Source organism: Microbacterium sp. NPDC076911 (assembly GCF_040687125.1).
In the GTDB taxonomy this organism is placed as follows: Bacteria; Actinomycetota; Actinomycetes; order Actinomycetales; family Microbacteriaceae; genus Microbacterium.
The window spans coordinates 1-57,419 of the sequence record NZ_JBFBMP010000009.1 but is presented as its reverse complement, the minus strand read 5'-3'; the positions used below and the strand labels follow the sequence as shown (position 1 = coordinate 57,419).

Below are 57,419 nucleotides of genomic sequence, written 5' to 3'. Positions count from 1 at the left end.
ACTCGCTCGCGAGCAGGCAAACGCTCCGAAGGCACCCCGTGGTCGCGATGACCGCGGTGGCGACCGTCGTCGCGCCCCTCGCACCGAGGCCCCCGTCGCAGAAGGAGCGTCAGCCTGATGCTTATTCCCCGTAAGGTCAAGTACCGCAAGCAGCACCACCCCGGCCGTTCCGGCCAGGCATCTGGTGGCACCAAGGTCAGCTTTGGTGAGTACGGTATCCAGGCCCTCACCCCGGCATACGTGACCAACCGTCAGATCGAGTCCGCTCGTATCGCGATGACGCGTCACATCAAGCGTGGTGGAAAGGTGTGGATCAACATCTACCCCGACCGTCCGCTTACCAAGAAGCCTGCTGAAACCCGCATGGGTTCCGGTAAGGGTTCGCCGGAATGGTGGGTCGCAAACGTCAAGCCGGGTCGCGTTCTCTTCGAGGTCGCTGGCGTCGATGAGACACTCGCTCGCGAGGCTCTGACCCGTGCAATTCACAAGCTGCCCCTTAAGGCACGCATCATCAAGCGCGAGGAGGGCGACGCGTAATGGCGATCGGCACCAAGACGCTCGCACCGAGCGAGCTCGATACGTTCGAAGACCAGCGCCTCGTTGAGGAGCTGCGCAAGGCCAAGGAAGAGCTGTTCAACCTGCGCTTCCAGTCGGCCACCGGCCAGCTCGAGAGCCACGGTCGCATTCGTGCGGTCAAGCGCGACATCGCGCGGCTCTACACCGTGATCCACGAGCGCGAGCTTGGCATTCGTGCCACGCCCGCTCCTGTTGAGGTTGCGACGAAGGCGAAGAAGACGAAGGCCAAGAAGGCGGATGCCGCTGACAAGGCCGTGAAGGAAGAGGCCGAGTAATGGCTGAGACCACTGAGAAAAAGGCCCCTGCCAAGAAGGCTGCGGCCAAGAAGCCTGCCGCTGCTAAGGCAGCCGAGGTCGAGACCCCCACGGTCGTTGCGGCAGGTCACGAGAGCAGCGAGCACGACGTGCGCGATGCTGCAGCTCGTGGCTACCGCAAGTCGCGTCGTGGTTTCGTCACCAGCGACAAGATGGACAAGACCATCGTTGTTGAGGTCGAAGACCGCGTGAAGCACCCGCTTTACGGCAAGGTCATCCGCCGCACCTCGAAGGTCAAGGTTCACGATGAGGCCAACTCGGCCGGCATCGGTGACCTCGTCCTGATCAACGAGACCCGTCCGCTCAGCGCCACGAAGCGCTGGCGTCTGGTCGAGATCCTCGAGAAGGCCAAGTAGGCCCTCGGCTTACTTGGAACCCAAGGAGTAACAAGTGATTCAGCAGGAATCCCGCATCAAGGTTGCCGATAACACCGGCGCCAAGGTCTTGCTCACGATCCGTGTGCTTGGTGGCTCGCAGCGTCGGTACGCCGGCATTGGAGACATCATCGTCGCAACGGTCAAGGACGCAATTCCGGGCGGAAACGTCAAGAAGGGCGACGTCGTGAAGGCGGTTGTCGTCCGTACCGTTAAAGAGACCCGTCGTCCCGACGGCTCCTATATCAAGTTCGACGAGAACGCCGCCGTCATCCTGAAGACCGACGGGGAGCCTCGCGGCACCCGCATCTTCGGACCGGTCGGTCGCGAGCTTCGTGACAAGAAGTTCATGAAGATCGTCTCGCTCGCCCCGGAGGTCATTTGATCATGGCGAACATCAAAAAGGGCGACCTGGTTCAGGTCATCACCGGTAAGAAGCAGGACAAGGGCGGCGACCGAGGCAAGCAGGGCAAAGTCCTGGATGTCTTGATCGACCAGAACCGCGTGATTGTGGAGGGCGTCAACTACGTCACCAAGCACAACCGCGTGGGCCAGTCCCAGCGAGGCACCAAGACGGGCGGCATCGAAACGATGGAAGCCCCGATCCACATTTCCAACGTCGCAGTCGTAGACCCCTCGACCAAGAAGCCGACCCGCGTCGGCCACCGCGTCGAGGAGCAGACGAAGGACGGCGTAAAGCGCACCGTTCGGGTTCGCTACGCAAAGACGTCAGGTAAGGACCTCTGATGACCACCACCGCTGCCGCGCCGGCTGGCAAGATCCAGCCGCGCCTGAAGCAGAAGTACAAGTCCGAGATTCAGCAGGCAATGCAGGAAGAGTTCGGTTACACGAACGTCATGCAGATTCCTGGCCTGGTCAAGGTAGTCGTTAACACCGGCGTCGGCGAGGCAGCTCGCGACTCCAAGGTGATCGATGGTGCGGTCGAAGACCTCACCAAGATCACCGGTCAGAAGCCGGTTGTCACGAAGGCTCGCAAGTCCATCGCACAGTTCAAGCTGCGTGAAGGTCAGGCCATCGGCGCACACGTCACCCTCCGTGGTGACCGTGCGTGGGAATTCGTTGACCGTCTCGTCAACCTCGCTCTGCCCCGTATCCGCGACTTCCGCGGCCTCTCGGGCAAGCAGTTCGACGGCACCGGAAACTACACCTTCGGTCTTCAGGAGCAGTCAGTGTTCCACGAGATCGACCAGGACAAGATCGACCGTGTCCGCGGATTCGACATCACGATCGTGACGTCGGCGAAGACGGATGACGAGGGCCGCGCACTTCTGCGTCACCTCGGCTTCCCGTTCCGCTCCGAGGACGCACAGGCCTAGTCATACCCCGGTCCCTCACCGCGTTCAGGCGCGGTGAGGGACCACCCCACCACAGGTCGACGTCTGCGAAACAGGCGGCGAAACCTGGTGAACAAAGGAAACAATCCACATGACAATGACAGACCCGGTCGCAGATATGCTGACCCGTCTGCGCAACGCGAACTCGGCGCACCACGAATCTGTGTCGTTGCCGAGCTCCAAGCTCAAGACTCACATTGCAGAAATCCTCGAGCGCGAGGGCTACATCGGTAGCTGGGAGACCAGTGACGCACGCGTCGGCCAGACTCTCACGCTGACGCTCAAGTACGGTCCGAACCGCGAGCGGTCGATTGCCGGCATCAAGCGCGTCTCCAAGCCCGGCCTCCGTGTATACGCGAAGTCGAACGAGATCCCCACGGTTCTCGGTGGCCTCGGCGTCGCCATCCTTTCCACCTCCTCCGGTCTTCTCACTGACCGTCAGGCCGAGCAGAAAGGTGTAGGTGGGGAAGTCCTCGCCTACGTTTGGTGACCTAATATGTCGCGTATTGGACGTCTTCCCATCGACATTCCCGCCGGCGTGACCATCGAGGTCGAAGGCCAGGATGTCGTAGTAAAGGGCCCGAAGGGTGAGCTGAGTCTCACCGTTTCGAACCCCATCCGTGTCAAGCTCGAAGAGGGACAGATCGTTGTCTCTCGCCCCGATGACGAGCGCGAATCGCGTTCGCTGCACGGCTTGACCCGCACGCTCATCAACAACAACATCATCGGCGTCACCCAGGGTTACACCAAGGGCCTCGAGGTTGTTGGTACGGGTTACCGTGTTGCTCAGAAGGGCAGCTCGGTTGAGTTCGCTCTTGGCTTCTCGCACCCCGTGCTGATCGAGCCGCCCGCAGGCATCACCCTCACGGTCGAAGGCAACAACAAGCTCACCGTGAGCGGCATCGACAAGCAGGCCGTCGGTGAGGCAGCTGCCAACATCCGTAAGATCCGCAAGCCTGAGCCCTACAAGGGCAAGGGTGTGCGCTACGCCGGCGAAGTTGTCCGGCGCAAGGCCGGAAAGGCTGGTAAGTAATCATGGCTGTGAAGTCGAAGTCAGTCGCACGTTCGCGTCGCCACGCCCGCCTTCGCAAGAAGGTCGTCGGCACCGCCGTGCGTCCCCGCCTGGTCGTAAACCGTTCATCGCGTCACGTATTCGTGCAGCTCGTAGACGACAGCCAGGGTCACACCGTGGCCTCGGCGTCGACGCTCGAAGCCGATCTTCGTGATTTCGAGGGCGACAAGACCGCCAAGGCTCGCAAGGTTGGCGAACTCGTCGCCGAGCGTGCCAAGGCTGCTGGCGTCTCTGACGCCGTTTTCGACCGCGGTGGCAACCGCTACGCGGGACGTGTCGCGGCAATCGCCGACGGCGCCCGCGAGGGAGGTCTGAACCTGTGAGCGAAGCAACGAACAACAACAAGGTGGAGTCCGAAGTGACCGAGCAGGAAAAAACTGCCGCCGCTGAAGCACCCGCCGCCGCTGAGGCCACGGCTGTTGCCGAGGCACCGGCCGAGCGTGAGCGCGAGCCGCGTCGCGGTGGCCGTGAGCGCAACCAGAACCAGCGTGACCGTGGCGGTCGCGACGACAAGAGCCAGTTCCTGGAGCGTGTCGTCACGATCAACCGTGTGTCGAAGGTCGTCAAGGGTGGTCGTCGCTTCAGCTTCACCGCACTCGTCGTCGTCGGTGACGGTAACGGTCTCGTCGGCGTTGGTTACGGCAAGGCACGCGAAGTTCCCCTGGCAATTGCCAAGGGTGTTGAAGAGGCCAAGCGCAACTTCTTCCGCGTTCCCCGCGTCGGTGTGACCATTCCTCACCCCGTCCAGGGTGAAGCAGCTGCCGGTGTGGTGCTCTTGCGCCCCGCGTCGGGTGGTACCGGTGTTATCGCCGGTGGTCCCGTGCGTGCCGTGCTTGAGTGCGCTGGTATTCACGACGTGCTGTCGAAGTCGCTCGGTTCATCGAACACGATCAACATCGTCCACGCGACGGTCGCGGCCCTGAAGCAGCTTGAGGAGCCTCGTGCGGTTGCCGCTCGTCGTGGCCTTGAGTTCGACCAGGTCGCTCCTGCGCGTCTCGTCCGTGCCGAGGCTGACGCCGCGGCCGCTGCGAAGGTAGGTGCCTGATGGCCGCGCGTCTCAAGGTCACACAGATCAAGTCCAAGGTAAGCGAGAAGCAGAACCAGCGTGACACGCTGCGTTCGCTCGGTTTGAAGCGGATCAACGACTCCGTCGTTCGTCCCGACGACGCGCAGACGCGCGGTTACGTCAACACCGTCGCGCACCTCGTCAAGGTTGAGGAGATCGACTAATGGCTGACAAGGCTGAGAAGAACGAAGCCGTCGAGGCAGAGGCTAAGAAGGCTCCTGCTAAGAAGGCTCCCGCGAAGAAGGCGCCTGCAAAGGCTGACGCTGCTCCGGCAGCGGCTGCTAAGAAGGCTCCCGCGAAGAAGAAGGCTGCTCCGAAGGCAGATGCTCCGGCATCGCGCCCCGGTGTGCTGAAGGTTCACCACCTGCGTCCCGTACCGGGCTCGAACACGGCGAAGACCCGTGTCGGCCGCGGTGAGGGCTCGAAGGGCAAGACGGCAGGCCGTGGTACCAAGGGTCAGAAGGCTCGTTACCAGGTCAAGGCAGGCTTCGAGGGTGGGCAGATGCCTCTGCACATGCGCACCCCGAAGCTCCGCGGCTTCAAGAACCCGTTCCGCGTCGAGTACCAGGTTGTAAACCTGGAAAAGCTGGCGGAGCTCTACCCGAGTGGTGGCTCTGTCACCATCAGCGACCTGGTCGCCAAGGGTGCGGTTCGCAAAAACGAGAAGGTCAAGGTGCTTGGCACCGGCGACATCTCGGTGAAGCTGGAAGTGTCGGTCGACAAGGTCTCGGGTTCTGCCGAGCAGAAGATCGTCGCCGCTGGCGGTACCGTCAAGTAGCACTCACAATGGGGGCCGGAGCAATGCTCCGGCCCCCATTGGGTTACCCTGAATGCTGGTCGTCGTTTGCGCGACCGGCATCCCTTCTTGGAGGAATCCTTTTGTTCAGCGCCATTGCGCGGGTCTTCCGCACACCCGATCTACGTCGGAAGATCGGTTTTACGTTGGCGATTATCGCCTTGTACCGTCTCGGCGCACACGTGCCAGCACCGTTCGTGGACTTTCCGAACGTGCAGTCTTGCCTCGATCAGTCGGCAGGTACAGACGGACTGCTCTCGCTCGTCAACCTCTTCTCAGGTGGCGCGCTGCTGCAGCTGTCGATCTTCGCCCTCGGTGTCATGCCGTACATTACGGCGACGATTATCACGCAGCTTCTTCGCGTGGTCATCCCGCACTTTGAGACCCTCCACAAGGAGGGGCAGGCGGGTCAGGCCAAGCTCACCCAGTACACCCGCTACCTGACGATCGCTCTCGCGCTGCTGCAGTCGACGACGCTGGTCACGGTAGCCCGCAGCGGACAGCTGTTCGGTGTCACCGGCATTCCCGAGTGCGAGCAGCTTCTCACCAATGACGTGTGGTGGGCACAGCTGCTCATGATCATCACGCTGACCGCCGGCACCGGCCTCATCATGTGGTTCGCCGAGCTCGTCACCGAGCGCGGTATCGGCAACGGCATGTCGCTGTTGATCTTCACCTCGATTGCTGCGTCGTTCCCGTCGTCGCTCTGGGCCATCTGGCAGACGCGCGGCTTCGAGGTCTTCCTCCTCGTGCTGGCCGTCGGTGTCGTGGTGATCGCGCTGGTCGTGTTCGTTGAACAGTCGCAGCGTCGTGTTCCGGTGCAGTATGCCAAGCGCATGGTTGGCCGCCGCACCTATGGCGGCACCAACACGTACATTCCGATCAAGGTCAACATGGCCGGTGTGGTGCCCGTCATCTTCGCCTCGTCGCTGTTGTACATCCCCGCTCTCATCGCGCAGTTCAACCAGCCGCAGGCTGGCGAAGAAGTGCCGGCGTGGGTCGCATGGATCCAGCTTTACCTCGTCACGGGAGACCACCCGTTCTACATGGCGCTGTACTTCTTCTTGATCGTGGGCTTCACGTACTTCTACGTCGCCATCACGTTCAACCCGGTCGAGGTTGCAGACAACATGAAGAAGTACGGGGGGTTCATTCCCGGCATCCGAGCCGGTCGACCGACCGCCGAGTACCTCGACTACGTGCTTACCCGCATCACGCTCCCGGGCTCGATCTACCTCGGTCTGATCGCGCTCATCCCGCTCATCGCACTCGTGACGGTGGGTGCCAACCAGAACTTCCCGTTCGGTGGCGCATCGATCCTCATCATCGTCGGTGTCGGTCTTGAGACCGTGAAGCAGATCGACGCTCAACTCCAGCAACGCCACTACGAAGGGCTGCTCCGATGACCCGTCTTCTGATCGTTGGCCCACAGGGCTCTGGCAAGGGCACGCAGGGTGTGCGCATCGCCGAAGCGTTCGGTGTTCCCGCTATCTCGACCGGCGACATGTTCCGCGCCGCGGTTTCGGGCGATTCCGAACTGGGCCAGCAGGTCAAGTCGATCATCGAGGCCGGTGACCTGGTTCCCGACGAGGTCACCAGCGCGGTCGTTCGCGATCGTCTTTCGCAGACGGATGCTTCGGGCGGCTTCTTGCTCGACGGTTACCCTCGCAACGTCGGCCAGGTCGCACACCTCGACGAGTTTCTCGAGGGTCGTGACGAGTCGCTTGACGCCGTGATCGAGCTGAGTGTGCCCCGCGAAGAGAGCATCGCTCGGCTGACGCTGCGCGCACAGGAGCAGGGTCGTACCGACGACACCGAAGAGGTCATCGCGAACCGACTCGCCATCTACGAGCGCGAAACCGCGCCAATCCTCGGCGTCTACCACGCCCGGGGCATCGTTGACTCGATCGATGGTGTGGGCTCGCTTGACGAGATCGCGGCGCGCATCATTGCTGCTCTCGAAGCGCGCGGTCTCACGCGCACCGCTGGCGTCTGATTTTCAGTGGCGTTTCGACGATCCATCTACAAGACCCCCGCGCAGATGCGGGCGATGGTGGAACCGGGCCTGATCACCGCGGCTGCTCTCGCCGCCGCGCGATCGTTGGCTGCTCCCGGGGTGACAACTCTTGAATTGGATGCGGCAGCATCCGCCATCATCACTGGGCGTGGGGCGAAGTCGAACTTCCAGATGGTGCGCGGCTACCGCCACTCAATCTGCGCCTCGGTGAACGAGCAGGTTGTTCACGGCATTCCCGGTGACCGCGTGCTTGAGCCCGGCGACATTCTGTCGGTCGACGCTGGCGCCGAATTCAAAGGCTGGAATGGCGACTCGGCATTCTCGATCGTGATTCCCGATGCGGCACGGCCCGAGGTCGTCGCTGAGCGCCAACTGCTCTCTGATGTGACTCAGGGGTCACTCTGGGCCGGCATTGCCGCCATGGCGTCTGCGGGCTATATCGCCGACATCGGCGCCGCCATTCAGGACTACATCGAAGCGAACGCGCCCGAAGGAGGGTACGGCATTCTGCGCGACTATGTCGGTCACGGCATTGGCCGCAAGATGCACGAGTCGCCGTCGGTGTTCAACTATCGCGTGAGCGACCCGGGCGCCGAGGTTCGCCCCGGTCTGGTGCTCGCGATCGAGCCGATGGTCGTCATCGGTGATCAAGAGACGCTCATCGAAGATGACGACTGGACCGTTTCGACGGTCGACGGCACAGCCGGTGCTCACTGGGAACACAGCATCGCGCTGCACGATGATGGCATCTGGGTGCTCACGGCGCCCGACGGGGGAGCGGCCGGTCTCGCACCGTTCGGCATCACTCCCCAACCGATCGCATAGCAATCACAAGGAGTAACGGTGGCCAAGAAAGCACGAAAGACAAACTGGTTCGCGATCTGGATCAGCGTGGGCATCCTGATCGCCGTTGGCCTGCTGGCATGGCTGGTCGTTGCCATGAACAACCAGGCCGGCGCGCCCGGAGAACAGCCCGTCGCCGCGAACATCGAGACCGAGACCGGTGCGATCCTCGTGGGTGACGCAGAGAACCGTCTGGACACGTACGTCGACTTCATGTGCCCGATCTGCGGTCAGTTCGAATTGAGCTATGGCCCGTCGATCGAAACGCTCGTTGATGATGGCACGGCAACCCTGGGCATCCACCCGATCTCGATCCTCGACCGCGCATCGCAGGGCACCGACTTCTCGACCCGCGCCGCCAACGCAATGTACTGCGTCGCGGTCGCCGATTCCGAAGCGGCGCTGCCGTTCATGCAGGCGATGTTTGCGAACCAGCCCGCTGAGGGAACCACAGGGCTCACGGATGCTGACATGCTGTCGCTCGCAGAACTCGTGGGAGTGACCGGAATCGATTCGTGCGTCGACGACGGCACGTACACGAAGTACGTCGGCGAGATCACCGAGCTGACCCCGATTCAGCCCGGATCGACCGGCATCGGAACCCCGACCGTCGCCGTCAACGGCGTAGCGCTCTCAAACTCCGAGCTGCCGGCACCCGACGACCTGGCATCGCTGTTCAACTAGCGCGAGCGCAACTCGGGCGTGCGACACGCCCGAGTTGCCGCGAGGGCACATATCACCTATGATTGCTCCTTGGTGCGTTGCGCCTTCATTGGCGTGTCGAGGCACCAAAACCCCCATTCACCGCAGACCGACCGGTCTGCTGAAGCGATAGCGAGTATATGGCGAAGAAAGACGGCGTCATCGAGATCGAAGGCGTGATCTCCGAAGCTCTGCCCAACGCGATGTTCCGCGTTGAGCTCAGCAACGGGCACAAGGTTCTCGCAACGATCTCAGGCAAGATGCGGCAGAACTACATCCGCATCATCCCCGAAGACCGCGTGGTTGTGGAGCTTAGCCCCTACGACCTCACCCGTGGTCGCATCGTCTACCGCTACCGCTAGTCCGGTCGAGAAGTAACGGCTGTGTGCCGGGCTATGCCTGCGCGCAGCACGAAGACAGCGATAAGGAAAGAACCATGAAGGTCAACCCCTCAGTCAAGCCCATGTGTGACCACTGCAAGGTCATCCGCCGCCACGGCCGCGTGATGGTTATCTGCAAGTCGAACCCGCGTCACAAGCAGCGCCAGGGCTGAGTTTCACAACTCACAGTTTTACAACTTCACACGAAACGGCAGCGTCAGAACCCGCGAAAGCGGGGGACACCTCGGGCTGGAGGCCCGGGCACCGACTCTGCTCCACACCTCCACCAACTCCTAGGAGATTCGCATGGCACGTCTTGCCGGCGTTGACATCCCGCGCGACAAGCGCGTGGTGATCGCCCTTACGTACATCTACGGTGTCGGCCGTACCCGCTCGGACGAGATTCTCGCCGCTACGGGTATCGACGAGAACATCCGTGTCAAGGACCTGAGCGACGAGCAGCTCGTTCAGCTTCGTGACTTCATCGAAGGCACTTACAAGGTAGAGGGTGACCTTCGCCGTGAGGTTGCCGCCGACATCCGCCGCAAGGTCGAGATCGGTTCATACGAGGGAATCCGCCACCGTCGCGGTCTCCCCGTACGCGGTCAGCGTACCAAGACGAACGCACGTACCCGCAAGGGTCCGAAGCGCACCGTCGCCGGCAAGAAGAAGGCGCGCTAGGCCACCGCCGGCGTCACGGATTTAGGAGACTACGAACATGGCACAGGCCAAGACCGCAGCGCGCAAGCCGCGTCGCAAGGAAAAGAAGAACATCGCATTGGGCCAGGCCCACATCAAGTCGACGTTCAACAACACGATCGTTTCGATCACCGACCCCTCGGGCGCAGTCATCAGCTGGGCATCTTCGGGTGGCGTGGGCTTCAAGGGCTCGCGCAAGTCGACCCCGTACGCCGCCGGTATGGCTGCCGAGTCGGCAGCACGCCAGGCTCAGGAGCACGGTGTCAAGAAGGTCGACGTTTTCGTCAAGGGACCCGGCTCAGGCCGCGAGACCGCGATCCGCTCGCTTCAGGCCGCAGGCCTCGAGGTCGGCTCGATCAACGACGTCACGCCTCAGGCTCACAACGGCTGCCGCCCGCCGAAGCGTCGCCGCGTCTGAATTTTGCTGCCGGGCCCCCTCAGCTTTTGAGGTGGGCTCGGCTACAGCAGGTTTACCGGGATGGTGCTCCGCAGCATCCCAAGAATAAAACTCAACACCTCATTCACCGCACGTGTCATATAGCGGTCACGTGATCGAAAGGAACACATAGTGCTCATTGCACAGCGTCCCACTCTTACCGAGGAGAAGATCGGGGAGTTCCGCAGTCGCTTCATCATCGAGCCGCTGGAGCCTGGCTTCGGCTACACGATCGGAAACGCACTGCGTCGCAGCCTGCTTTCATCGATTCCCGGTGCAGCAGTGACGTCGATTCGTATCGACGGCGTTCTCCACGAGTTCAGCACCATTCCCGGTGTTAAAGAAGACGTCACCGAAATCATCTTGAACATCAAGCAGCTCGTTGTGTCGAGCGAGCGCGATGAGCCCATCACCGCTTACCTTCGTAAGACCGGTGCTGGCGAGGTTACGGCCGCCGACATCTCCGCTCCGGCGGGTGTCGAGGTTCACAACCCCGAGCTCGTTATCGCAACGCTCAACGACACCGCGAAGTTCGAGCTTGAGCTCACCATCGAGCGTGGCCGTGGCTACGTATCGGCGACCCAGAACCGCAACGAGTACGCAGAGGTCGGTCAGATTCCGATCGACTCGATCTACTCGCCCGTGCTCAAGGTCACCTACCGTGTCGAGGCAACTCGTGCCGGTGAGCGCACTGACTTCGACAAGCTCGTGCTTGACGTTGAGTCGAAGGCATCGATCGACCCTCGCGACGCAGTCGCGTCGGCTGGTCGCACGCTGACCGAACTCTTCGGCCTTGCTCGCGAGCTCAACGTCGAGGCTGAGGGCATTGAGATCGGCCCCGCGCCGGTCGAAGCTGTTCTCTCGAACGAACTGTCGATGCCGATCGAAGACCTCGATCTGTCGGTGCGTTCGTACAACTGCCTCAAGCGCGAGGGCATCAACACCGTTTCGGAGCTCGTCGCCCTTTCGGAGACGCAGCTCATGAACATCCGCAACTTCGGTCAGAAGTCGGTTGACGAGGTGCGCGACAAGCTCATCTCGCTCGGCCTCTCGCTGAAGGACTCGGTTCCCGGGTTCGACGGTGCACACTTCTACGGCGGATACGAAGACGAGACCACCGTCTGAGCTGTGTCCGATGTTCGCACCGGCTTGAAGCCCGGCGCGACCCCGAATCGACCTTCACACTGGAGTAATTGACAATGCCTAAGCCCACTAAGGGTCCCCGCCTCGGAGGCGGCCCCGCACACGAGCGTTTGATGCTGGCGAACCTTGCCGCAGCGCTCTTCACCCACAAGTCGATCAAGACGACTGAGACCAAGGCCAAGCGCCTTCGTCCCTACGCTGAGCGTCTGATCACGTTCGCCAAGCGCGGCGACCTTCACGCACGCCGTCGCGTGCTGTCGGTCATCGGTGACAAAGAAGTGGTGCACGTTCTCTTCACCGAGATCGCACCGCTCGTCGCCGAGCGTGAGGGCGGCTACACCCGCATCACCAAGGTCGGCAACCGTAAGGGCGACAACGCTCCTATGGCTGTCATCGAGCTCGTCCTCGAGCCGGTAACCCCGAAGAAGTCAGCCAAGAAGGCCGCCGCTAAGGCAGCTGACGAGGCTCCTGCTGAAGAGGTTGTCGAAGAAGAGGCCGCTGCTGACGAGACCGCCGCCGAAGCTGGCGCCGAGTCGCAGGCAGAAGGCGAAGCCGCTGAGGCTGCAGCCGAGGACGCTGTTGAAGCTCCTGCAGAGGAGAAGGCCGAGTAATCGGTCGCCGGGTTCCGCCCGGCAGGTCGCAGCATCCATTGCTCGACCAACCTTGCACCGCGAGACCCGCGTGCTCCTTCGGGAGCCGCGGGTCTCGTTTGCGTTAAGAGTGCTAGAGCGCAGGCGCATCTCGCGCGTAGGGTGATGCTGTGACTGAGTCGATGGATGCTGCCTCGGGGGGTGCTGTCTCGAGCGGTGCTGTCTCGGGGGGTGCTGCTTCAGGGGAAGCGGATGAGGTGCCTGTGCCCGGTGAATCTCTTGCGGATCGTGTGAGAGCGATATTCGGCGATGTCCCGGGCCCGCAGTTGCCCTCGCATGCCGACGTAGCGCTGTGGCGGCATGCGACCGTCGACGATATTGACGCGATGCACCACGCACAGCGTGCGGCAGATCTGGTGGATCACCCCTCGTGGACAACGCCGCGCGAAGACATTGCCGACTCGTTCGACCTGCCCGAGATTGACCCCCAACGCGACATGGTTGTCGGGCTCGGTGACGATGGTGCGGTGATTGCGCTGGGGACGACCCTGCGGCATCCCGATTCATCTGAGCGTGTGAAGGTCTATATGACGGGGGCCGTGCATCCTGACTGGCGTCGCCGGGGTATCGGGGCCGCACTCGCCAAGTGGCAGCACGCGCGTGCGCTCGAGCACCTCGTGTCGATCGACACCACGTTGCCCGGCGAGATCGACATGTATGCCGGTGCGGGTAGTGGTGCCGTGGTCATCGCCGAGCGCTACGGGCTGCAGACAGCGCGGTGGTTTACGAGCATGGTGCGCGACATGTCGATTGAGATTCCAGAGCTAGAGGTGCGCGACGGCTTCGAGTTCGTCGCATACAGTGCCGAACGTGCCGAAGAGGCGCGTCTGGCACGCAATGACGCGTTTCGTGATCACTGGGGGAGTCTGCCTTCACAGCCCGAACGGTGGATGCAGTTCGTCGGAGGCCCGTTCATTCGGCCAGACCTATCGACTCTCGCGATAGCCGACGGCCGCATTGTGGCGTTCTGTCTGGCATCGGTGAACGAAGAAGACTGGGTGACGCTCGGTGCGAGCAACTCGTACATCGACCTCATTGGAGTGGTGCGTGACCATCGTGGCAAAGGGCTTGCCCCGCGAGTGATCGCGCGCACCCTGGCCGCGATTCGGGCAGCGGGGCTCGAGAAGGCGGTGCTCGACGTCGACACCGACAGCCCGACCGGCGCCAACGCCCTGTACGAACGTCTAGGCTTCGAAGCCACCGAACGCGAGCAGGCGTTGACCCGCGAGTTCTGAGCGGTAGGGGTGTGCGCGCGCGGGTGCGGGTCGCGGGTGCGGGTGCGGGTGCGGGTCGCGGGCGGATGTGCGCGACGCCGGTGTGCGGGTGCGGCGGGCCTCGCCCGGCCGGCTGCGGTCTCACTGTCGGCGAGACGAGGGCTGGTGCGCGAGACATGTCGTGGTGCACCTTGCTTCGCGCACGAAAGCTTGTTTCGACGTGGCGAAAGCCTGCTGGCCGTTACGGTGCGGCTGTGCGCGTCGTCGGTGTGCGGGTGCGGTGGGTGTCGCCCGGCCGGCTGCGGTCTCACTGTCGGCGAGGCTAGGGCTGGTGCGCGCGGCATGTCGTGGTGCACCTTGTTTCGTGCACGAAAGCTTGTTCGCCGTGACGTGAGTTCGTTTGCCGTGACGAAAGCTTGTTGCGCCGTGACGTGAGCTTGTTTGACGTGACGCGCGCTCGCTTCGCGGCGACGTGAGCTGAGGTCGCGTTGAGGGGGAGCGGGGGTCGCGGCAAGTGTCTACATAGGTGAAACCTATCGTTCAGCTAGGAGCCACCTGAACGCAGGGCGCGCTCGCGAGGGTAAGAGTCCGACATCCCCCGACGTGTGTGCGGCCGGATACGGCGTGCGCGCGCCTGACATGAAGGTTTCCCCAAATGCCTCGAAATCGCACGCGCTTCGCGATGGCCGCCACTGGCGTCGTCGTCTGCGCGACTCTTGCGCTCCCTCTTCTGCCGGCTTCTGCGGTGACGGCTCCGACAGCGTTCGCCGCCGCGGCAGCATCCACTGACAGCAGCGGAACCTTGCCGCTGCTCAGCGACCCCTTCTTGCAACTGCCCGGCGCAGATGACGTATACGTCGTGTGGAATACGGAGTACGCCGGAACGGCCAACGTCACCTTGATTGGCGATGGCGTCGCAGCGCTCACTGACGCCGAGGCGCGATCCGCAGCGACGGGCACCGTGTTCCCCAACGTGACTGTGTTTGCCGCGACAACGGCCGCGTACTCGCGCATGGCTGAAGACAGCTCATCGCGTCTCGTTGACGCGCCGGTTGCCGAGGACGGCATCGTTGCTCGCGATGTGTGGCGCCACGAGGCGCACGTCACGGGGCTGACCCCGGGTGAGACAGTGGCATACCGCGTTGTCTCGGTTGACGGTGCCGATATGGCGGTGTCTGGCACCTTCAGCCTCGCACCTGCCCCTCAGTCCGGAGACGATCTGCGCGTGCTGTTGACCAGCGACCACCAGGCGATGGCGAACACTGCCGCCAACTTGCAGATGGCCGCGAAGACGATCGGCGACATCGACGCAGTGTTCCTCGCTGGCGACCTGGTGAACCACCCCGACCGCGCATCCGAGTGGTTCGATGACACCCGCGGCAGTGCATTCTTCGCAGCGCTGCAGGGCAACGGCGGTCGCTTCGACAACAACGGTGTGCAGGAGTACTACGGCGGCGAGATCGTGCAGAACGCCCCCCTGTACCCGGCCGTGGGAAACCACGAAGTGCAAGGCCGCATCGACGGCATGACAAGTATCGGCAGCAGCTTCAACTCTCCGGTACCGGTTGCGGTCGCCGAGGCTGAGTACGACAAGGTCGCCGCCGAGGTCAATCCGGCTGGCGATGCCGAGGTGAAAGCCCAGTGGATCGAAGACAACTCGTTCAGCACGACATCGTATGAAGAGGTGTTCACGCTTCCAGAAGACTCCACGGGTGGCGAAACTTACTACGCGGTGTCGTTCGGCGACATTCGCCTGATCTCGCTGTACTCGACACGAATCTGGCGGGGCACGACCGCACAGGCAGACCCCGAGGTGCGCACTTCGAGCTCGCGATACCAAGAGAGCGCGGCTAGCCTCGACGATCCCCTTGCGCAGGGCTATGGCGAGCACGTGTTCGAGTCGTTGGCTGTGGGTTCGGAGCAGTATGACTGGCTCGCCGACGAACTTGCCAGTGACGAATACGTTGACGCTCGGTTCCGCATTGTGATGCTTCACGAGAGCCCGCAGGGACTCGGCGATAACGTGATGCCTCAGTTCGCGGACCCGGTGCGCATCGAAGAGACGAACGACGCAGGCGAAGTCGTCGGCGTGCGCTACGAGTACCCGACCGAAAACAACATGCTTCTCAACGATCTGAGTCCGTTGATGGAAGGCGCCGGCGTTGACCTCGTGCACAACGGCCACTCGCACCTGTGGAACCGTTTCGTCTCTGAGAACGGCGTGAACTATCTGGAGACCTCGAACACCGGTAACTCATACGGCGCCTACCACGAGCTAAGCGGCCGCACTCGTCCACTGCCGCCTGAGCCGTGGGATGCGTCAAACTACCTGTCGCAAGGAAACCCTGGCGGTCTCGAAGCGGTCGTGCCGAATGTTGCACCGTTCACCACCGACGATGGGACGCCGCAACCCTTCGTGCAAAGCAATGACCTTGCCGTCTTCGCGATGCTCGACACCGGCGCCAACGAGGTCGTCTCGTACGCCTATGACGTGCGCACTCCCGAGGTGGACCCGTGGATCATCGACCGCTTCGAGCTTGGACGTCTGGCAGACGAAACCGACGGTGGCACTGATGGCGGAACCGATGGTGGCACTGATGGCGGAACCGATGGTGGCACTGATGGCGGCACCGATGGCGGAACCGACGGTGGCACCGATGGCGGCACGGACGACGGTGCTGACAGTGTCGCGACGGTAGCGATCTCGGCATCGACGGTCGCTGCCGGTGGCTCTCTCACAGTGTCGGGCGAAGGCTTCGCAGTCAACGAGTCGGTGTCAGTTGAGCTGCACTCGACGCCGGTGACCCTCGCGACGGCGACCGCGAGCGCGAGCGGGACGATCGAGTTGTCGGTGACTATTCCTGCCGACACTGTGGCGGGAGCGCACCAGATCGTGCTGACGAGCGAGTCGGGGCTTGAGGCATCGGCGCCGATTACGGTGACTGCGGTTGCCGACGGCGCGCTTGCCGTCACAGGCTCAGAGGCTGCGCCTATGGTCGCACTCAGCGTTCTGGCGCTGTTCGCCGCGGGCATCGGTGCTGCGGTGTTGTGGCTGCGCCGCCGCGCCGTATCGCACAGCTGACCCAGCACACCGGGCCCGTGTTGACGAAGGCCCCGTATTGACGAAGGCCCCGCATTCCCTCCGGAGTGCGGGGCCTTCGGCGAACCGATCAGTATTGACGCGCCGAGACCTGGCGTTGTGCGCGAAACATGGTGCGGTGCGCCCTGTTTCGCGCACGAGAACATGTTTCGAGGTTGGTGCGCGAGCCGCGTGCTCGCGCACATGCGTGACGCGTGCACGGGCGCGCAGCGATCAGGGCGCCGAGACCTGAGCGCGTGCGCGAAACGAGGTGCGGTGCGCCCTGTTTCGTGCACGGATGCTCGTTTCGGCGATTTCGCGAGGGCCAGCGCGAGGGCGCGCGAGCGCTGGCGAGCGCGGGCGGGCTAGCCCAGGGGGGCGCGCGAGAGCGGCACCGGGGCAGGTGCCGGGCCGACGTAAGGCGTATCGCCGGCGAGCCACGTCGTGATGCGCACCTGAAAATCACGCTGAGCCTCGACGCGGGCGAGGCGCTCGGCCTCGACCTGCTCGATGACTTCGGCCACCGTGTCGGCGAAAACCCGGCCCCCGGGTTCACCGGGGTGAATCTGGTCGCCCGCCAACATCGCCGTCTTGTTTTCAATTGCACTGGACCAGTCGGCGACCAGCACGTTCGGGCGATCCTTCGCGACCTTGTCGAGGTCGGCGTTGACGCCCGCAATCCAGTCCCGCGGAGCAAACGCATTCACGAGAATCACGTGGCGATCGGGCCCCGCAATATCGAGCATCTCGTCGAGCGAACCGGCATCAATGGGGCCATTGGTGCCGAGCGCGAGCACCACGTAATCGCGCAACTCGTGTTGCTTGGCCAACTTTTGCAGAATGCCCGGCCCCGCCCACGTCGACCGCGACACCGCGGCGTCAATGTCGATGCCCGGCAACCGCTCCAGCAGTGCGGGAGCCGACGCCAGCATGACCGAGTCGCCGACTGCCGTGACGTTTGCGCCGTCGATCACCGGCGCAGCGGGATCAGATGGTGTGGTGGGGGATGCTGCCACTCCCGACACTGCAGAGCTCGCCGCGCCAGCGGATCGAGCATCCAACGTCGAGCTCGCGGTCTCTGTCGCTACCCGCACACCGGATTGCGCCATGCGCTCCGACGCATCGGGCATCGCTCCCGTCGGGCCCGGTGCTGGCGCGGACGACCCAGACGGGCCCATCGCACTCCGGAGGGTCCCGTCGTTCCGCGGGCCACCATCAGCACCGGAGGAACCGGCCCCATCTGGCGCTGCGCTTTCGGCGTCAGCGTTGCGCGTCGCTGCGCTCGCTGGCACATCGCCGTCCGCCGCCACGCTGTCGCCACCGTCGCCGGAAGGAGCGTCGAGCTCCGTACCGTTCGTGCCCGCGTCGTCAGATCCTGTCGTATCGCCGGTCGCGTCCGCGCTGTCGCTACCGTCGTCGTCGCCAGCGACACCGTCAGACCCAGCACCACTGTCAGACCCAGCACCAGCCCCACCGTCAGACCCAGCACCAGCCCCACCGTCAGACCCAGCACCACCAGCACCAGCACCAGCACCGTCACCAGCACCGTCACCAGCACCAGCCCCGCCGTCGGACCCAGCACCACCGTCGCCACCAGACCCAGTACCACCACCAGACCCGCCGTCGCCACCAGGCCCCCCAGCCCCGGAACCCCCACCAGTACCACCAGAGTCATCCTCCGTGGCACCGGAACCCGACGGCTCCGCGGCAGCATCCTCTGCGGCCTTCAGCGCGGCAGCGCCGGCCTGCACGTATTCCTCAGCGCTCGAGCCCTGCGGCGCGGCTGCGATCGCCGCCGAGGTGCCACCAAGCGCGACGAATACCGCCGCCGTGGCGCCGAGCGCCCGCATGCGCGAACGTGAACTGGTGCGGAACGCGTGGCGCAGTCGTGCCAACGACCCGCGAAAACCGAGCACCCGAATCGGCATCTCGATGTAGCGGTAAGACAGTGCCGATACGACCAGCGTGACGCCCAGCACCCAGATGCTGACCCATAGCGGCACGCCGGCGTTGAGCCCGGTGCCCTGCGCCGCGGCGACGGCCAACACGAGCAGCGGCCAGTGCCACAGGTAAATGCCATACGAGCGCGCACCGATCCACCGCAGCGGCGCGACGTCGAGCTGCGGGCCCAGCCACGAACGCGGCCATGAGCCAGCAATCACCACAGCGACGCTGCACAGACTCGCCGCGAGCAGTGCTCCGGGGAATGTCACGACATCTTCCGTCGGTGCCATCATCGCCAGCGCGATGATGCCCGCCAGCCCCACGACGCCAGCCGCCGAGGTCACGCCCAAAGCCCACGTCGAGCGGGGCCAGGCAGCATCCACGTGCCTTAACTGCGCCATGGCGAATGCGGCGGCGATCCCGATCAGCAGACCGAATGCGTGCGTGTCGGTGCCGAAGTAGGCGCGGGTGAGTTCGCCCGCTCCCGACGAGACGACGACGCCCATCCACACCGCTGATGCGCTCGCCAACACGAGCGCCATGCCCACGCGCGCCCATGTGCGTGGCAGCAGCAAGAACAACGGCAGCACGAGCGGCCAGAGCAAATAGAACTGCTCTTCCACGGCGAGCGACCAGAAGTTGCGGAAAAGTTCGGGGGTGGATGCTGCGAAGTATCCGCTGTCGCCGGCAAGCGATATCCAGTTGTAGCTGAAGGTGGCAGCGCCGAGCACCTGTGCGCCGAGGCGGGTGAGCACGTCGCCGCCGACCATCCACGCGAGGGTCGAACAGACGGTGACCACGACCGCGAGTGCGGGCAACAGGCGTCGCGCTCGGCGCTGCCAGAACGGCACGAGGGCGATTTTGCCGTTGCGCGAATGTTCTCGCAGCAACAGGCTGGTGATGAGGAATCCGCTGATCACGAAGAAAACATCGACACCGATGAACCCGCCAGGCAGTGCGTTCGGTGGAAACAGGTGGTACACCACCACCAGAATCACCGCGATCGCCCGCAGCCCATCGAGCCCGGCGAACCGAGTCGGGGATTGCGCAGGCGCGTGAGTAGGCATGGAGCTTTCAGTGGTGGCAGCGGAGCGCGAAACGCGATCAAATGGCGTGATCAATTCTACGGTGACCAACCCGCACTTCACCTTCGAATAGCCCGCGAACTCGCACCGAACGGGCGCCGCGGCATAGCCTGGAGTAATGTCATCGCAGCTGTCTGACCGCATTAGTGCGCCTGAAACCGCTTCTGTCACCCCACACGACGCAATCGCGGTGTGGCGAGCCCCCAATCGTGGCGATATCGACGCGATTCACGCGGTGGTGGCCGCGGCCGATCAGGTCGATCACCCGACCTGGGTGACCACTCGCGGATCGATCGCTGACCTGTTCGATATGCCGCACGTGAGCGCCGACGATGCGCTCGTGGGCGAGAACGCCGACGGCCAGATTGTCGTCGTCGGCGCGGTTGTGCGTGAACAGGATGTCACCGTCGAGGTGCAGGTTTCGTTGCGCGGAGCGGTGCTTCCCGAGTACCGCCGTCGCGGCATCGGTGCCATCGTCGGCGCATGGCAGTACGCGCGTGCCCTGCAGGTGCTGGCCGAGGTCGACGTTGAGGTTGAGGGCGTCATCGAACAGTACGTGCACGAGGGCAACCCGGGCGCCGAGAAGATCGCCGAGGCGAACGGCCTCACCGGCGAGCGATGGTTCGTCGTGATGGAGCGTGATCTCTCAGCCCCCGTCGAGCAGCTCGACGTTGACGCGCACGTGACGTTGCAGGCCCTCACGCCTGACCGTGACAACGAGGCGCGCCTCGCGCGCAACGACGCCTTCCGTGACCACTGGGGCAGCGTTCCTTACAGCCGCGAGACGTGGGGCAAGCTCACGGGCGGCGACAACTTCCGCCACGATCTGTGCACGGTCGCCGATGTTGATGGCCGCGTCGCGGCGTTCTGCCTAGTCAGCGTCAATGAAGCGAACTGGGTGCACCGCGGAGCGCGCTATGGCTACATCGAATACGTCGGCGTCGTGCGCGACCACCGCGGTCAGGGCCTCGCGCCGCGCGTGCTGACGAGCACTCTGGCGTCGATGCGCGACGCGGGTCTTGAGAAGGCGCAGCTCGACGTCGATACTGCCAGCCCTACCGGAGCCAACTCGCTGTACTCGAGCCTCGGCTTCGTCGAGCGTGAGCGCGAGCAGGTGTTCACCCGCCGCTTCTGAGCGAGCACTCCTCGGTAGGATTGTCTGATGCGCATTCGGCTCGACATCGCCTACGACGGCACGCATTTTCGCGGCTGGGCCGTGCAGCCCGTGCTTCGCACGGTGCAGGGCACGCTTGAGTCGGCGCTGTCGTTGGTTCTCGGCGGCGAGCCGCGACTGGTGGTCGCCGGGCGCACCGATGCGGGCGTGCACGCGACCGGTCAGGTCGCGCACATCGACCTTGACGAAGACCAGCAACGGCGCTTGCGCAATGTGCGCGGCAGGGGAGTGAAGAACGCCACGGATGCGGAAACTCTCACCGACTACGCCGTGGGCGCGCTCGCCGCGCGGCTGACCGGTGCGGGCGGTGCCTACCCCGACGTGGTGGTGCGCCGCACTTCGCTCGCGCCCGAAGGCTTCGACGCTCGCTTTTCAGCGGTGTGGCGCCGCTACGAGTACCGCATCGCTGACCGTGTCGCCGGTTACAACCCGATGGAGAGGCTGCGCACAACGAGCGTTCGCTCGAGCCTCGATGTCGAGAAGATGGATGCTGCCGCGAGCAGCCTCATCGGCCTGCACGATTGGGCGGCGTACTGCAGACCGAAAGAGCGTGCGACGACGATTCGTACTCTGCTCGAGTTCGACTGGCATCGCGATGAGCACGGCATTCTGGTCGCCAACGTCAAGGCAGACGCGTTCTGCCACTCGATGGTGCGCGCCCTGGTGGGTGCGTGCGCTGCCGTGGGGGATGGGCGTCTCGATGTTGAAGATGTTGCCGAGATCCGTGATGAGCTGCAGCGGGTTCCCGAGACGAAAGTGCTCGCGGCGCGCGGTCTCACGCTCACGGCGGTGGGGTATCCGAACGATGAACTGCTCGCGCTGCGCGCCGAGCAGACGCGCCGCCGCCGCAGCGACGAACAGTAGCGGGGTCGAGTTCGCGCTGTTTTCTATGAGTGTGCGTAGAGGTAGGACATAAGTCACCGCGGCGACACCTGACAGGAATATGCTGGCACCACCATGAAGGTCATTTCGTACAACCTGCGTAAGCACCAGGCCGCTGGAGAACTTCCGCGCCTGGTGGAGCAACACGAAGCCGACGTGCTCTGCCTCCAAGAGGCGGACACCACCGACATCCCAGACACGATCAACGGGCTCAAGCTTGCTGATTCCACCCAGCGAAACAGACTCGGGCTCGCGGTCTACTACCGCGAGAGCACCTTCCGTGCCGTCGACGTGCGTGCACTCGCGCTTAAGAAGTCGCTGCACGACCGGGTGTTGAAGCCTGCCGAAGAACGTCTCCTCGGCGTTAGACTGTACGACATCGACCACGGCCATGAGGTGATCGTCGCGTCGTTCCACGCTGCCCCGCTCACCGCGCTGAACTCGCTGCGCCGGCACCAGATCCGCACGGCGCTCACCGAACTGCAGCACCTGGGCGAGGGTCTGCCCGCGCTTATGGTGGGCGACTACAACTACCCGGTCTTCAAAGAGAATCTGGGTCAGAAGATTCGCGACCACGGCTACGAACTGAACCTCAGCGACTCACGCACCTACACCCGCTACAAGTTCTTCCGCGGTCACTACGACTTCGCCACCTCGATCGGTTTCGAGATCGACCGCGTGCGCACGCTGCCCCAGGGCTTGAGCGATCACCTGCCGATTCTGGTGACGGCACGGGTGCACGACACAACAGGCGCCGCTCAGTCGCCCGCGAGACCTGTCGTCACGGCCGCGAGCGCATAGCTCGAACGCGAGTCAGTCGTCGCTCTGGCGACGGCGGACAAGAGCGGTGACGCCGACCGCAGCGCCGGCGAGCACGAGCGCTCCGCCGCCGATCCACAGGCCGGTGAGGGTGCCGCTGTCGAACCCGGTGACGGGAAGGCCATCGGTGCCGGTGGTAACAGTCACGCTCGCCGTCGCGCCAGCCGACGTCGCCGAAACCGCGGCGATGTTGTAGATGCCGGTGGCGTCCGTGGGCAAGGTGATGGTGACGGCGGGCAGTGCACCAGAGGCGTCTGAGGTGACCTGGCCGCTCGCGGTGGTGACCGCGGTTCGCACCATGCCGATTGTGGCGCCCGCACCGTTCTCGCCGGTCACGGTGATGGTGACTGACTCGTTCGGTGAGAATGTGGCGTCGTTGCAACCGAACTGGAAGCCGCCGCCAGCCTGCACTGTGCCGGTGGCCGTGGTGCACGATTCAGCGGGAGGGTAGATCGTCGAGGCTTGCGCGGCCAGAGGCGCCGCGACAGTCAACGAGGCCGCGAGCATTGCGCCCGCGGAGAGGCGGGTGATGCGAGTTGCGAATGTCGTGGTCATAACACGCGCAAGTCTACGCGCAGAAATCTGCTTCGGAGTACGCGTTGCCGATAGTGGGAGTCTGCCTGACCAGGAGTTCTGCTCCGGTCGGCACCGTCGAGCGTGCCGTCACGGTGGCAGTGAACGATTCACCCGATGCAAGATCGGTGGAGAAGGAGAGCACGCGACGGCCGTCGTGGCTGGCTCCGCCGAAACCCTTCTCTTCGGTGCTGACAGCATCCATCAATTCGAAGTGCTCGGGAAGGTAGAGATATCCGACCGTTCGAGCTATTCCGGCTGGAACCCCGAATGACCCACCGCCGGTGATGTAGTTCGGCAACGCCGCTGCGTTCTCTGGTGCGTTGTTGGTGACGGTGAGGGTCATCGTGGCCGTGCCTGAGGCGGTGCCCGAATCGTCGAGGGTGCAAGAGTCCCACTGCACGGCAACGTCGGTGTCGAGGTAGTAGTCCATCTTCGACCCCGTACCGTCGTTGACGTATGCGCCGAAGCTCGTGGTGGTCTCGTCGGTGACGGGCAGGCCGCCCGCCAGAGTGGTTTCAGCGATCAGAGCCTGCTCCGACTCGACGGCGCTCCACATCAGCAGGCGGTTTTCGCTGCCCGCTTTGGTGAGAGCGGCGACCAGCTCGACCGGGTCGGAAGTTCCGTCTGAGAGCGCTTCGAAGACGCTTGCGGCGGCGAGAGCGAAGAACGCGTCTTGTTCGGCTGGCACGGTGTAGCGAAGGTAGACGTCGTTGAGCAGCAACTGCACGGCGTTCTCGCTCGTGAGCACATCTCCGGTGGGAAGGTCGATCGGTCCGGTCGCTTCGAGCAGATACGACAGTGCCACGGGATCGAGGGCGATCACGCCATCGACTTCTTCGCCATCATGTTCGAGGGCCCACATCTGGCGGGCCAGTTCTGCCGAGATGCTGAAGTCAGCCACCTGGGTCACGTTCTGAATCCACTTGCCGGGGTGATCGGTGTAGATCGCCAAGACATCGTCGTCGAGGGGCAGTACCGACTCTTCGTACTTCGGGTAGTCGCTCGACGACTCCTGGCCGGCGAGGGTCATCTCTCCGTCATCGGTGTGGATGAGCGCCATCGCCCCCGGGATGCCCCCGAGCGATCGCCATTCGGCGTTGTTCTGAAACAACACGAGGTAGTCGCGAGACTCGTCAGCACCAAGCATGGAGGGAAGCAGCACGGTCGCGCGAGCGAGCGCACTGGTGGCTTCGGCGGCGTCGGTGAGCACGTCGGCAACCTGGTCGATGGCTTCGCTCACCGGGGTAAGCAGCGGCGCGGTGTCGATGCTGTCGATCGATGCTGAGGCAGCGGAAATGCCGGCCGCGCTGATGGTGGCCGGTGCCTGCAACTCCTCAAACAGGGTGAGATCGATGCGGCCGTTTTCGGCGCGCAGCCCGTCGAGCTCGAACGACGATGCGACCTCAGTGAGCGGGGTGAGCGACGTGTTGACCACCTGGTTGGCGGCCGCTGCGACGGTCGACACGGCGTGAAGCTGTGGCCCCACCCACGGCAGCGTCTCGGCGAGCTGCCAAATCGGGTCTGAGGTCAACGACTCAGCGGCACGCGTGTCTACCGAGATGTCATCGATCGCGGCCGTTGCTGCCGCCGGATCGCTGAGGTCGCTGCTGACTGAACCAGCCGCTTGCTGCACATTGCTCAGGTGGCTGTAGGCGAGCACACCGCGAACGCCAACCCATGCGGTCATGGCGACAGCGGCGATAAGAACGCCGCCGAGCACCCAGGCGAAGGTGCGGCCAGCGATCGAAGAAGCAGTTGAGTTAGTCATCTATCCGTGGGGGAGCTCAGGCGTGGGGCTCCAAAGCGCAGCCACCTCACAGTACGTCAGTCTCAGCAAGGCTATCGAGAATAGCCGTGTGTCTGCTGGTGGACCGCGGAGTACACTCACATCAACATGCGCGGCAGTGTCGCAGCGCCCCAGGGGAGGGCGAAGGACGGCTTTGGTGCAGGAACAATCGATCACGATCGCAGCACAGGCGATGGATGCTGCGGCACCCGTCACTGCTGCGCCCGCGGTCGACTCGGCACCACAATCAACACTTGACCTGGCTGGTGGCCCCCCGCCGCCGCCGCCCGGCTACATCTTGGTTCCCCCGCGCCCGCCTCTCGCCGTGGCGCCCGAGTGGCGCCCGCGGGCACCGCAGAGTTCAACCCTTCCTGCTCGCGTACGTGCGCTCGTTCGCGAGCGCCGCGATGTGATCCGTGACCCGCGAGCGTGGCTCGTCGCCTACGGGGTGCTTCTCGCGCTCATCGCGTTTTGGCCGACGCCCGTCGATCGCAACGCGGCGGGCCTGCTGCGCACGATCAGCGCCGCGATTCCGTGGTTGAGCTACAACCTGATCGAGTTCACCGCGAACATCGCTCTGTTTGTTCCCCTCGGCGCGCTAGGGGCGATGCTGTTGACGCGTCGCCCGTGGCTGGTCGTTGTTGTGGCGCTCGCCGTGACAGTTGTCATCGAATCGGTGCAGGCGCTGCTGCTTGCCCAGCGCACACCGAGCGGCCTCGACATCATCGCGAACACCCTCGGGGCAGCCGTGGGGCTGGCGATCGTGCTGCTGGTGCGGCGCAGAAACGACGCCCGAAGCTGAGCTACGCCTCGTCGGGCCGGCCGCGATGCTGGGGCTGGGGCTCGGGCTGGGAGTGCACGCGCGAAGCGGCGGGGTCAGGTTCGTCCCACAGCTCGACGCACTGCACGATCCAGAACGCGCCGAACAGCGCGAGGGCGACGGTCTCGGCGATCAGCGCCACCGGAAAGTCGATGCGCTCCACATAGCCGTTCAGCTCGGCGTATACGTACACGCCGAGAACAAGAATCAGAGTGAATGCGATCAGAATGTACGCGGCTTTGAACCTGCGCCGCGGCGGCGCACCGAGTCTCGGAAACGCGCCGCGGACGGCCACGGCGGCGAACAGCGAGAAGAATGCGACCGTCGCAATGGCGTGGCCTTGATCGAGCACGAAGTCACGAAAGAAGATCCACCCGACGGCGAGCGTCACGAGCACGATGATCGCGAACGTCAGCGAGACCGACACAGCCCCCAGCGACACTTGCCGTCGGCGCGCGAGGATCAGCACCAGAATCACAATCAGCACACCCATCACCAGGTAGGTGATGACCCCGGCGGCGGCGATGGCTTCATATTCCGGAGGAAAGCAGCGGAACTGGCACGGCACGACGATTCGCGCAATGTTTCCCGGACCGAGGGTGGTCGGAATGAAGGCGATCAGCGGCGCGAACAGCGCGGCGGCGTCGAGCAGTGCCCGTTCAACACCGCGCCCCGAGAGGGCGAATAGGGCGAGGGATGCCGCGATCAATGCGCCGACGAAGGCGTCGCGCGCGGGCGTGAAGTAGTAGTTGCTGAGCGACGGCAGCAGGCCGACCTGTGTCGCTGAGATGCCCACCGAGACGAACAAAGCGATGATCGTGCCCGCGATGCCGATGCGCAGGTATCGGTAGGTGCGCATCAGCGACGTGGTGGGAGTCGCAGTTGCCATGCGGCTACGTTAGACCCCCGCGGGCATGCGTCGGCGCTCTTTTTCAGGTGTGGTAGATCGGCGTGTCAGGCCTGACGGATCGGCGCAGCATCCGTCTCGAGTGATCGGGCGTCGGCGGCTACGCACGCCTGTTCACGGCGCCAGGCCCGCCACGAAATGACGACGGCGGCAGCCCAGATCACGGCGATGAGGCTCAGCATCCACACCGTCACGAAACCGGGGGCGTCGAGAACGATCAATAGGGTGCGCACGTTCGTGAAGATGATGATTCCCCCGACCAGCGAGCCAAGCAGACGCGGAGGCAGTTTGCGCACGAGCCAGGCGGCGATCGGTGCCGCGATCACCCCTCCGATCAGCAGAGCAGCGACCCAGGCGAAGTCGAAGCCCTGGGTGCCGAGCGCGAGCAAAAAGCCGATGCTCGCGGCAACCGAGACGAGAAACTCGCTCGTGTCGATCGAGCCGATGACTTTGCGGGGCTCGATGCGCCCGCTCGCGAGCAGTGCCGGGGTGCCGACCGGGCCCCACCCGCCGCCTCCGGTGGCGTCGAGAAACCCACCGGCCAGGCCAATCGGAGCGAGAAAGCGCAGCCGCAGCGGCTTCGAGCGGTCGACCCGCGGAAGCGAGCGAAACGTGAACCGGATCAGGATGTAGATTCCCAGGCTCAGCAGGATCAGGCTCATGAGCGGTCGAGCGGCGTCTGTCGACAGGTTCGACAGCACGGTTGCTCCCACAAAGGCGCCGACCGCCCCGGGGATGCCGATGCGCAGCACAACCTTCCAATCGACATTGCCGAAGCGCCAGTGTGAGACCCCGGAGGCCAGGGTGGTGCCGATCTCGGCAAGGTGCACCGATGCGCTCGCCGCAGCCGGGTTGGCGCCGATTGCCAGAAGCAGCGTTGTCGAAGTGACGCCGTAGGCCATGCCGAGTGCTCCGTCGACGAGTTGCGCGCCGAGGCCCACCAGGGCGAGGAGAACGAGAGTGTGCATGACGACCTATTCCGGCTAATTCCGACTGGATTGGTAGGTAATCAATCAGAGTCGATGGGATGCCGCAATAAACGTGTCGGAATGTGTCGCTGTTGCTGTCGGGGCGCGTAGCCCCGTTCACGTGTTCAGCGCCCGCTGATCCACGACGAGGGATCGTCGGCAAGGGCGCGAACTTCTGCGGGCAACTCTCCTGTCGCGAGTTGCTCGAGCGAGGTGTCATCGAGCACGCGGCGCACGCTCGCGCGCAGCGCTACCCACAGCGTCACCAGGTCGCTGTCGGCGGCGGGATACTCGAGCTCACTCGGACGTTCGTCGCGCACGAAAACCAGAGGGCCCTCGACGGCGCGAATGACGTCAGCCACCGAGATCTCGTCGGCGGGCGAGGCCAGCCGGTAACCGCCGCCCGCTCCGCGCCGACTCTCGACGATGCCCGCTTTGCGCAGTGCCGACAAGATGCCCTCAAGAAAGCTCGCGGGAATGCCCTGCTCGCTCGCGATGCGCTCGCCAGACATACGCTCGCCCGACGCGTGCTCGTCAAGCGAGGCGCGCGCGAGAAACACTGCCGCGCGCACCGCATAGTCAGCTCGAGCAGAGATGCGCATGGGGTCCTTCCGGTGGGGTCCACGTCGGCACGGCTGTGCGTTCCGCGTGATCTCTACAAACACTATTCTGCGAACAAGCGCGCAGAAGAATGGTTCGAGAGTTGCGGGCTTGCCCTGTCATGTCTGAAGGGGCCGCCGACGCAAAACGAACGTCCCGCCCCCGATTGCTCGGGGACGGGACGTTCTCTGGGGAGGCGGCTAGCTCTGGGGAGGTGCGCTAGCCGACATTGTGGCTGGCACGCTGACGACGAATCATCAGTGCGCCGACGCCGACAGCGATCAGGATCGAGGCAAGTGCTGCCCAGCCCATCACGATGCCGGTGTCAAGACCGGTTACGGGGAGCGAAGTTACCGACGAACCATCCGACGCGGTCGCGCCGTCAGTGTCGCTGTCGGTCGAACCTGAATCGGTGCTCGAACCTGAGTCAGTTCCTGAGTCAGTGCCCGTGCCGCCATCGGTTCCGCCGTTGCCGGGGTCAACGGTGTCTTCGACTGCCACGGTGAACGCAGACGTCGATTCAGAGCCTGAGCCGTAACCTGCTGCCACGAACTCGTGCTCGCCAAGTTCGGCGTCAGCGGGAACAACTGCGGTGAATGACACCGAGCCGTCGTTCGAGACAACCGAACCCAGGTCAACCGGGTCGGAGTACATCGTCAACGACACCGACTCGCCGGTGCGGAAGCCGCTGCCGGTCACCGTGACGGTGTCGCCGGGAGCTGCCGAAGCGGGGCTGACGGTCAGCGTGCCCGGTGCACCGGTCGCTTCGAGGCAGGGGTCGCCCTGCACGCCAACCTCGGGCACCGGAGTGCCGTCGGTGACGCCGTCATCTTCGCGAAGCGTGATCCATGCGAACGAGTCGCCGATTGTGACGCCACCAGCGGTGGTTGCCACGTTCGCCGTGTAGTTCGTGGTCGCGCTGCTGCTCTCTTCGGTGTCACCCGTGTAGGGAACTTCAACCGCGGTGCAGGTCTCGCCCGGAGCGAAGGTGACCTTCTGCACGACACCGGCAATCTTCGCCGAGGCAAAGCTGACGGCGCTGAAGTACATGGTCGAGGTCTCTTCTGCGGGGCGCGACAGGTAGATCGGCACCTGCAGCGTTGACGGGCCGCTGCCCTCATCGACGATCACGTCGCCGACTGAGACGACCGGTCGTGTCGATACTTCAGCGGTTCCGATGCTCGCGGGCTCAAGCAGAGCCAGGTCGCTCAGCATGACGCCACCGTCTTCGTCAGGAGCGATGAAGCGCACCTGACGAACGTCGGTGAGGTCGATGCCGGTGAAGTCGCCGACGGGAATCGTGATCTGCTGCAGCAGCACCTTGCGCAGCGGGTTGCCGCTGCCCGGAAGCACCGTGAGTGCGTCGCCGTACTCTGAAGCAACAACCGAAGCCGTAGCGCCGGAACCATCGATCAGCTGGATCGTGATCTCGGTGCTCGTAGCGACAGTCTCGTCGGGTGAGATGCGCAGCGAGAGGTTCTCGAATGCGGTTGCATCAACCGAACCACCGGGCACGGTCACACCGAGCTCTGCCGGGCTCGACGAGCTGGTGTAGGTGAAATGCATTGCGGTGGTCGACGGCACACCCGGCGTCTTGGGGTTAGACGACGTACGTGACACGCTGCCCGCGTTGCCCCAGTCAGGAGCCTGTGCGAAGCCGAGCTCGTTGATGCAGTAAGGCAGCACTCCGGGAACCGGGGTTGACGAGATGCCTTCACAGGTGACGTAGGTGCCACTGCCGCGCAGGTCATAGGTCGTTCCCGGCACATCGAAGTTGTCGATGTCGAAGCGAGTGGATGCTGGCTGGGTCGCGCTCACGCGGATGTCAGCGAAGTCAAGGTCAGCCGGCTTTGCGTCGGTGCCATCGAACATCGGCAGGAATTCGTCAGCGCCACCCAGGGTGAGGCGGAAGAACGCAGCCATGTAGGCGTTGCCCACTGCGTACTGCTCTGCAGCATCCAAACGAGTTTCTGAGACGGTCGAGCCACAGGTCGCGTCAGTCTGCTCGCGGTCGTAGCTGCGCCAGTCATCGCTGGTCGCGTACGGGTACAGGTCCGGGGTCCAGATCGTGTTGAAGTAGTTGTGGTTGGTGCCCATGATCAGTACTGATGAACGAAGCACGTCGTCGTCGTACGAGTGACGCGAGTCGTTGATGTACTTCTGGCCCATCTGGTCTTCGACGTCGCCATCGCAGTAGGGGAGAAGAGTCGCGGTGATGACTCCGGGAACCGCGATGCGGCTGTATGAGGTCGGTGCGATCGGCAGCACGGAGTTGATGCCGAAGGGCTCGTCTTGCTCAGCGTTCAGCACAGCTGCGCGCATGATTCCTTCGCCACCGCGTGAGTGGCCCATGAGGCCCACGTTGTCGAGGTCGAGACGACCGGCGAGTGATGCAGAGACGGGAACGATGGCGTCGTCGGGTGAGACGTAGGTGCCGGCGTTTGCGTCACGCAACAGGTCGAGGTGGTCGATGACGAGCTGGGCACGTGCAAGCGCGCCGGTGTCGTCAGAGAGCGAACCGTCAAGCGCGTTGACCGCGTTGGCCGAAACGGAGACAACCGCGTAGCCCTGGCTTGCGAGGATCTCTGCCGCGTCGTTGTAGCCGAGGTAGCTGGGAACCTCGTCTTGGTCTTCACCACAGGGCCAGGCGAGCGGGTTGCGCGTGCCGTTGGTGCACGAAGTGTGGCGGCCGTGGAGGAAAACAACCACGGGCAGCGCACCAGTGGCACCCTCGGGCATGAACACGGCGGCGCGCATTTCACCCAGACGGTCGAAGCCAGAAAGCTCGATCGCTTCGTCGCCCAGGTCATAGTCGAGACGCTCTACGGCGTAGTCACCCATCGCGCTGGGGTCTGCGGTCAACTCGGGTACCTCAGCGGCAAGCGGAGCCAGCAGCGACTTCATCGCGAACGAGTCGACCTCAACCTCGATCGATTCGCTCGGGTTGCCCTGGCCAGCCCAGCCTTGCAGCACATCGTCGGTGTCGACGACCTCAGGGTCGGCGGTGGTCGCCGACAGCGTCATGCCGTCGAGCGACTCGGTGGCAAAGCCCAGGTCAAGGTCATCGGCCCACAGGGTGGGAACGTCTGCCGTGATCTCAAGGGGCTCGTCGAGTGTTTTGACTACTTCGTAGCCACCCGCGACTTCGGTGATCGTCCAGTCGTCGCCTTCAGCCACGACGCCGGCATCTGCCGCGGATGCGGGCAGCGCGACAAACATGGATGCAACGGTCGTACAGGCGGCAGCGGCAAGTACCGCTTTGGTTATTCGCGTGCGAAACACAGTTCTCCTGGGGAGGGAGGGTGGGCGGGGGAGGTGATGCTGACCTGCGTCTCGTCCGCCCAATGCCAGCGGCGGTGAGCCTTCGCTGGCTCGTCAAAGTTAGCGAGACAAATGGTTCTCAAGGCGAGTGGAAACAAACTTGAAACGTTTCGCAACGACTCAGAAATTCGAGGCAGATTTCGGGTGGGATGCGCTTTCCGTGGCGACGCCGACACGTCTCGAAAGTTTGGGCTGGTCCCACAGGATTTCGAGGAGTGAGTTGACGCCCAGGTGGGTGCGCCACTGCGCGAATCTGTCACCGCGCTGTGTCTGTTGTGCGCCTGCTTCACGCTCAGAACGGCGCCGTGCCGCCATCACTTGGCCGAAATGCCACCACGCGGCGCTCGGGATAGACGTCGTATTGCCGCCCGGTCGGCGAAGTCCATTGCAGTGCGCCGCCGCTGTCGGCGATCTGGGTTACCGTCCAGCCGCCGTGATGCTTGACGCGATGATGTCCACGGCAGATCGGACTCAGATTGTCGAGCGAGGTGCCGCCGCCGTCTTCCCATGCGACCGTATGGTCGATTTCGCATCGGGCGGCGGTGAGTCCGCATCCCGGCGCCATGCACCTGTCGGCTCGCCACCTGACCAACCGTCTCAACGAGGCTGGAGGTCGGTATTGATCTCGCCCCACCGAGAGAACCATTCCGGTCTCTGGGTGGGTGAGCACCCGCATCCACCCACTCTCTCCACCACACAGCTGCTTCGCCCGATTGAGCGGGATCGGCCCGATGCCCTCGACTTCGGCGGGTGCGAGCTCGGCTGCGGCGCGAGCGTCTTCATCGTCGACCAGTAACGCCAGCGCGGGCACGGTCACCGTCACATTCGCGCGAATGCCCCGCGTAACCGCTGGGCTGTCTATGGCCTCGCCGTCAATGAGCAGGTCGCACAGTACGTCGGACCGCAACTGGTCGAGGGTGCGCCTCTCGCCCTCGCCCTCGCCCTCGCCGCGGTTCTCGCTCTCGCTCTCGCGCTCGCCCCGACACTCGCGCTCGCGGTCTGCCTCGAGCATCGCCTTCGCCATGGCAGTCGCACGGTTGTATGCCGCGTGAATCTCAACGGCAGGAGCCAGAATGCCCAGCCACGCCATGCCGTCATCGGCGGGTGTCACATATGCGCGCCGCTGTTCAAGGGCTTCTTCGTGTCGCTGTGGCAACGTCACCGACCGTGCAACCTCGACGAGGCGGTGTACCTTGCGGCGAAACGTTCCGACGGGTTCCGCCTCGGCGAGAATGATAGCCCGCGGCAGCAGATCGGCGCGCAACTCGGGTTCCGCTTTGTCCACGGCATCAACCAGAATCTCGGCGTGCTGCTGTGTCATTCGCGATGCGCGCATCGAGGCGAGCACCGCCGGATAGCGTACGACAACCGCATCGGCGAGCCGCAACAGATTGCTGGCCGCAGTCTCGGTGACCCGCAATGCGGCGGCTAGTTCAAGACGAATGCCTCGCTCGACGACGTCAGTAAGTTCGCGGCCGTGGCGCGCAGCATCCGCCAATGAAAACTGGTGCATTTTCTCGAGTGCTTCGAGCTGAGATGCCGCGATCTGCGTGATCTGTCGGGCGAACTCGACGACCTCATCGACTCCATCCGCAGCGCGCTCGGCGTCTTCGGGAGAGGGAATCGAACCATCGATCGACATAACAAAAGATTAGTACATACGTACGACACTCGGCCTGATCGAAGACCTCGCTGTGGACAACGCCAGGAACCTGCGCCGTGGGGAGGGTAGCGCGCCTCAACGCAGTGTCAAGTGCCTTGGAATCGGTCTCAAATCGGCCTTGACTAGACGCATGCCTACAGTCAGCGACTTCATCATCGATCGAGTGCAGGAATGGGGTGTCTCGCGGGTCTTCGGTTACCCCGGCGATGGCATCGGAGAGTTCGACGGCGCCCTGGGCCGCGCCGAGAAAGCAGGGGAGGGGTTGGAGTACATTCGCCCCACCCACGAAGAGCTCTGCTCGCTTATGGCCACCGCGCACGCCAAGTTCACCGGAGAGGTGGGGGTGTGCATTGCCACGTCTAGCCCCGGGGCGTTCCATCTCATCAATGGGCTCTACGACGCGCAGATGGACAACCAACCGGTCGTGGCCATCGTCGGCCAGCAGGGCCTCGCCTCGATGGGCACCGCCACTCTGCAAGAGAACAACCTCGAGCGGGTGTTCGCCGACGTTGCCGCCTACGTGCAGACGGTGACCACTCCGCAGCAAGCGCAGGTGGTGGTCGACACTGCGTTTCGCACCGCTATCGCGCGGCGCCAGCCGACGGTTATTGTGCTGCCCCATGACGTGCAGGCTCTGCCCGCCGAGGCTCCGCAACCCGAGCACTGGGTATCGCGGTCGAGCGCGAAGCCCGCGTCGATTGAGATCACGCCACCCGCAGACGACATTGCGCGCATGGCAAAGCTCATCAACGAGGGTGAGCGTGTGACGTTCTTCGTGGGGGCGGGTGCGCAGGGCGCTACCGAAGAGGTGCTCGAGGCGGCCCGACTGTCGGGCGCCGGCATCATCACCGCTCTTCGGGGCAAAGACGTGATCAGCTCTGATGTCGCCCATCACACTCAGCAACTCGGTCTGCTTGGCTCGCTTCCGAGCCTGCACCAAATGCAGCGTTGCGACACCCTCGTGATGCTCGGCACCAACTACCCCTACGGGGAGTTCATGCCCGAGACCGGTCAGGCCCGCGCCGTGCAGGTTGATCTGCGGCCCGAGCATCTGGGAACCCGGTATCCGACAGAGCTCAACCTCTGGGGTGACGTCGCCTCGACCCTGCGCGCAGTGATCCCCCAGCTCACCGAGAAGACCGACCTGTCGTGGCAGCAGAAGGTCGCTGAAGAAATGGCCGGATGGGTGCGCGAGATGCAGGCGCAGGCGATGGTCGATTACTCCGACGGGGTGAATCCGCGGCGCGTGTTCCACGAGCTCAATGAGCGCCTGCCGCACGGCGCCATTGTCACGGCCGACGCAGGAACTTCCGCCGATTGGTATGGCCACCACATTCGACTGCGCGACGGCATGCGCGGTGACCTTTCGGGCCGCCTCGCCACGATGATGGCGGCAATGCCCTACGCGCTCGCCGCGAAGTTCGCCTACTCTGACCGCACCGTGGTCTGCACGATCGGCGATGGTGCGTTTCAGATGCTCGGCATGAACGAACTGATCACCATCAAGAAGTACATGCAGCAGTGGCAGTCGCCGCAGCTCATCATCGTCGTGCTGCACAACGACGACCTGGCTCAGGTGTCGTGGGAGATGCGAACCGAAGACGCCAACCCGCTGTGGGAGGGCTCGCAGAACGTCGAGTCGGTCGACTATGCCGGCTGGGCGGAGCTCGTCGGGTTTCAGGGCATTCGCGTCACGAGTGACGACGAAGCCGCCCCGGCGGTCGAAGCGGCCCTCGCGCACCGCGGCGTCACGCTCATCGACGCCTACGTCAGCAAGAACGTTCCGCCGTTGCCGCCCCACATCACGGCGGAGTTCGCGAAAAACACCGACCTGGCGTTGCTGAAGGGCGACCCGTCGGCGGTTGACGTCATCCGCGACTCGGCCGAAGCTCTCGCCACACAGACAGCAGAGCGGGTCAAGGGCGCGCTGCACATCGGCGACCGATGACTGCTCGGCAGATCACGCTGCGCGACGGTCGCGCGCTGGGGCTGTCGGATCTTGGCGACCCCATTGCTCGACGGCTGGTGCTGCTGTGCCACCCTTCGCCGGGCGCCAGCGAGTTCGACCCCGACCCACTCGTCACGACCCAGTGGGGCGTGCGCGTCATCGCGCCGGAACGACCGGGATATGGCGCGAGCGACCCGTGGCGTCGCGACGCTGATGCCTCGTTCTGGCGGCACGCCGACGATGTTGCGAGCTATCTGCGCGGCGTTGAGCGTCAGGCGATGATGCTCGAGGGCGTCGAATACGGCGCGGTCGGAGTGGTGGGCTGGGGCGCGGGCGGTCTGGTGGCGCTCGCGCTTGCGGCGCAGCATCCTGAGCTTGTCGATCAAGCGGTCGTGATCGATACGCCCGCGCCCGAGCATTTTCCTGATGAGGTGGCCGCTGATGCTCCGTTCACACCGTCGATGCTGGGAATTTCAGAGCGTGAGCCGGGGTGGCTTGCGGCGAGCGATCGTGTCGAGCGGATGCTGAAACTCGCCGCGCGGCAGGGCGATGCCGGAGTTCGTGGTGATCAGCTCGCCTTCGCTGACCGTGACTGGTTGAAACGGCTCGACCGTGTGCGCGCGGAGACGCTGCTCGTGTATGGCGAGGATCACCCCGAGGTGAGCGCCGACATCGACGGGCGCTGGTATCGCAGCCGACTGCTGAACGCTCGCACCGTGCGCGCCGAGGGCGCGGGGCTTGCGATCGCGACGCACTGGCGCAAGATTCTTGCGCACGTCGCTCCGCAACACGGTGACGTGCCGCGTTCGATACGGGGTAGCAACCGTCGAAAGGCACGCTCCGCTACGATCACCGCATGACCACTTCTGCGCCTGGATCCACCCCTCCGCACGGCGCCGATGCGCCAGCCCCCGAGCCCACCTCCGAGCCAGCCCTGGAGCCGCAGCCGACGGCGGCGCGGCATGAGCCTTCCGCCGAGCCGCAGCCCGCGGCGCCGGAGTCCCCCGAGCCGCAGCCCGCGGCAGCGCAGCCCGGTACTCCAGCCTCCGCCGCGCCCCAGCAGTCACCGACACCGACAGGGTCACAGTCACCCGCAGACGTTCCGTCACAGTCACCGCTCGCGGTGCTTCAGCCGACACCTAAACGGCACTCGGCGTTGGGGCTGGCGTCCGTCATCATCGGTGCCGTCGCCCTGTTGCCCGCCGTGGTGCTCGTGCTGATCTCGCTGATTCCGGGCATGGTCGTTGTGCTGTGGCTGATGATCGTGGTGTTGCCGTTCGTCGCCGTGCTTGGACTCATCGCCCTCATCCTCGGCATCATCGCGCTGGCCAAAGCGCACCTCGCAGTCTCGAAGACGCTGCCCATTGTCGGCACCGCGCTCGGCGCCATTGCGGTGCTCGCACCGGTGAGCCTGATCTTCGGCTGGTGGAGCTAGGCCTGAATCACGTCGATCGTGGTCGTGTTCGCGCGGGTTGGAAAGCGTACGGTCGCGATCGTTCCGCCGCCCTCGGGTGATGCGAGAGAAACCGTTCCGCCGTTGCGGTGCACGAGCTCTGAGGTGATGGCGAGCCCGAGTCCGGTGCCGGGAGTGTTGTTGCGCTCGGCATCGGGCGCCCGGTAGAACCGTTCAAACACGTGCGCTAGCGATTCGGCTGGAATCCCCGAACCGGTATCAGCGACCGTGATTACCGTCGCCGCATCGTTCGTGTGAGATTCGATCGTGACCCGTCCGCCGCTGGGAGTGAACTTGATCCCGTTCGACACCAGGTTGTCGATCGCGCGGACAAGGTCGGTGCGAACAGTCATGACTGTTCCGTTGAGGTCGTCGACCTGAATCACGACGCCGCGCTTGGCAGCGAGGGGGGCCTGCATGCGCACCACCTCTTCGACAACCTCAGCGACTGGCACTTGTTCGCTGATACCCGTCTCGTAGGGAGCCTTTTCTGCTCGACTGAGCGAGAGCAGCCCCTCGACCAGCTCGATGAGCCGGTCGGCGTTGCGAGCGATGATGTTGACCCATTCACGCTCGGTGTGGGGCAGTTCGGTCGAATCTTGCAGCATCTCGGTATAGCCCGCAACGCTCACGATGGGGGTGCGAAGCTCGTGGCCGGTGGTCGCGACGAAGTCTTCGCGCTGTCGTTCAAGTTCGACCTTGGCCGCCAGCACCGCGCTTCGGTCACGCTCGGCGGCAAGCTGTTCGTCGGCGACTCGCACCGCTTCGCTGACGTCAACGATCTGCACCGCGACGCGGTAGCGATCGCCCTCGACGGCGTTCGCGACGACGTTGATAGTTTCGCGGGTGTCGACGCGTTGGAACGACACCACGTCACCACAGTCGAGTGCCGACTTTGCCTGTCGGGCCAGCTCTCCTTGCCATCGACGATCGTCGCCGATCTCGTTGGCGATCGCCGTTTCTGCGGCGCGGTTTGTCCAGCGCACTATCCACTCGCCCTCGACGACTTCGACGAGCACCAGGGCGACCTGCGCGTCGACGAAACCAGACGACAGCAACTGCGACGCGTTTTGAGCAGTGCGGCTGGCCAGGATCACTTCGGTGCGTCCACCCGTCAACAGCAGGGTGAACGCGGCAAGCACGAGCAAGAACGTCACGATGACGGCCGCCTGCTCGTCAGGATGCAGCGAGTCGTCGGCGAAGGGTCCGTACCCGGCGACACTGATCAGAATGACGGCTATCGACGTCGCCAGAACCTGGGCGATGGCAATTGCCGCGGGAAAGCGGAACGCGCCCCACGCCAAAAACGCCAACGGCACGAAGGCGATGGGCAGTTGGTTCTCGGCGCCGAAAACGATCACGATCGACAGCACCAGCAGTATCGACTGCAACACCACTTCGCCCCACGGGGCTCTATCGCTGGTGCGCGGCGGTAGCACAGCAAACGGTGCGATCATCATGACCGCCGCAGCATGCGACATTGCTGCGTTTAGGCCGCTGGTGAAGAAGGATCCGCCGTCGAAGGTCATCACCGCGAGCCCGGCGCATACTCCGAGCGTGCATCCGCCGATGATTGCCGCGACGATGAAGCGGAAGGCGTCAGAAACGGTGCGCAAGACGAACCGGCGGCGCCCGAATTCGAGCACAAAGACGAATACTCCGGCTTCGATCGCGTTGCCGAAGGCGAAGACGAGAGAGATGTCGATGTCGCGCCCGCCGACCATATTGGCCAGCAATGTCGACACGAATACGAGCGCAACCGCGCCCCACCGTCGGCTCTTTGGATTGGCCAGAACGAACGCCGCCGAGAAGCCGGCAGCGGGCCACCACACCGCAACATTGGTGCCCTGCGGGCGCAGATAAACGCCGAGTGTAGCCAAGCCGAAAATGGCGAGTGCTACGCCCACCCAGACCCACCGTGAGGTGATCAATCCAGGGTCTTCGCCGCCATCAAGACGATGCGCCGGCAAGAGCGGTTGCATGATGCGACCGTAGTCTGCGAGTGGCAACTGTCGCAAAACGTATATAACGCCGTATGCTTACGCTACTCACTCTCCCCGAGGTAAGGACCTAGATGGCTGCCATTCTCGTTGTGGAGGATGACCCTGATGTTGCAGGGCTCATCCAGATGAAGCTGTCTCTTTCGGGCCACGACGTGGCCGTAGCCGTAGACGGCGAATTCGGTCTGCAAGCGGCTGCCGAGCGGTTGCCCGACCTGATCATTCTTGACTGGATGATGCCGCGCAAGAACGGGCTTGAAGTGTGCCTTGAATTGCGCGCCACTGAGCGGTACGCGCACACCAAGATTCTCATGCTGACTGCGCGCGCTGAAGAGACCGATCGCCAAAGAGCGATGGATGCTGGCGCCGACGATTACGTCACAAAGCCGTTTTCGCCGCGTGCGCTCGCCGCACGAGTCGCATCGCTCATCGCGGCCTGAACTCGCACTTAGCCCAGTCCCACCAGAAATACCGCGCCGTCGACGGCGCTGCCGGTGACGGCATTGCCGCTCAGCGTGATGAGGGCGGTCAGGCGGTCGACGTCGATGAGTATGCGTGCCTCGGTCTCGTCAGTGATGAGCTCAAGAAGGTCGCGCGCGGCGAGGAGCTATCCGGCGCGGTGTAGGGCGCCGCGTAGGAAGCACGGTACGGGGTGCTGTAGGGCGCTGGGGCTGCGTCGGAGGCCGGAGTGGCATCAGCGGCCACATCGTCAGTTTCGACGCGCTCAGCGACGTCAGCATCCTACGAATCCCACGAACGATCACTCGCGCCTGGGGCTCTCGCTACTGCCAGGAGGCGAGCGGGATGCGATCGACTGACGTCTGGGGTGTGTCGGGCTGCTGGCGTGTGCGGAGCAGGCGGGCGACGATCAGCCCCGCGACGATGGCGATGCCACCGGCTAGAACAGCGGTGATGAGCTGCCACCACTCTTGGGCAGCGCCGCCGACGGTGGCGCCGAGCACGGCAAGAAAGAGAAGTCCAGCGGGTCCGACGAGTCGGTCGGGGCGGTCAGCGGCGAGCGCGAAGAACACTCCCAATGAGGCAACGAGCGCGAGGCACAGCCCGACGGTAGCGATGCCTGACGCGGTGACGTGGATCAGGGAGAGCAGTTCGAAATTGTTCAGCATGCGGAGATGTTCCTTGGTGACGTCTTATGGGCCTACTGAAGAGACGTCGAACCAAGCGATTCATTACGCGACTTGCCGAAATCGATCGGGTGAAGTTTTCGCCCGCTCGATTCAGTAGCGCGGTGCACTGGTGTGCACCGCGCGGATTGGTGGTGGAGGTTAGGGGCGGCCCATGCCGTAGTAGGTCCAGCCGGCTTCGCGGTAGGCGGCGGCGTCGAGGCAGTTTCGTCCGTCGACGATGATCTTGTTGGCGACGAGTTCGCTGGCGTGGGCGGGGGTGAGTTCGTGGCGGTATTCGTCCCACTCGGTGACGACGATGACGACTTCGGCGCCCTGCAGGGCGTTGTCGCGACCTTCGACGTACGTCAGTTGGGGGTGCACGCGGGAGGCGTTTTCGATCGCGGCGGGGTCGGTGACGGTGACCTTGGCGCCGAGGCCATGCAGGCGCACGGCAACGTCGAGAGCGGGCGAGTCGCGAATGTCGTCGCTGTGGGGCTTGAAGGCCGCACCGAGCACGGTGATCTTCTTGTCGTAGACGGCGCCGCCGGCGGCTTCGACGACGAGTTCGACGGCGCGTTCGCGGCGGCGCAGGTTGATGGCGTCTACTTCGCGCAGGAATCCGACAGATTCGCCGCGGCCAAGTTCTTCGGCGCGTGCGGCGAAGGCGCGGATGTCTTTGGGCAGGCAACCGCCGCCGAAGCCGATGCCGGCGCCGAGGAAGCGGCGGCCGATGCGTGCATCGTGGCCGATGGCGTCAGCGAGCTGGGTGACGTCAGCTCCGGTGACCTCGGCGATTTCTGCCATCGCGTTGATGAACGAGATCTTGGTGGCGAGGAACGCGTTGGCCGAGACCTTGACCAGTTCGGCGGTGGCGAGGTCGGTGACGATGAACGGGGTGCCCTTGGCGACGGCCGGGTGGTACACCTCGCGCAGCACCTCGGTGGCGGTGGTGCCGGCGTCGTTTGCGGGCACGCCGACGACGAGGCGGTCGGGGTCGATCGTGTCTTGCACGGCCCAGCCTTCACGCAAGAACTCGGGGTTCCACACCAGGGTGGCGCCGGTGGCTTCGACGCGCGGGGTAAGCGACGCGGCGGTGCCGACGGGAACGGTCGACTTGCCCGCGACAATGTCACCTTCTGAGAGGTAAGGCACGAGGGCGTCGACGGCGGCGTTCACGTAGGTGAGGTCGGCCGCGTAGCCGTCTTTTTGCTGCGGGGTGCCAACGCCGATGAAGTGCACTTTGGCGCCGGATGCTGCGGCCATGTCGGTCGTGAACGTGAGACGACCTGACTCGATGCCCGCCGTGAGGATCTCTTGGAGTCCGGGCTCGAAGAACGGCGCGAGACCCTTGGAGAGCGAAGCGACCTTGCGCTCGTCAACATCAATACCGACAACCTCATGGCCGATTGACGCCATCGCTGCCGCGTGAACGGCTCCGAGGTATCCGCAGCCGATGACCGAAAGACGCATGAAGCTCCAAAAATAGAGAGGGTAAGTCGTGGGTTCAATCGTATTGCCTGTGCACCGGGTCTATTTGCACGCACGCCTTCGGTGAGAACTCTCAACTGGCCGAGCGCAGCCACGGCGGTTCGTCGTCGGGGTCGCCGGTGGCGGGCCAGCCGTCGAGATTCGGCGGATCGTCGGTATGGAGTGCATCGTGAAACTCCGCCGATTCACTGTTGTTGTGCTTGCCAGCGAGGGAATCGTCTGGGGGCGATGGCGAGAACATCACTCCCGGTGGTCGGTCGGTATAGACGCGACCGACGGGTGAGGTCCATTCGAGAACGCCGCCCGCGTGTTGCACCACCCGCCAAGCCGTCGCGTGTTTGAGGCTGTGGTGGCGGCGGCAGAGGTGAGCGAGGTTTCTCGCCTCGGTGGCTCCGCCGAGGGCGGCATCGACGGTGTGGTCGATGTCGCATCGCACGGCGGCGGTGCGGCAGCCGGGAAAGCGGCAGTGCTGGTCGCGGGCGCGCAGGTGCCGTTTGAGGGCATCGCTCGGGCGATAGCGGTCGACGGTGAGCACCTCACGAGTGATCGGGTGAGTGAAGACTCGATCCCATCCGGGGGCGTTTCCTGCCAGTGTGCGGGCTGATTCAGGATCGATCGGACCGAACCCGGCCACATCAGCCGGATTGTTGGCTGTGCCCGCGAGGGTGGCGGCAGGAACGATCACCTGCACGACCGCGCGGATCGCGCCGAGCGCGCCGTCGCCGTCGTCTTCGGTCGGATCAGCTGAAGGTACTGAGGTCAGCAGCATGTCGGCGAGAAGGTCTGCGCGAATCTGATCGATTGTTCGAGCGTCGGGTGCTGTCTCGCCCTCAATAGGTGGATGGGCCAGCGCAGTCGCATCGCCTGCCTCGCCCGAACCTTGAACATTCTTTATGGCGCGTGCTTGTTGAGTGATGCGGTCGTAGATGCCATGAGCCAGAATGCCCGGAAGGTGGGCTTCAAGCTGTGCCATGCCATCGGGCAGCGCGAACACCCGCACCGAGCGCTCTTCGCGTGCGTCGAGGTGCCGTTCGTTGAGGGTGCGAGGTTGTGCGGTTTCGGCGAGGGCATCGGCAAAGCGGCGCAAACGCCCGGCGGTCTCAACCTCGGCGATCTTGACAACATCGTGATCGAACTGGGCTCGCGCCTCGACGTTTTCGAGGGGAGCGCCCGCGCCCAGAATCGCGTTGACGTGGCCGCGCGAGATGCGTCCCTCGTGCAGGGCGGTAAAGGTCTCTGGGTAGTCATCGACAAGGCTCATCGCGTCGTTGATCTGTGCTTGCGCTGTGCGGTCGGCGACGTGCATAGCCGTGCCGAACTCAGCGGCGATAGAGCGGATGGGCATCTCGCGATCGACCGCCGCGCGGGCCGAAAGTCGCGACGAACGCGCGGCGCCGATGTGGCCGGCTTGCGCGAGGGCGGCAGCTTCGATTGCCTGTTGCTGGGCAATCAAGCGGCGTGATTCCGCGACCGTATCGAGCAACTCGATCAAGAGTGCGGTCTCGCGCATCTCGAGCTCGACATCGTTGTTGGTCATGTCTCTATTGTCGTACATACCTCCGACATTGGGCAGGCGCCAGCATCCATTGACATCGAAGCCAAAGACTATGAAATGAGGGGTCGCTTATCGCGGGACTTGTTTGGCCGCCCGCCGTCGGGCACGGGCCCCGGCATGAGGATTCTTCGCGCTCGAGAGTGAGGAAACTGAAGCAATAGCGCCCCCACCGCCAGCGGCAGCGCGAGGCCGAGCAGCAGGTTGAGCCAGAGGGGCGAGCTCGGCAGCATCCACGCGGGAACAGTGTGCAAGAGAATGATCGGCGTGCTCATGCGAACCACCCAGGTGATTCGCGATGCGATTGCCTTTGGCAATACAAGGGCGAGGGGCTTTGCGAGCAACAGCGCGCCGCACGACAGCATGACGGCCGCGATGACGCTCACGAAGGGGGTGCCGAAGTCGCCGATCTTGAGGATCATTCGCTCGCTCGCACCCGTGGTGATGGCGATCACCGGCAGAATGACGAACACGGCGCCGGTGACGACACGATGACGAAGTCGAGGCTCTAGCCAGCGAAACGCGTCGCCTGCTGCAACGAACACGATCGCACACACCCCTACCCCGATCGATAGCGGCCAGTACGACAGTTGGGGGCCGATGAGCGTCGCGAGCGCAGCAGCGGCGGCTGTGACGACGCGTGCCCCGAGCGGCAATCTGCGCACCAGCGTGTAGAGCATCGCGGCCACGAAGATGGCGGTCATGAACCAGAACGCGGTGAATGGGGTGATGAGGTCGCGGCCGCCGTAGAGCATGACACCTACCTGGTGTGCCATTTCGGCGAAACCGACTTCGCGACGCGCCATGCCCGCGAGCACGAGAGCGCCGATGATGATCAGCCAGCCGGCGTAGGGCACGAGCAGAGTTCGCACTCGGTGAGCCAGCTCATCAGTGAGGGTGCGGCGTCGCGTCATCAGATAGCCCGACAGCACGAAGAACACCGCGACATAGCCGCCCAGGCTCGGGCCAATGAGGTGGTTGCCGACCACGAGCAGCAGCCCCAGGAGCCGCACGATGTCGATGCTCACCGAGCGCTGTTCACCTTGCGGGCGCACCGTTGCCACTGCTGAATCGTGCCACAGGTTTCATGCCAGTTGGAGCAACTCAATGGATGCTGACGCTCACGCTGCGCGCAATGCAAAGACAACCAGTTGGCAAGCTCAGGATTGACTTGGTCTCTGCGCAAGTGCCTGTTTCGGCGGACTCTGCGGGTTTACGCTCACTTCAGCCCCTTTTCACGAGCTCCCCAATAACGAAGCGACCCCGCCCATGGATACCCTGTCTGCACTCGCCCTTCTTCTCGGCGTACCTGTCTTGTTGAGTGTCATCGCGCTCGTGCGCATCCGTCGCATGCCCCGCTGATTCAGCAAAAGGCACTGCTGAGTTCACGCGCGCCGCGCTGACCCAACGAAAAGGGCGGAAGCCCGCGGAGCCCTACTCCGCAAACCTCCGCCCTGACTAACCGGGGGATCAGTCGAACAGTTCTCCGTAGAGAACCGGGGTGGTGCGGTATTCAGTTGCCTGCTCGAAGGCGTAGCTGAGACCCAGCAGGGTTCCCTCAGTGAAGTCGCGCCCGAGGAACTCGAGGTTGACGCCGGCACCGGTGGTGGTGTCGTCGGCTTCGATTGCCTGACCCATCGGCACGGTGACCGAAGGCATGCCCGTGTTGGGGCTCAGACGCAGGTTGGTGCTCTGCGTGCCGTAGGGGTTTCCGCTCGGGTAGACCAGGGTGTCGAGGTTGTACTCGTCCATCAGGTCGTGCACGAGCACCTTGCCGGCAGCAAGCTGCAGGGTGTGCGAGCCTTCTTCGCCAGCCCAGGCTTCGTACTCTTCTTCGGTAACGCCAGCGCGACGCTCGTAGGTGCCCTGACGCGAGGTGACAAAGTTGCCACCCTCAACGATTTCGAGGATCGTGCGCTCGGTTACCTCGGGGGCGAGGTAAGAGGCAACGTATTCTTCGAGGTCGTGACGGAACTCGTTCGTGCTTCCCGAACCTTCGCCGAGAACATCGCTGAAGCCTTCAGGCGCCTCAACCTCGACGACCGTGGCGCCAGCAGCCTCGAAGGTTGCCTTCGCTTCTTCCCAGAGGCGCAGCGTGGTGGTGTTCGAGCCGAGCATCGACGCGACGTATCCGATGGTGGCTCCGTCAAGCGAGTCAGCATCCAAATAAGAGGTGTATGACTCGGGCACAAGACCGGCCTGCGTGCTCGTGATCGGGTCGCCCGCGTCGACGCCCACTACAGCGTCAAGAGCAACCGTGGCGTCAAGAACGCTGCGGGCCATGGGGCCACCGGTGTCTTGCGACAGGGCGAGGGGAACAATTCCATCGCGGCTGGCAAGACCGACCGTCGGGCGAATGCCGACGAGCTGGTTGTATGACGACGGCACACGGATCGATCCACCGGTGTCGGTGCCGAAGCCGATGCCGGCGAGGTTCGCCGCGATTGCCGCACCCGTGCCACCGCTTGATCCACCAGCAGTTTTGGTGGTGTTGTAGGGGCTTGCGATGTAGAGCGTCTCGCCTGCAGGCTGGAACGCCGAGAACTGCGAGGTGAAGCCGTAGGCGAACTCATCAAGGCTCGCCTTGGCGAGAATGATCGCGCCGTCTTCGCGCAGACCCTCGACCATGGTGGCGTCGGAGTCGGTCTGGTTCAGGTTCCAGCAGCCACAACCGGCCGTGGTGACCATGTCGTAGGTGTTGTAGTTGTCTTTCAGCGCGATCGGCACACCGAGCAGCATGCTGGTCATGCCTTCGCTGGCGCGCACGGCGTCAGCTTCGGCAGCGGCGGCGAGAGCCACGTCGCTGACGCTGATGATCGAGTTGAGCGGGCGACCGCCTTCTTGATCGTCAACCAAAGCGGTGTCGTAGAACTCGATGCGATCCATGTATTCCTGGGTGATCGCGACCGAGGTCGTGACGCCGGCGTTCATGGCAGCCTGCATGTCGATGGTCGATGCTTCGATCAGCTCGAAGTCGCCGTCGTCATAGATCATGCGCTGCGAGAGACCCGCGATGTCGCTGACGGTGATGTCGCCCGAAGCGTCAAGGTCGATGACCGAAACACTTGACCACGCGGCGTCATCTGCCGTGGTGCCAAGAGCGGCGGCGGCAACACCGAGGTCGTCGGTGGTTACCTGTGAGTCACCGGTCAGGTCGAGCTCGGTGTAGAACGGTGCGAGCATCGACGCGGTGGTCGGCTCAACTGTGTCGAGTGCGACGGCGGGGGTTGCCACTGCGCCAGCGGCGACAGTTCCCAGCACCGCAATGGTTGCGATGGTTCGCTTGGTGGTCAAGGGAAGCCTCTTCTGTGGACGTGTGAACGCTGATGTAGAAGGAACGGTGGCGGTCATGACTTCACCGCCTTGCGACGCAGCACGAGCACGGCGCCTGCGGCGAGTGCAACGAACGCGATGATGCCGAGAACAACCCAGACGGTTGCGTCTGAACCGGTGACAGCGAGGTCGCCGTCGGTGCTCGACGCGTCGGTCGAGTCAGAGACGTCGGTTGCGTCGTCGGTGGGCGTGGCGGTTGCCGAAGCTGAAGCCGAAGCCGTGGGGGTTGCCGTCGGGGTGGTTGCGACTGCGTCGATGGTGGTGGTGACCGAGTCGACGTCGCTCAGCAACGTGGTGTCGCCAGCTGAGCCGACGAGCGTGAGGCTGCTGATGGCGATGTCTGCCGAGCCGTCGGTCAATGCGGTGAAGCTGAAGCTGACGAGCGTCTGACCAGCTTCGAGGCCCGGTGAGGTGCCGAGGCGGGTGCTGGTGAAGGTCACTTCGTCGGTGCCTTCGGTGACGGAGTCGAAGCCGCCATCGGGGAACGTGGAGGAGTCGGCGTCGAACTCGAGCAGGGTCGAGTCGTAAGAGACGGTGACGTCGTAGGCGAACAGGTCAGAGGTGGCTGAAGCGTCAATGCTGACCTCAACCGTGTCGCCGGCGGTGACCGTCGAAGGTGCCGTGATGGCGACGTCGCCAGCCTCGGCAGCGTTTGCCGCGGGTGCCAGGGCGAGTGATCCGCCGAGCATCGCGGCGATCGCAGCCAGAGTCGCTAGCGCACGGCCGCGGGGGCGGCGTGCTCGCGATGTGGGTGTGAGCTGGGGCATGGGGGTGCCGGTTCCTTTCAGGGGAGACGGACCGCCAGCGCGAATGCCGTCGGCACCCGCGCACCGACGCGTCCAAAGGGAGTGGCACAAACTCTCTACCTGACACGTTTCAAGAATGTCTCGGATGGTTACGGGAGTGTTTCGCGATCACGTCATGCGCAGATCAACGCTAAGAAAAATCATCGAATGAATTGGATGCTGGTACGCTCGCTCGTTCCCGTCATTTCCACACGCTGGTGGTCGGCCTACCGTAGTTGTTCAACGTGCGGAGCAGTTTGTTGACGGATATTGAGCCGAGACGCCCGATGCTTGTGCGCACCAAACATTCGTTGGCGAGTCGAGATCCCAAGTTAGCGTGTGGACAGGACGAGCTCCGCGCTGAAATTGAGCGGGCGTGATTCACGCGTCGGGCGACCCGTAGACACGTTTGGCAGGCCGGTGTTCGACGATTGCTGTGTTGCGCCATCGAACGAGCCGATGCACGAAGCTACTTCTAAAAGATTGCTCGCGCACGACTGCCAAGCAGCTACTCTCGATGGACTACCAACGCGGTCGTCTGTACGTTTTCTGGCAGAGGAACCCCCAACTGATCCAGCGGATCCGGCCAAGAGTGACCTCAAACAGAATTGGGAGCCCGAGGCCGGCGGCTAGCGCGAGGACGAAAATGACGGTGCTGGAGTCGATTCCGATTTGGGTGAGTGTCATGCGAGCAGACGCGGTTCCGGATACATGAAGGAGGTAGATGGCGAATGCGAGAAGTAGCCGAGCCAGGCAAGAGGCTTCCACGCAAAGTAGTGGCGGAACGACAGCACCGTTGCAATCGCTGCGACGCCCAAGCTCACGCGGAGTAGCCCATCGGTCACTGGGTCGAGCGCAATCCAACCGAAGACGTCAGCCGAACGAAGCGCAAACAGCGACAGGGTTGCGGTCAAAGCGAGCCATCGGTACCGAATCGCTTGGTTTCGAGTCTCGGCGAACAGATAGCCGAGCAGGAAGAAAGGCATCAGCCGGAAGAACCCACTTAGGGAGAGAAAGTCCCATGCCTCGGGAACCTCGACCAAAAGCGATGTCCCTGCTGTCAGAACAATCGCGGTGGGCAGTGCACCCCGACGACGTAGTAACCCGAGCGCGTCTGCCAGGCCGACGGCCATAAGAATCAAAAAAATCGCTTGTAGGAACCAAAAATGACCGACGCCGTAAACGTACACTTTCCAAAATCACCGGTACTCACATCACTATTTGTGCCGGGTACCAGAGACTGCATCAGCACGAACACTGTCCCGAGTGTCACCAGCGGAATGAGCAATCGGCGAGCTTTGCCGCGAGCGAACACTCGCCTGTAGCTACCTAAGTTGTTGAGCGGACGCAACCCATAGGCAAAGCCCGAAAGTGCCGTGCATAGAGGCATTCGTATGTCGATGAGGAACTCATAGGAGTGTCGCCATGCCGAGTCGGGGGTGACTTGTAGCCCGACGTCGCTCGTCCCGCCGATCACATCGCCAGCCACCACGAGTACGATCGCCAGCCCGCGCAGTGCGTCGATCGCGACGTCGCGTCGCACTATCTGATTGGCGACGTCGGACTTCTGCAACTGGGAACGTCGGTCGAATCTATATGCTCAGCGTTTTGAACGTGAGAACGGAGCGAGTCAACTGTTTGAACAGGTGCATACGGAGCCGCGGTGTTACGTGATCGTCACAATCATCCCTTACGCTTGGCCGTTGCCGGAACGTTCAGCTGGCGATAATGCCTTCTGGCATTCGAACATCGAAAGGCCAACGTGTCGATCATTGATAGCGACACGACAATGACGTCGGAAAATGCAAATCTTCGCTCCCGAAGGGGTGTGCGGCGGATAACTCTCATCCCGCTTAGCACTGTGAGCGCCGTGAGTTGCCCACCAATCCAGAGCTTGAATGATGCAGCCCGTCGCTGCAACTCGGATCGTGTCGGGCGAGCCATCATGGGAAGCCATCGCCGGCACTACCTCCCGGTGGGCCCGGCCCCTCGATGCCCCATTGCCGCGAGCGCCAGCCAGATCGTCGTCGACGGCAACGTTCTGACCAGTACTAGAGTCTACGACCAGTGGTAGCTATGCGCCGGCAGAATGCCCGAATCTTATCCAACAATGTCCTAGACGGAGAAAGCCAATTGCCAGCGCATATTTCCTCTCGTTTTCCCACGGGTTCGGCCGCGCAACCGCGCGCACTTTACGTGTCGGGAGCCCCCAGGCTTTCCACGAAGGCGACAACTGAGAGCCTGGGGCCGCGTTCACACATTCTCGGCGTCATTCATGCTTTCGAGTCGATGGGCATCGACATTGATCGTTTCATCGTCGGCGATACCGTCCCAGATTCCCTTCACGCGGCCGGAAGCGAGAAGCGGATGGGCTCGTCGCGCGCGCGCGTAGCGGCCGCGGACGCCGCCAGGTTGATGTACAGAAGCAAGTCGCGTCGGTCCCTCGCGCGAGCTGCGGCATCCCGGCCATACGCTTTCGTCTACGAGCGATACGCGCTAATGCAGGAGCTTGGCTCGGTGGTTCGAGACAGGCGAACGCCGTGGGTCCTCGAAGTGAATGCCTTGCTCGCGATTGAAGCCACAACAGAGCGCAAGGCCACAACCAGTCATCGCCTCGCGGCGGCCTTCGAGAAGCGCACCCTTGAGTCGGCAGACCTGATTGTTGCCGTCACCGACCAACTTGCCGATGCGGTGGCCACAGAGTATGGAATCGCACGCTCGAAGATTCTGACAATTGAAAACGGCGTTGACACTACATGCCGCGCACCGTCAGCAAATTCCGCACAGGCTGCTCCAACTCTCGGTTTTCTCGGGAGCTTGTATTCCTGGCAACGCCTAGACGAGCTGTTAGACGCAATGACCGCCCCGAAGAACACAGATTGGCGGCTGCGGGTGGCGGGCACCGGACCTGAGTACAGTGCGCTCAAAGCCCAGGTGGAGCGTCTCGGCCTTGCGGAGCGCGTGGAGTTTCTTGGACGGGTCCACCCTGACGATGTCAGCGACTTCCTTGCAACGGTGGACCTCTGCTACGCGGGTCATGGCAGTAGCCAGGGCGTCTACTTTTCGCCGCTTAAACTGTGGGAGTACCTAGCCGCGGGTCGCCCCGTGCTCGCTTCCGCTCATGAAACCACGCTTCGACTTGAATCCGAGGGCTTCGCAGTTCGCTGCTTCGCAAGCAAGAACGACCTAGCTGGTGCGTTGACAGCCAGCAGTATGGAACGCTCATCGACGCTTGAGCTTGCGCAGAGCCGACAGCAGGAAGTCTGGGCTAAATACTCATGGAAAGCACGAGTGGCACCGCTCGTCGCGCGTCTAGGTGCCGACGCATGACCGACGTGCGCAGGGTCGAGCTGCCACTCGGCCTTGGAAGCGTTACACCGATGACTGCGCCAGAAGTCTGCCGGTGGATTCTTCAGCCGCCTGCTTCACCAAGAACGCGAATTCTCGCGAATCTCAATCTTCACGGCACCTACCTTGCGTATCGCGACGAGCCATTTCGGCGCTTTACGCGCCTCGCTGATGCGGTTCTCATCGACGGGTGGCCGATCTTGCAGCTTGCTCGTGCCGGAGCGGCAAGAGGCCAATATATAGAGAATGAGGCCCGACTAGGAAGTACCGATTGGCTCGAGCATCTGATTCGTATGGATCCAGACATCACGATTGTCGCAGTTGGCGGTTCACCCGACTCAAGCCGCGGAATGTCCGAGTACGTCGCTCGGCGAAGCACGCAGGTGCGGTGGGTCGCCTTCGACGGTTACAGCCTCGAAGCACAGGGTAGCGTCGGTGTCGAAGCGGGTGGAAGAGTGGACGAATGGCTGCCGCGTGCTGACCTTGTTCTCGTCGGAATGGGGATGCCAGTCCAGGAGAAGTGGGTGCTTGATCGCCTCGTTCGATGTAGTGTTACCGCCGTCGTCGCAAACGTAGGCGGATGCTTCGATTACTTTTCGGGGCATCAGTCGTTGGCGCCGCGCTGGATGGGGCGTTTCGGTCTGGAATGGCTCTATCGACTTGTTCACTCACCTCGTCGGCTCGTCGGTCGATACCTCTGGGAACCGATCAAGCTCGGCCGCGAGATTGTTCTGCATAGAGGGCGCCCAGTTCTGTGACGCTTCTCTCATGGGTTACCCAGGTTCCGGTGGCGCGTATCAGGTGGAACGCCCTGCGCGTCAGGCTCGATCACCATAGTGTTGCTTGAACCTGAGCAACGTGGCTCAGCCGAAAGCGTTGTAGTCCCCCCCCCCCAGAACCGACCACCCCACCACCTGGAGTTCCCAGTGAGCCTCGCAGATACGGCCGCCCGCGGTGGCGCGGTCACGCTCGCCGGGCAACTGGCTCGCTTCATTATGCAACTTGCGTCGGTTGCTATTCTGGCTCGACTCATCGATCCGACCGACTATGGCCTCTTTACGATGGTCTTTGCGATCGTTGGAGTTGCGAGTGTCATCGGTGACTTCGGTCTCTCCTTGGCGGCCATTCAATCGCAGAACATCACCCCGCAACAGCGGACCAATCTGTTTTGGACCAATACCGCGATCGGAATTGCTCTCGGTATTCTGGTCGTGCTGGGGGCCCCCGCGCTCGCGGAGTTTTATGGAGTGCCAGCGGTGACGCCGATTGCACAGGTGATGGCAATCACATTTCTGCTCAACGCACTCACTGCGCAGTTTCGCGCCGAGGTATCAATCAAGTTGCGGTTTTCCTGGCTCGCAGTCATCGACGTTCTGGCAGTGGCCGTCGCGCTAGGGCTGGCGATCGGCATTGCAGTTTCCGGCGGGGGGTATTGGGCACTCGTAGCACAGCAGTTGGTGATTGCCGCAGTGTCATTGATCGGTCTGGCCCTCGCCGCACGGTGGCTTCCTGGGCTACCACGACGGGGAGCGCACATGCGCGAACTCTATGCGTTCGGCGCGAATACGCTGGGCGTGCAGCTGTTCTCCTATGCGACGTCGAATGTGGACAGCATCCTCATCGGGAGAGTATGGGGGACCATGCCACTCGGCATCTACGACCGGGCCTACCAACTGTTTCGACTTCCTTTACAACAGATCGCCGCGCCGATGACGAAAGTCGCGATGCCGATTTTATCGAAGCTGCAGGCGGACGACCGGTATGAGGCTTACGTCCGTCGCGCACAAATGGTGCTCGGCTACACATTCGGTGGGACCTTCTGGTTACTTGCAGCACTCTCGGACCCGATCGTAGACATTCTCCTGGGCCCGGGATGGGGCCAGGCCAAGCCGATTTTTACAGTGCTCGCTGTGGGCGGCGTCTTCCAAGCGATTGGCTTCGTCTATTACTGGGTGTTCCTATCGCTGGCGCTTACAGGTCTCCAGCTCCGGTGGACAGTCATTGGCCGATCGACGATGGTTGCGTGCATGGCTGTTGGTGTGATTTGGGGGCCATTGGGGGTCGCGATCGGATCGACGATCGGCCAGGCCATCAACTGGTCGCTACAGACCACATTCCCGATGTCGAAGACGGGACTCCGTCGAGCCCCCCTTATTGCGATTGCTTTGCGCCCGATCGCGTTGTTCGCTCCAGTCTCGATCGTTTGCGTCGTCGTCTCGTATACAGTCATGTCGGCATGGAATCCCTGGACACAGTTGGCAGTTTTGGTGCCAACCTTGTGTGCTTACTTCGCCGTCGCATCGCTGGTGCCGTCCGTTCGTTCGGATTACTCACATCTTCTCGCCGTAGCCCAACGGCTCCGCCGTAGGTAAGGAAAATCATGGCTGTCACCGTCGTACATTTCAACCCGCGGATTCGCTCGCAGGGCTTCCGGGGACGCCTGACCCGCGGACGCCCGCTCAACAACTTCGGTGATCTCATCGGCCCAGTCCTGGTCGACCGCATTCTGGCAGACGCGGGGCTCGTGCAGCCGCGTAGGACCCACCGGCTTGTCGCGGTTGGCTCGATCATGAAGCTCACCCGCCCGGGAGACACGGTCTGGGGTTCAGGAGTGAACGGCAAGTCTATGGACGTCGGCGCGGCGCCAGCGCTGGACGTGCGCGCTGTCCGTGGGCCGAAGACACGCGAGTCCCTCGAGGCTGTCGGGTGCCGCGTTCCTGAGGTGTATGGTGACCCTGGTTTGCTCTGGTCACGGTTCTGGCCACGAGACACCTACTTGCGTGATGGTGCCTCCCTTGAGCCCGTCGGGATCGTGCCGAACTTTCACGACCGTAGCACTCTTACTGGTGAGAACGTGATCGACCCCATTGGGGACCCTCACGCTGTTATCGGCAGAATCGCCCGTTCGTCGTTCGTCTGCGGTTCCTCGCTTCATGGAATCGTAATAGCGGAAGCTTTCGGAATTCCCGCGCGGCTCATCCGCTCGAGGCACGAGCCACCGTTTAAGTACGACGACTACTACGCCGGGACGGGGCGATCAGAATACGCGGTCGCGACGAGCGTAGGTGAGGCGATTTCGATGGGAGGAGAGCGCCCCCCTATCTTTGATGGCGAGCAACTACTGGTTGCGTTCCCCGCAGACCTATACGCAACGCAAGCTGAGGCCTCATGAACAGTCTTTGGCCGATGTCGGGCGTGGCAGCCGTGAATTGCGAGCGTCTACGCAATACCCAGAAAGGATGCTTCACATCATCGGTAAAGTGACGGTTCTAGAGTCAGTCGACGCACCAGGCCCAACAATCAAGTACATCGATCAAGTTGTTCGCGAAGCACCGGATGATGTTGTGTTCAGGTACTTTTCTTGGCCCGCGGCACTGTTCGGAACCTACGACGTGTTCCACGTACACTGGCCGGAGTTCCTCATCCGCAGTCGCTGGCGTGTGGTTGCATTCGCGCGACGTTTGCTGTTCCGTCTACTCTTGGTGCGTCTTCGAGCGCGTGGAACACGCATCGTTCGAACGATTCATAACCTGGAACCTCATGCCGAGGGCGCACCCGCCGAAGCGCTACTCTTGGAACGCCTAGACGCGCAAATAGGCGCCTGGGTGCGTATCAACAGTGTCACACCATTCCCACCCGCGGGCGAGCACTACACCGTATTGCATGGTAGTTATCGTAAGCAGTTCGCGTCCACGGTTCGCCCCCCGGCAAAAAAGGGCCGCATTCTGTACATCGGTCGGATAGAACCGTATAAGGGCGTCGAAGAGCTAGCCCGCGTGTTCACCGAGGATGGTGTGTTAGCAGCGGAGCTCCGCATTGTGGGGAAAGCTGACGACGCGATGCGGCATTCGATCGAGGCGATCACCGCCACCGATAGCCGAGTGCAATGCCACTTTGAGTTTGTATCTGACGACCGTCTCGTCGCAGAGATCTCCGAGTCCGAGCTCGTCGTGCTTCCGTATCGCGAGATGCACAATTCCGGCATCGCACTCATTGCGTTGTCACTGAACCGACCGATTCTCGTGCCTGATACCCTCGCGAACGCAAGTCTCTCAGACGAGGTTGGGTCCGAATGGGTAATTCGATACCGAGATCGAATCTCGGGCACGGTGCTGCGTGATGCGCTCGCAAAGTCCACTGGGTTGCGCGATCGAGTGCCTTATCTTGACAATCGCGATTGGTCACAGGTTGCTGAAGGATATGCGGCCGCGTTTCGCGGAGCGAAGGACGCCACACAGTGAGAATATTCATCAATCCGAGCGGCCAGCGAGAGAATCTGGGCGATTCAGTCCTTCGCCGGGGGTACATTAACGAGTTGCGCGAATTGGGCGAGGTCCACGTCCTCGCTGGAGCGCACGCTTCCTACGTGTCCGGACTCGGGCTCACTGACGCTGACTGCAAGTACGCAACCAAAAGAGAGTGGTTCAGCGCCGCATTCAACTACATGCGCCGGGAACGATCGGTTTTTGCAGTCAACGCTGGCGAAGTCGTGACAGGAAGAAACTTTGCGACGAGCTACGTTTGGCAGTATGCCCTCGCGCAGGCGGTTCGAGCTGGCGGAGGTGCCACGGTCGCGATGGGCATGGGAAACCGCGAAGAGCCCGGGACCACCCGACTTCTGCTCCGCCGTTTTGCTCACGGCGCCGACTTTGTCACGTGGAGGGATGAAAGCGCGTGTGCTCAGTTCGGAGTGGGCTCAGTTCAGCCGGACTGGGCCGCTGCTCTCGGCCAACCGGATGCCGAGCTCATGTCGGGGTCGTCCGCGCGCACCCGGGTAGTTGTCTCTCTACGAGGTGACCGCGACGTTCCAGATGCAAACTGGTTTACCGCTGTCGAGGAGTCACTCGCAGCGATGGGCTCTCCTGAGGTGATCGCCGTGGTACAGGTCTTGCGCGATACTGATCGTGCACGCGAACTCGCGCATCGGTTCGGTGGTCGCACCCTAGAATGGCCAACGGACCGAAGCCATGCCGAACATGAACAAGTGCTCCGAGCGCTCTATCGCACTTCCAAGGCTGTCATCAGTGATCGCATTCACGCGCTAATTATCGGTATGACGGAGGGAGCTGTGCCGATCGGATTCACGCCCCACAGCGCGCAGAAAGTCTCCAAAACTTTTCGGGCCATCGCGCCATCGACGGCTGCCTGGTCGGCGCAAGACGCCACAATCGCGGCTTCGGATCACACGTCCCGTATCCTTGCGGCAGCTCAGGATGGGCAGATCATCATGGCCGAGCTCGTCTCGGCGCGGGCTCGGCTTCGGGAAACATGTGTTCAATTGAGAGCAGCCATTGATGCGCCAGTCGATGGTCGGTCGTGACGAGCGTGACACAGTCGTGTCGCCCTAGTGGCGCACGAATAGTGGCTGGGCACCCTTCACTCAGATTGGTTTCTTTCGTAGGACTGCTCGCTGGCCTTTCGGCCGCATTGGTTGGCGTACGTATAGGCCCTACACCAGCTGGTATGACGAGTATCGCTCTGATGGCGGTGGCCTTTGGTTTAGCGTTCGTGACGCTCCGCGCGGATGAGATCGGTCGGCTCCGGCTGGGTGCTGTCGATGTCGCCTTCGCCCTCTTTATATTCGTTAAAGTCTGTGTTGAGCTAGCCAACGCGAGTGATCTGAATCACTCGTTCTACTCCGCAACGTTGCTCATCCCGGTCGCTTCATACGTTGCGTTTCTCCTTGCACGCCAATCGTCTCCCAGCTTGAGGCACGCCGTTCAGCTCTTGCGCTGGATTTCGATACCCGCGGCGGGAGTGGCTTTGCTCGCTGCCCTGCAGGTGGCACGTGCTCCGCTGGCCGCGCAGTTCATCTCGAATTTCGTCTCCGCTGAAGGTTACGAGCGACGTCTTGAGCTCGGCTGGGCGATCCGAGGAACGTCGACTATCGGTCATCACACCGCCTTGGGCGGTTACTTCGTGTGCATGACCACCATTGTTTGCCTAGACCTTCTCATCAGTAACAAGCTCCAGAAGCGTTTGCCTGTCACCCCGCTGGTCCTACTCCCGGTTGTGCTCGTTGGACAGCTGACATCATTGACGTTTGCAACCATCGCTCTTTCCGCGATAATCACGCTCGTTACCCTCGTGCTACTTGGCTTGCGTCCCGGCATTGTGGTTACGTTGGGTGTGGTGACATTCGCTGCATGGCGACTATTTGGCGCGGAATTGGAGTCTCGGCTCGACAGCCAAACAATCGGTGCCGCAAACCAGCAGTACTCATGGCTACCCGAGACGATCTCCTATCGCATGGGTATTTGGACACGGGAAACGATCCCTGCAATTGCCGAACGGCCACTCACCGGTTGGGGCATCGATGTGTATGCCGGTGTGTCTAAGGGCTGGCCGGTCTTTCCCACACAATTGTCGTGGGGATCACCTGAATCGGAGTACTTGCGGACGCTAATCAGCGGGGGACTACTTGCACTCTGCGCACAATTGGCACTTTTCATCACAGCAGCCGCAGTTATCGTAGCCCTATGGCGTGGACTGAGCGGGGCGATCGCGACTCCGGTAGCCGTCATGTTTGGAGGGCTTCTATTGATCTCACTCTTGCATAGCCACTTCAACAACCCAGGAGTACCATATCCATTCTGGCTGATAGTCGGTGCCTGCGCGGGACTCGCAGCGGCTACGAACCAGGAGAAATTAAGGACCGAACTCAAAAACGGATTGCTAAGTCCACCAAGCGGCCAGAAGTGAAGCTGGAATCCTATCTGCTCCGCATTCGTAGCTTGAGAAAGCTGTGCTGTCGTGTGTCATCTGCACTCGTCAGTCGTGGCGTCAGCCGCGACGAGCGGGTCCGATAGAGCAGGCAACGAGTCGATTTCGCACTTGCTCTCGGTTTCGGCACCACGGCCGCGCGGTCACGAGGATGGATCCATGACGTCAGCGGACGGCGTTGCCTCGTTTGCCTCTTTGTAGGGTGACCGCTTGAACTTGCCGCGAGTCTGAATACATTGGGGCTCCTTGGAGAGTGCAACGCGGTTACGACGTTTCTAACGTCGCCCGCACTTTGAGACTAGTTCTGGGGGGTGCCCCTATGTCTTTCGTCAAGACCTCGTGTCGCGAGCTGAGCGACTGCGGATCAGTCAGAGGGGTTGTTCGCGAGCGGTCCTGATAGC

General features: G+C 63.2%; 57 protein-coding genes (1 of these 57 running past the window's edge). 40 read left to right on the top strand and 17 right to left on the bottom strand.

The genetic code is table 11. The features are described 5' to 3' along the window. The 25 genes from rpsC to AB0O81_RS13255 form a co-directional block, all read left to right on the top strand. On the top strand, positions 1–118 hold the final stretch of the coding sequence (gene rpsC / locus AB0O81_RS13375) for a 30S ribosomal protein S3 (protein WP_337339013.1). The gene continues 644 nt to the left of window position 1, outside the view; the window shows 118 of its 762 coding nt (coding positions 645–762); its start codon lies off the left edge, out of view; it ends in the stop codon at positions 116–118. Continuing rightward, positions 118–537, top strand: coding sequence for a 50S ribosomal protein L16 (rplP, locus tag AB0O81_RS13370; RefSeq protein ID WP_363585067.1), 420 nt, complete (start codon positions 118–120; stop codon positions 535–537). The genes rpsC and rplP overlap by 1 nt, the downstream gene beginning before the upstream one ends. Next, on the top strand, positions 537–851 hold the full coding sequence (gene rpmC / locus AB0O81_RS13365; protein WP_337339014.1) for a 50S ribosomal protein L29: 315 nt from the start codon (positions 537–539) through the stop codon (positions 849–851). Before rplP ends, rpmC begins: the two co-directional genes overlap by 1 nt. A gap of 128 nt (positions 852–979) precedes the next feature. After that, the gene (gene rpsQ, locus AB0O81_RS13360; protein ID WP_363585080.1) at positions 980–1,246 is read left to right on the top strand and encodes a 30S ribosomal protein S17; all 267 of its coding nucleotides are present in this window, start codon (positions 980–982) and stop codon (positions 1,244–1,246) included. 34 nt (positions 1,247–1,280) lie between these two features. After that, entirely contained in the window at positions 1,281–1,649 is a 369-nt protein-coding gene (rplN, locus tag AB0O81_RS13355; protein WP_337339015.1) for a 50S ribosomal protein L14, read from the top strand. A gap of 2 nt (positions 1,650–1,651) precedes the next feature. After that, entirely contained in the window at positions 1,652–2,011 is a 360-nt protein-coding gene (rplX, locus tag AB0O81_RS13350; protein ID WP_363585064.1) for a 50S ribosomal protein L24, read from the top strand. Then, positions 2,011–2,601, top strand: a complete 591-nt coding sequence (rplE, locus tag AB0O81_RS13345; RefSeq protein ID WP_337339017.1) for a 50S ribosomal protein L5 — start codon at positions 2,011–2,013, stop codon at positions 2,599–2,601. The genes rplX and rplE overlap by 1 nt, the downstream gene beginning before the upstream one ends. Positions 2,602–2,710: 109 nt before the next feature. Next, a complete protein-coding gene (gene rpsH / locus AB0O81_RS13340; protein WP_337339018.1) occupies positions 2,711–3,109 on the top strand; it encodes a 30S ribosomal protein S8 in 399 nt (132 codons plus the stop codon). 6 nt (positions 3,110–3,115) lie between these two features. Then, positions 3,116–3,652 carry a 50S ribosomal protein L6 gene (gene rplF / locus AB0O81_RS13335; protein ID WP_363585061.1) on the top strand — a complete coding sequence of 179 codons (537 nt, stop codon included), beginning with the start codon at positions 3,116–3,118 and terminating at the stop codon, positions 3,650–3,652. Between the two features lie 2 nt (positions 3,653–3,654). Beyond that, a complete protein-coding gene (rplR, locus tag AB0O81_RS13330) occupies positions 3,655–4,014 on the top strand; it encodes a 50S ribosomal protein L18 (protein WP_363585059.1) in 360 nt (119 codons plus the stop codon). After that, a complete protein-coding gene (rpsE, locus tag AB0O81_RS13325; RefSeq protein WP_337339021.1) occupies positions 4,011–4,736 on the top strand; it encodes a 30S ribosomal protein S5 in 726 nt (241 codons plus the stop codon). Before rplR ends, rpsE begins: the two co-directional genes overlap by 4 nt. Beyond that, the gene (gene rpmD, locus AB0O81_RS13320; protein WP_363585057.1) at positions 4,736–4,921 is read left to right on the top strand and encodes a 50S ribosomal protein L30; all 186 of its coding nucleotides are present in this window, start codon (positions 4,736–4,738) and stop codon (positions 4,919–4,921) included. The genes rpsE and rpmD overlap by 1 nt, the downstream gene beginning before the upstream one ends. Then, the gene (gene rplO / locus AB0O81_RS13315) at positions 4,921–5,535 is read left to right on the top strand and encodes a 50S ribosomal protein L15 (protein WP_363585055.1); all 615 of its coding nucleotides are present in this window, start codon (positions 4,921–4,923) and stop codon (positions 5,533–5,535) included. Before rpmD ends, rplO begins: the two co-directional genes overlap by 1 nt. Before the next feature lie 101 nt (positions 5,536–5,636). Then, positions 5,637–6,959, top strand: coding sequence for a preprotein translocase subunit SecY (gene secY, locus AB0O81_RS13310; RefSeq protein ID WP_337339024.1), 1,323 nt, complete (start codon positions 5,637–5,639; stop codon positions 6,957–6,959). Next, on the top strand, positions 6,956–7,549 hold the full coding sequence (locus AB0O81_RS13305) for an adenylate kinase (protein ID WP_363585053.1): 594 nt from the start codon (positions 6,956–6,958) through the stop codon (positions 7,547–7,549). Before secY ends, AB0O81_RS13305 begins: the two co-directional genes overlap by 4 nt. A gap of 6 nt (positions 7,550–7,555) precedes the next feature. Beyond that, entirely contained in the window at positions 7,556–8,395 is an 840-nt protein-coding gene (map, locus tag AB0O81_RS13300) for a type I methionyl aminopeptidase (RefSeq protein ID WP_363585051.1), read from the top strand. An 18-nt stretch (positions 8,396–8,413) separates the two neighbouring features. Next, positions 8,414–9,097: a thioredoxin domain-containing protein gene (locus tag AB0O81_RS13295; RefSeq protein WP_363585049.1), complete on the top strand. Its 684-nt coding sequence runs from the start codon at positions 8,414–8,416 to the stop codon at positions 9,095–9,097. A 158-nt stretch (positions 9,098–9,255) separates the two neighbouring features. After that, complete coding sequence (gene infA, locus AB0O81_RS13290; protein ID WP_017201569.1) at positions 9,256–9,477, top strand: translation initiation factor IF-1; 222 nt, start codon at positions 9,256–9,258, stop codon at positions 9,475–9,477. A 74-nt stretch (positions 9,478–9,551) separates the two neighbouring features. After that, positions 9,552–9,668, top strand: a complete 117-nt coding sequence (rpmJ, locus tag AB0O81_RS13285) for a 50S ribosomal protein L36 (protein WP_033106073.1) — start codon at positions 9,552–9,554, stop codon at positions 9,666–9,668. A gap of 133 nt (positions 9,669–9,801) precedes the next feature. Continuing rightward, a complete protein-coding gene (gene rpsM, locus AB0O81_RS13280) occupies positions 9,802–10,176 on the top strand; it encodes a 30S ribosomal protein S13 (protein ID WP_337339028.1) in 375 nt (124 codons plus the stop codon). 37 nt (positions 10,177–10,213) lie between these two features. Further along, on the top strand, positions 10,214–10,612 hold the full coding sequence (rpsK, locus tag AB0O81_RS13275; RefSeq protein ID WP_363585046.1) for a 30S ribosomal protein S11: 399 nt from the start codon (positions 10,214–10,216) through the stop codon (positions 10,610–10,612). 150 nt (positions 10,613–10,762) lie between these two features. Then, positions 10,763–11,755, top strand: coding sequence for a DNA-directed RNA polymerase subunit alpha (locus AB0O81_RS13270; RefSeq protein ID WP_337339030.1), 993 nt, complete (start codon positions 10,763–10,765; stop codon positions 11,753–11,755). 74 nt (positions 11,756–11,829) lie between these two features. After that, positions 11,830–12,384, top strand: a complete 555-nt coding sequence (gene rplQ, locus AB0O81_RS13265; RefSeq protein WP_363585044.1) for a 50S ribosomal protein L17 — start codon at positions 11,830–11,832, stop codon at positions 12,382–12,384. Positions 12,385–12,533: 149 nt separating this feature from the next. Next, positions 12,534–13,658, top strand: a complete 1,125-nt coding sequence (locus tag AB0O81_RS13260; RefSeq protein WP_363585042.1) for a GNAT family N-acetyltransferase — start codon at positions 12,534–12,536, stop codon at positions 13,656–13,658. Positions 13,659–14,292: 634 nt separating this feature from the next. After that, positions 14,293–16,719 (top strand): metallophosphoesterase, encoded by a 2,427-nt coding sequence (locus tag AB0O81_RS13255; protein ID WP_363585040.1) that lies wholly within the window; start codon positions 14,293–14,295, stop codon positions 16,717–16,719. A gap of 362 nt (positions 16,720–17,081) precedes the next feature. On the opposite strand, the gene AB0O81_RS13250 is transcribed toward AB0O81_RS13255, so the two are convergent. Then, positions 17,082–19,727: an acyltransferase family protein gene (locus AB0O81_RS13250; protein WP_363585038.1), complete on the bottom strand. Its 2,646-nt coding sequence runs from the start codon at positions 19,725–19,727 to the stop codon at positions 17,082–17,084. Between the two features lie 136 nt (positions 19,728–19,863). On the opposite strand from AB0O81_RS13250, the gene AB0O81_RS13245 reads away from it, so the two are divergent. From AB0O81_RS13245 to AB0O81_RS13235, 3 genes are all read left to right on the top strand, one after another. After that, positions 19,864–20,880, top strand: coding sequence for a GNAT family N-acetyltransferase (locus tag AB0O81_RS13245; protein WP_363585036.1), 1,017 nt, complete (start codon positions 19,864–19,866; stop codon positions 20,878–20,880). Between the two features lie 27 nt (positions 20,881–20,907). After that, complete coding sequence (gene truA / locus AB0O81_RS13240) at positions 20,908–21,783, top strand: tRNA pseudouridine(38-40) synthase TruA (protein ID WP_363585034.1); 876 nt, start codon at positions 20,908–20,910, stop codon at positions 21,781–21,783. Positions 21,784–21,876: 93 nt separating this feature from the next. Continuing rightward, positions 21,877–22,602, top strand: a complete 726-nt coding sequence (locus tag AB0O81_RS13235; protein WP_363585032.1) for an endonuclease/exonuclease/phosphatase family protein — start codon at positions 21,877–21,879, stop codon at positions 22,600–22,602. Positions 22,603–22,614: 12 nt separating this feature from the next. Here the strand turns inward: AB0O81_RS13235 and AB0O81_RS13230 are convergent, their stop codons facing one another. Both AB0O81_RS13230 and AB0O81_RS13225 read right to left on the bottom strand, forming a co-directional pair. Continuing rightward, positions 22,615–23,175, bottom strand: a complete 561-nt coding sequence (locus AB0O81_RS13230; protein WP_363585030.1) for a cell wall protein — start codon at positions 23,173–23,175, stop codon at positions 22,615–22,617. A 13-nt stretch (positions 23,176–23,188) separates the two neighbouring features. Then, entirely contained in the window at positions 23,189–24,964 is a 1,776-nt protein-coding gene (locus tag AB0O81_RS13225) for a DUF4012 domain-containing protein (RefSeq protein WP_363585028.1), read from the bottom strand. Positions 24,965–25,139: 175 nt separating this feature from the next. Here AB0O81_RS13225 and AB0O81_RS13220 point away from each other — a divergent pair, with 175 nt between their 5' ends. Then, a complete protein-coding gene (locus AB0O81_RS13220; protein ID WP_363585026.1) occupies positions 25,140–25,784 on the top strand; it encodes a VanZ family protein in 645 nt (214 codons plus the stop codon). A 1-nt stretch (position 25,785) separates the two neighbouring features. On the opposite strand, the gene AB0O81_RS13215 is transcribed toward AB0O81_RS13220, so the two are convergent. From AB0O81_RS13215 to AB0O81_RS13195, 5 genes are all read right to left on the bottom strand, one after another. Next, complete coding sequence (locus AB0O81_RS13215) at positions 25,786–26,691, bottom strand: hypothetical protein (protein ID WP_363585024.1); 906 nt, start codon at positions 26,689–26,691, stop codon at positions 25,786–25,788. A 65-nt stretch (positions 26,692–26,756) separates the two neighbouring features. Continuing rightward, entirely contained in the window at positions 26,757–27,677 is a 921-nt protein-coding gene (locus AB0O81_RS13210) for a sulfite exporter TauE/SafE family protein (protein ID WP_363585022.1), read from the bottom strand. A gap of 125 nt (positions 27,678–27,802) precedes the next feature. Then, a complete protein-coding gene (locus AB0O81_RS13205) occupies positions 27,803–28,279 on the bottom strand; it encodes an Rrf2 family transcriptional regulator (protein ID WP_363585020.1) in 477 nt (158 codons plus the stop codon). Between the two features lie 217 nt (positions 28,280–28,496). Further along, the gene (locus AB0O81_RS13200) at positions 28,497–31,559 is read right to left on the bottom strand and encodes a hypothetical protein (protein WP_363585018.1); all 3,063 of its coding nucleotides are present in this window, start codon (positions 31,557–31,559) and stop codon (positions 28,497–28,499) included. Positions 31,560–31,890: 331 nt separating this feature from the next. Next, entirely contained in the window at positions 31,891–33,240 is a 1,350-nt protein-coding gene (locus tag AB0O81_RS13195) for a DUF222 domain-containing protein (RefSeq protein WP_363585016.1), read from the bottom strand. Between the two features lie 151 nt (positions 33,241–33,391). Between AB0O81_RS13195 and AB0O81_RS13190 the strand changes: the two genes are divergently transcribed. The 3 genes from AB0O81_RS13190 to AB0O81_RS13180 are packed head-to-tail and all read left to right on the top strand — an operon-like array spanning position 33,392 to position 36,644. Beyond that, positions 33,392–35,209, top strand: coding sequence for a thiamine pyrophosphate-requiring protein (locus AB0O81_RS13190; protein ID WP_363585014.1), 1,818 nt, complete (start codon positions 33,392–33,394; stop codon positions 35,207–35,209). Next, on the top strand, positions 35,206–36,069 hold the full coding sequence (locus tag AB0O81_RS13185; RefSeq protein ID WP_363585012.1) for an alpha/beta fold hydrolase: 864 nt from the start codon (positions 35,206–35,208) through the stop codon (positions 36,067–36,069). The genes AB0O81_RS13190 and AB0O81_RS13185 overlap by 4 nt, the downstream gene beginning before the upstream one ends. Beyond that, positions 36,066–36,644, top strand: a complete 579-nt coding sequence (locus AB0O81_RS13180) for a hypothetical protein (RefSeq protein ID WP_363585011.1) — start codon at positions 36,066–36,068, stop codon at positions 36,642–36,644. Before AB0O81_RS13185 ends, AB0O81_RS13180 begins: the two co-directional genes overlap by 4 nt. Here AB0O81_RS13180 and AB0O81_RS13175 read toward each other — a convergent pair. Beyond that, complete coding sequence (locus AB0O81_RS13175) at positions 36,641–38,644, bottom strand: ATP-binding protein (RefSeq protein ID WP_363585009.1); 2,004 nt, start codon at positions 38,642–38,644, stop codon at positions 36,641–36,643. The genes AB0O81_RS13180 and AB0O81_RS13175 overlap by 4 nt on opposite strands. 92 nt (positions 38,645–38,736) lie before the next feature. Between AB0O81_RS13175 and AB0O81_RS13170 the strand changes: the two genes are divergently transcribed. Next, positions 38,737–39,102: a response regulator gene (locus tag AB0O81_RS13170; protein ID WP_363585007.1), complete on the top strand. Its 366-nt coding sequence runs from the start codon at positions 38,737–38,739 to the stop codon at positions 39,100–39,102. Between the two features lie 342 nt (positions 39,103–39,444). Here the strand turns inward: AB0O81_RS13170 and AB0O81_RS13165 are convergent, their stop codons facing one another. The 8 genes from AB0O81_RS13165 to AB0O81_RS13130 form a co-directional block, all read right to left on the bottom strand. Next, entirely contained in the window at positions 39,445–39,789 is a 345-nt protein-coding gene (locus AB0O81_RS13165; protein ID WP_363585005.1) for a hypothetical protein, read from the bottom strand. Positions 39,790–39,948: 159 nt separating this feature from the next. Further along, complete coding sequence (locus AB0O81_RS13160; RefSeq protein ID WP_363585003.1) at positions 39,949–41,259, bottom strand: UDP-glucose/GDP-mannose dehydrogenase family protein; 1,311 nt, start codon at positions 41,257–41,259, stop codon at positions 39,949–39,951. Between the two features lie 91 nt (positions 41,260–41,350). Beyond that, on the bottom strand, positions 41,351–42,814 hold the full coding sequence (locus AB0O81_RS13155) for a DUF222 domain-containing protein (protein ID WP_363585001.1): 1,464 nt from the start codon (positions 42,812–42,814) through the stop codon (positions 41,351–41,353). Between the two features lie 68 nt (positions 42,815–42,882). After that, positions 42,883–43,893: an acyltransferase gene (locus AB0O81_RS13150; protein WP_363584999.1), complete on the bottom strand. Its 1,011-nt coding sequence runs from the start codon at positions 43,891–43,893 to the stop codon at positions 42,883–42,885. Positions 43,894–44,299: 406 nt separating this feature from the next. After that, positions 44,300–46,123: an amidase family protein gene (locus tag AB0O81_RS13145; protein ID WP_363584997.1), complete on the bottom strand. Its 1,824-nt coding sequence runs from the start codon at positions 46,121–46,123 to the stop codon at positions 44,300–44,302. Positions 46,124–46,176: 53 nt separating this feature from the next. Beyond that, complete coding sequence (locus AB0O81_RS13140) at positions 46,177–46,929, bottom strand: cohesin domain-containing protein (protein ID WP_363584995.1); 753 nt, start codon at positions 46,927–46,929, stop codon at positions 46,177–46,179. Positions 46,930–47,630: 701 nt separating this feature from the next. Next, on the bottom strand, positions 47,631–48,080 hold the full coding sequence (locus tag AB0O81_RS13135; RefSeq protein ID WP_363584993.1) for a hypothetical protein: 450 nt from the start codon (positions 48,078–48,080) through the stop codon (positions 47,631–47,633). Between the two features lie 5 nt (positions 48,081–48,085). Beyond that, positions 48,086–48,520, bottom strand: coding sequence for an acyltransferase family protein (locus AB0O81_RS13130; RefSeq protein ID WP_363584991.1), 435 nt, complete (start codon positions 48,518–48,520; stop codon positions 48,086–48,088). A gap of 503 nt (positions 48,521–49,023) precedes the next feature. On the opposite strand from AB0O81_RS13130, the gene AB0O81_RS13125 reads away from it, so the two are divergent. The 7 genes from AB0O81_RS13125 (at position 49,024) to AB0O81_RS13095 (ending at position 56,997) form a co-directional block, all read left to right on the top strand. Further along, a complete protein-coding gene (locus AB0O81_RS13125; protein ID WP_363585078.1) occupies positions 49,024–50,277 on the top strand; it encodes a glycosyltransferase in 1,254 nt (417 codons plus the stop codon). Then, entirely contained in the window at positions 50,274–51,053 is a 780-nt protein-coding gene (locus AB0O81_RS13120) for a WecB/TagA/CpsF family glycosyltransferase (RefSeq protein ID WP_363584989.1), read from the top strand. Before AB0O81_RS13125 ends, AB0O81_RS13120 begins: the two co-directional genes overlap by 4 nt. 168 nt (positions 51,054–51,221) lie before the next feature. Then, positions 51,222–52,667 carry a lipopolysaccharide biosynthesis protein gene (locus tag AB0O81_RS13115; RefSeq protein WP_363584987.1) on the top strand — a complete coding sequence of 482 codons (1,446 nt, stop codon included), beginning with the start codon at positions 51,222–51,224 and terminating at the stop codon, positions 52,665–52,667. 8 nt (positions 52,668–52,675) lie between these two features. Then, positions 52,676–53,467 (top strand): polysaccharide pyruvyl transferase family protein, encoded by a 792-nt coding sequence (locus AB0O81_RS13110; RefSeq protein WP_363584985.1) that lies wholly within the window; start codon positions 52,676–52,678, stop codon positions 53,465–53,467. A gap of 67 nt (positions 53,468–53,534) precedes the next feature. Further along, a complete protein-coding gene (locus tag AB0O81_RS13105) occupies positions 53,535–54,536 on the top strand; it encodes a glycosyl transferase (RefSeq protein WP_363584983.1) in 1,002 nt (333 codons plus the stop codon). Next, positions 54,533–55,615, top strand: coding sequence for a polysaccharide pyruvyl transferase family protein (locus AB0O81_RS13100; protein WP_363584981.1), 1,083 nt, complete (start codon positions 54,533–54,535; stop codon positions 55,613–55,615). The genes AB0O81_RS13105 and AB0O81_RS13100 overlap by 4 nt, the downstream gene beginning before the upstream one ends. Positions 55,616–55,758: 143 nt before the next feature. Beyond that, entirely contained in the window at positions 55,759–56,997 is a 1,239-nt protein-coding gene (locus tag AB0O81_RS13095) for a hypothetical protein (RefSeq protein WP_363584979.1), read from the top strand. Positions 56,998–57,419 lie beyond the last annotated feature (422 nt).

Bases quoted from the DNA above. Each gene is read 5' to 3' on its own strand.
- AB0O81_RS13125 (WP_363585078.1), top strand. From the start codon at position 49,024: ATGCGCCGGCAGAATGCCCGAATCTTATCCAACAATGTCCTAGACGGA.
- AB0O81_RS13120 (WP_363584989.1), top strand. From the start codon at position 50,274: ATGACCGACGTGCGCAGGGTCGAGCTGCCACTCGGCCTTGGAAGCGTT.
- infA (WP_017201569.1), top strand. From the start codon at position 9,256: ATGGCGAAGAAAGACGGCGTCATCGAGATCGAAGGCGTGATCTCCGAA.
- rpsK (WP_363585046.1), top strand. From the start codon at position 10,214: ATGGCACAGGCCAAGACCGCAGCGCGCAAGCCGCGTCGCAAGGAAAAG.
- rplO (WP_363585055.1), top strand. From the start codon at position 4,921: ATGGCTGACAAGGCTGAGAAGAACGAAGCCGTCGAGGCAGAGGCTAAG.
- AB0O81_RS13110 (WP_363584985.1), top strand. From the start codon at position 52,676: ATGGCTGTCACCGTCGTACATTTCAACCCGCGGATTCGCTCGCAGGGC.
- AB0O81_RS13255 (WP_363585040.1), top strand. From the start codon at position 14,293: ATGCCTCGAAATCGCACGCGCTTCGCGATGGCCGCCACTGGCGTCGTC.
- AB0O81_RS13095 (WP_363584979.1), top strand. From the start codon at position 55,759: ATGACGAGTATCGCTCTGATGGCGGTGGCCTTTGGTTTAGCGTTCGTG.
- AB0O81_RS13135 (WP_363584993.1), bottom strand. From the start codon at position 48,080: ATGGCCGTCGGCCTGGCAGACGCGCTCGGGTTACTACGTCGTCGGGGT.
- AB0O81_RS13250 (WP_363585038.1), bottom strand. From the start codon at position 19,727: ATGCCTACTCACGCGCCTGCGCAATCCCCGACTCGGTTCGCCGGGCTC.
- rpsM (WP_337339028.1), top strand. From the start codon at position 9,802: ATGGCACGTCTTGCCGGCGTTGACATCCCGCGCGACAAGCGCGTGGTG.
- AB0O81_RS13245 (WP_363585036.1), top strand. From the start codon at position 19,864: ATGTCATCGCAGCTGTCTGACCGCATTAGTGCGCCTGAAACCGCTTCT.
- rpmD (WP_363585057.1), top strand. From the start codon at position 4,736: ATGGCCGCGCGTCTCAAGGTCACACAGATCAAGTCCAAGGTAAGCGAG.
- AB0O81_RS13305 (WP_363585053.1), top strand. From the start codon at position 6,956: ATGACCCGTCTTCTGATCGTTGGCCCACAGGGCTCTGGCAAGGGCACG.
- AB0O81_RS13225 (WP_363585028.1), bottom strand. From the start codon at position 24,964: ATGACTAACTCAACTGCTTCTTCGATCGCTGGCCGCACCTTCGCCTGG.
- rpmJ (WP_033106073.1), top strand. From the start codon at position 9,552: ATGAAGGTCAACCCCTCAGTCAAGCCCATGTGTGACCACTGCAAGGTC.
- rpsH (WP_337339018.1), top strand. From the start codon at position 2,711: ATGACAATGACAGACCCGGTCGCAGATATGCTGACCCGTCTGCGCAAC.
- AB0O81_RS13180 (WP_363585011.1), top strand. From the start codon at position 36,066: ATGACCACTTCTGCGCCTGGATCCACCCCTCCGCACGGCGCCGATGCG.
- AB0O81_RS13235 (WP_363585032.1), top strand. From the start codon at position 21,877: ATGAAGGTCATTTCGTACAACCTGCGTAAGCACCAGGCCGCTGGAGAA.
- AB0O81_RS13105 (WP_363584983.1), top strand. From the start codon at position 53,535: ATGCTTCACATCATCGGTAAAGTGACGGTTCTAGAGTCAGTCGACGCA.
- AB0O81_RS13210 (WP_363585022.1), bottom strand. From the start codon at position 27,677: ATGCACACTCTCGTTCTCCTCGCCCTGGTGGGCCTCGGCGCGCAACTC.
- AB0O81_RS13155 (WP_363585001.1), bottom strand. From the start codon at position 42,814: ATGACCAACAACGATGTCGAGCTCGAGATGCGCGAGACCGCACTCTTG.
- AB0O81_RS13140 (WP_363584995.1), bottom strand. From the start codon at position 46,929: ATGCCCCAGCTCACACCCACATCGCGAGCACGCCGCCCCCGCGGCCGT.
- AB0O81_RS13230 (WP_363585030.1), bottom strand. From the start codon at position 23,175: ATGACCACGACATTCGCAACTCGCATCACCCGCCTCTCCGCGGGCGCA.
- AB0O81_RS13215 (WP_363585024.1), bottom strand. From the start codon at position 26,691: ATGGCAACTGCGACTCCCACCACGTCGCTGATGCGCACCTACCGATAC.
- AB0O81_RS13205 (WP_363585020.1), bottom strand. From the start codon at position 28,279: ATGCGCATCTCTGCTCGAGCTGACTATGCGGTGCGCGCGGCAGTGTTT.
- AB0O81_RS13190 (WP_363585014.1), top strand. From the start codon at position 33,392: ATGCCTACAGTCAGCGACTTCATCATCGATCGAGTGCAGGAATGGGGT.
- rplP (WP_363585067.1), top strand. From the start codon at position 118: ATGCTTATTCCCCGTAAGGTCAAGTACCGCAAGCAGCACCACCCCGGC.
- AB0O81_RS13195 (WP_363585016.1), bottom strand. From the start codon at position 33,240: ATGTCGATCGATGGTTCGATTCCCTCTCCCGAAGACGCCGAGCGCGCT.
- rpmC (WP_337339014.1), top strand. From the start codon at position 537: ATGGCGATCGGCACCAAGACGCTCGCACCGAGCGAGCTCGATACGTTC.
- AB0O81_RS13175 (WP_363585009.1), bottom strand. From the start codon at position 38,644: ATGCAACCGCTCTTGCCGGCGCATCGTCTTGATGGCGGCGAAGACCCT.
- rplX (WP_363585064.1), top strand. From the start codon at position 1,652: ATGGCGAACATCAAAAAGGGCGACCTGGTTCAGGTCATCACCGGTAAG.
- rplR (WP_363585059.1), top strand. From the start codon at position 3,655: ATGGCTGTGAAGTCGAAGTCAGTCGCACGTTCGCGTCGCCACGCCCGC.
- truA (WP_363585034.1), top strand. From the start codon at position 20,908: ATGCGCATTCGGCTCGACATCGCCTACGACGGCACGCATTTTCGCGGC.
- AB0O81_RS13185 (WP_363585012.1), top strand. From the start codon at position 35,206: ATGACTGCTCGGCAGATCACGCTGCGCGACGGTCGCGCGCTGGGGCTG.
- rplF (WP_363585061.1), top strand. From the start codon at position 3,116: ATGTCGCGTATTGGACGTCTTCCCATCGACATTCCCGCCGGCGTGACC.
- rplQ (WP_363585044.1), top strand. From the start codon at position 11,830: ATGCCTAAGCCCACTAAGGGTCCCCGCCTCGGAGGCGGCCCCGCACAC.
- AB0O81_RS13165 (WP_363585005.1), bottom strand. From the start codon at position 39,789: ATGCTGAACAATTTCGAACTGCTCTCCCTGATCCACGTCACCGCGTCA.
- AB0O81_RS13170 (WP_363585007.1), top strand. From the start codon at position 38,737: ATGGCTGCCATTCTCGTTGTGGAGGATGACCCTGATGTTGCAGGGCTC.
- AB0O81_RS13160 (WP_363585003.1), bottom strand. From the start codon at position 41,259: ATGCGTCTTTCGGTCATCGGCTGCGGATACCTCGGAGCCGTTCACGCG.
- rplE (WP_337339017.1), top strand. From the start codon at position 2,011: ATGACCACCACCGCTGCCGCGCCGGCTGGCAAGATCCAGCCGCGCCTG.